Consider the following 57,671-nt stretch of genomic DNA (forward strand, 5'->3'; position numbering starts at 1 on the left):
TCCGCAATCCGGATTCACCCACAACCGTGTGGGAGGCAGAATCTTTCCCGCATGGACCAGGAGATTGGCCATTTCTTCTTTCGTCGGAACTCGCGGCGAATGAATGTCGTAGACACCCGGACCGATCGCGTTCGGATACTGATAGCGGATAAAGTCGCCGAGCAGTTCCATTCTTGAGCGCGAGGTTTCAATCGAAATGACGTCGGCATCCATCTCGGCGATTGCCTCCAAGATGTCTCCGAATTCTGAGTAGCACATGTGAGTATGGATCTGGGTATCGTCTCGCACCCCGCTCGTGGCCAACCTGAAGGCGTCGACGGCCCAGCGCAAATAGCTCCTCCACTCGGCACGCCGTAACGGCAGTCCTTCTCGCACCGCAGGTTCGTCTACCTGGATCATGGCGAGACCGGCCTGCTCCAAATCCGCCACTTCGTCTCGGAGTGCCAGAGCGATCTGCCGGCAGACGTCCTTCCTGGGCACATCGTCGCGGACGAAGGACCACTGTAAGATCGTCACCGGGCCAGTCAACATTCCCTTCATCGGTCGCCGGGTCAACGATTGAGCATACGTCGACCATTCAACTGTCATCGAACTCGACCGCGACACATCGCCGAAAATGACTGGAGGTTTCACACAGCGCGACCCATAGCTCTGTACCCAACCTTGCTCCGTGAAGGCGACCCCCTTCAGGTGTTCTCCGAAGTATTCGACCATATCGGTGCGTTCGAACTCTCCATGCACCAGCACATCCAAGTTGATCGCCTCCTGCTTCTCGATGCAAACCCGTGTCTCCTTTTTCAGAAAGGCCTTATACTCCTCAGCCGTCATTCGGCCGGATCGCCAGGCAGCCCGCGCTGAACGAACATCGCCTGTCTGAGGAAATGACCCGATCGTCGTGGTAGGAAATAGCGGAAGTTTGAAGCGCGCGTGTTGTACACGATGGCGATCCGCAAAGGGCGATGCCCGGTGAAGGTCGGCCTCCGTTACTCCCTGTATCCGTTTTTGTACTTCTGAATCATGAATGCGTGAAGATTGAGCTTTCGCCGCGCGCATCGCTCTTGAAGCCAATACATGCGGGGCTATTGGATCGTCGAATCGTCCGCCATCCGCTAATTGACAAACTTCGGTGAGTTTCTGCTCCGCGAAGGCCAGCCAACTCATGAGGTCCGCATCGATTTTCTGTTCAGACTGAACATCGACGGGTACATGAATCAGCGAGCAGGAAGGTGCGACCCACACCCGATGGGCGCCAAGTGACAGCACCGCTCGATTGACCATTGCTCGTGCAACATCAAGATTCGTTCGCCAAATGTTTCGCCCGTCCACAACACCCAAAGACAGACACATCGAAGAAGGCAGTACCTCCAACAACGCGCTTAATTGCTCTGGATGCCGCACAAGGTCTATGTGCAAGGCGTCACAGCCCGACTGAATCGCAACCGAAAGATTGTCCTCCAGCGCTCCAAAGTACGTGGCGAGAAGGAGGCGAGGTCTTGATGGGCACTCTGCGAGTTGTGCGTATGCCAGACGATAGGCAGCCTTGGCGCGGTCATCCAGGTCAAGGACAAGACAGGGTTCATCGATCTGCAACCATGTGATCTCTCGTTCCGCAAGTTCGTGGAGAATCCGTTTATACACGGGCAGGAGATCGCCGAGCAGATCCAGTGGTATGGCATCCTGCGTCTTGCCGTCTTGCAACTTTGACAAGAGCAGAAAAGTCACTGGGCCGATGATAACCGGGCGAGACTCGATGCCCAGTCTTCGGGCTTCCTCGATCTCCGCGTACAATTTCGCTGCATTGAGCGAAAACTTCTGCGTCCGTTCGAGTTCCGGCACAATGAAGTGATAGTTGGTATCGAACCATTTAGTCATTTCCAGAGCCGATAGGTCGAGGCCTTTACTATCTTGGTAGCCGCGCGCCATGGCGAAATACCGCGTCAGTGGATCGGCGATGGCTTGATAGCGTTGCGGCACGGCGCCCACCATGACGGCAGCGTCCAGCATGTGGTCGTAAAGCGAGAAGTCCCCGACGGGAATGTGATCGATTCCGGCGCTTTTCATGGCCGACCAATGCCGGCGTCGAAGGTCGTAGCCCGCCTGAAGCAGGTCTGCGGCCGTGCGTTTCCCCGACCAGTATGACTCGAGCGCATACTTCAATTCCCGGGCGGCACCAATTCGAGGGTAGCCCAGGCAGGTGGCAAGAATAGACACGGAGTGATTCCTTTCTTTTGATCGCTCAGTGGCGATCCGTATTGTTTGTTCGCTCTCAAAAGGCCGCATCGAGGGTGACGGCTCCCGTCGCGCCTACCTGATAGGCGGACACGCGGCGTTCGAAAAAATTCGCGATCTCTTGAACGTCCTGCAATTCCATGAACGTAAAGGGATTTCTTGTACCGTAGTGCTTTGGCAATTCGAGCATCACCAGACGCTGATCCGCCACGTATTCCAAATAGCGCTTAACGTCCGCCGGTGACAGACCCGCGATGCCTCCCCCAAGCAGATCTTCAGCGAATCCGATTTCACAAGCGACCGCCTCTTCGATCATCGTGATGACATTCCGCGCGAGCGACGCGTCAAACAGCTCAGGCTCTTCCCGCCGGATCTGTTGGACAACCTCAAAGGCGAAGGCCATGTGAGCGCTTTCGTCACGAAACACCCAATTGGTTCCTCCCGCCAATCCGTGCAGAAGGCCGCGAGACCGCAGAAAGTACACGTACGCAAACGCGGCAAAGAAGAAGAGCCCTTCGATGCAGGCCGCAAAGCCGATGAGGTTCTGCAGAAACAGCCGGCGTTCGTCTCGGGTATGCAAGACGCTCAGATGCTGAAGGGAGTTCATCCATGTGAAACAAAACTCTGCCTTGCGGCGTATCGACGGAATGGTTTCGATGGCGGCGAATGCATCGTGCCGTTCAGCGGCGTCCGGCACGTAGGTATCCAGCAGGGTCAAATAAAACTGAACATGGAGGGCTTCTTCGTACAGCTGCCGCGACAAGTACATCCGCGCTTCCGGCGCATTGATGTGTCGATACAGATTCAGGACCAGGTTGTTGGCGACAATAGAATCCCCTGTAGCGAAGAAGGCAACCAGGCGCTGGACGAGATGACGTTCGGATGAATTCATCTTGCTTCGCAAGTCGTCTACATCTGTTGAAAAGTCGACTTCTTCGACTGTCCAAGTATTGCGGATGGCGGCCCGATACATGTCAAAAAACACTGGATAGGTCATCGGCCTCAGCGTCAGACACATACCAGGATCGAGGAGTCGTGCCGGGCGTTCGACATATTTCATTGGCAGGCCTCGCAGGATCCTGGATTCTCCAGGGAACAGGCGATGTCTCGTGCGATATCATGCTTCGACGGTGAGGTGGTGTTCGGCGTGGACGCGGAGGCCATTCTGCCACCCTGCAAGTCAGCCGATGCGGCATCGATGGTGGCTTTTGCGATCCGTGTGGCAGGACGCGAACGAAGGTAGTAAGTCGTTTTCAGACCTTTCTGCCAGGCATAAAAGTACATGCTGGACAGTTGCCCGATATTCGGGTTTTCAATGAACAGATTCAGCGACTGGCTCTGATCGATGAATGCCCCGCGATCCGCAGCCATATCGATTAATGATCGCATCGGGATTTCCCAGACGGTGCGATACAGCAGACGCAAGTCATCGGGAAGATCGTCGAATGATTGAACCGATCCTTCGGCCATCTTCAATCGGTTACGCATGACTTCGGTCCAAAAGCCCCTCAGTTTCAGATCGGAGACCAGATACCGGTTGACCTGCAGGAAATCACCGGACAAGGTTTCCCGCTTAAATAGGTTGGACACTTGCGGCTCGATGCACTCATAGCAACCGGCAATAGATGCAATCGTCGCGGTCGGTGCGACCGCTATAAGAAGAGAATGCCGCAAACCGTGTGTGCGGATACGAGCTCGCAAGGCTTCCCACCGTTCCGGCTCGGAAGGGGAGACACTCCAAGCATCGAACTGGAGCTGACCATCTGCGGCACGCGTTTCGTCGAAGGCAGGATGACGACCCTTGGTCATCGCCAGATCCATCGAGGTCGACAGGGCATGAAAATAGATGTCCTCGGCGATGCGACAAGACAATCGCCTTGCTTCTGCGCTGTCGAACGGCAGCCGCAACTGAAAGAACACGTCCTGCAGGCCCATCACGCCGAGGCCGACCGGCCGCCAGCGAAAATTTGAAGCCTGGGCCGCAGGAATCGGATAGAAATTCAGATCGATGACGCGATCGAGTTGATGGACCGCCGTCCGAACGGTCTGCGCCAGCTTGGTGAAGTCGAACGATACCGTCCCGCCAGGCTCGGTGAAGAGGTGCCGAGACAGATTGATGGACCCGAGGTTGCAGACCGCGGTTTCGTTTTGGGAGGTGACTTCGAGAATTTCCGTACAGAGGTTCGACAAATGGACCGTGCGCCCGGATCTCGCGGTCTGATTACAGGTCCGATTGGATGTGTCCTTGAACGTCATCCATCCGTTTCCAGTCTGTGCAAGGGTGCGCATCATCCGCGCGTACAATGTGCGCGCCTTCACTGCCTTGACGGCCTGTCCATCGCGTTCAGCCTGCTCGTAGGCCTGCACGAAAGCGTCTCCGTACAAATCGGGGAGTTCAGGGACGTCTTTCGGATCGAACAGGCTCCAATCTGCATCCTGTTCCACGCGTTCCATGAACAGATCCGGAATCCAGTTTGCGAGATTCAGATTGTGAGTGCGAGCAGCCTCGTCACCGGTGTTATCGCGCAGCTCGAGAAATTCTTCGACGTCGGCGTGCCATGGTTCAAGATAGACGCAGCAAGCTCCCTTGCGTTTTCCTCCTTGATTGACCGCCGCCACGGAGGCGTCGAGCGTCTTCAGCCAGGGAATGATTCCGCTGGAATTGCCGTTCGTGCTCTCGATGAGCGAACCGCGGGAGCGGACGCGATGATAGGCCAGGCCGATACCGCCGGAAAATTTCGACAGCATGGCCACGTCTGTGTATCGCTGGTAAATCTGTTCCAGAGCATCTTCCGGCGAATCGAGAAGGAAACAGCTGGACAATTGCTCATGCCGCGTTCCGGCGTTGAAGAGGGTGGGAGAGCTCGGCAGATATTCCAGGACGGACATCAGCCGGTACAATTCCAGGGCATCGGAGACCGTTTCAGACAGTGCGCAGGCAATACGCAAGAAAAAGTGTTGGGCAGTCTCGATGACTTGCCGGCTGATCGGATGTTTGAGCAGATAGCGGTCGTAGATGGTGCGCAGGCCGAAGTATTCGAACTCCCGATCCCGCGCCGGCGTGATCGCATCATTCAACTTACGGGCGTTTTGAGAAACGAACGCCGCGAGGCGACCATTGATGAGTCCAAGGCGTTGCCCTTCTGCAATGGATTGCGTAAAGGCGTGGATCTCCTGATTGCGGACTTCCTTATCGATGTAGGTCGAGAGCAGCCGTGCGGCCAATTTGGAATATTGCGGCTCTTCTACAATGAGCCCTGCGGCCGTTTGAATCGAGAGACGGTCGAGTTCCCTGGTCGTCGCGCCATCGTAGAGTCCGCTGATCGTCTTGGTAGCAATTCGTAGCGGATCGATATCCGTCAAACCGGTGCAACAGCGTTCGACAGCGCGAACGATCTTCATTACATCGACGGCCTCCATCGAACCGTTGCGTTTGCGCACACGCATCGTTGAAGGAGACGAGGATGTTCCGCTGTCATTGGCCCGGTGCGCTGAGGCTGCAGGAGAAACGGATTGGGGATCTACCTGCTGGGCGGGATCGTTGGCCATAATGCCTCCTCGTTCGGTGGTTGCGCAAAGGATGTACCCTTGCGGGTTGACCGTGAGGAGCCGACATCAGCTAACACTGCCCTTTGAGACGACGCCAGGGCGTGTAAAGCCGACCTTCACCCCCACGGGTGACGGGAAGCTATGAAAGGGGATGGTCGTGAACCGAGGACGGAGGAAGGAAAGAGATCCGTACCAGCTCAGACCCATGGCCCTCCCACGAGGCTTCCAGGTCAAACCGACATCGGTTGTCTCTCCAATGTCAGATGCTGGCAGGTCTTCGGGCTTGCGAGCGTGTCGGCGTATGCCGCGTTCCTACTCTCCACCGCTTCCCAACTCTGACGAGTCAGTGCGAAGGTGGAGTCGTTCTCGCTTACCGCTGCGGGGCAGCCCCGGATTCACACCGGGTTCCCTCTTCGTCTCCGAGTATTTCGGAGAACCAGCACGGGGCGGGAGTCTATAGTCGATTCCGAGCGATGTCAAGACATACTCCGCGCTGTTTGTGTCTCAATGGTTACGTTGGAATGTCGCGTACACCATCATGAGCTTGGTTTTGCGAGTGGTAGGAAAGTTTGACGACGTCACCGTCCTTTACGATCGAGTGTTCCGATCCGATCCGTCTGTTCACAATAATGACGACTTCACGATCGATCACGAATGGGAGGAGCGCCCCCAGTCGAGGGGGATGATCTTCGATCAATTTTTTCACGGTGGTGGGCAGTGATGTCTCAATGTCCAGTTCATGCTCATCCAGTGCGGTTCGTAACGTCAGTCCAAATATTAAGACTTTAATCATGAGGCCTCGGATGCTTTCGGTAATGGTTGCACTGGCGCGATTCTCTCATGAGCCTTTGTGAATAATCGGATCGAGATTGAAGGCGATGCTGATACGAGGAGCATTCCCCGTATACCGCGTGACTGCGTGAAACAGCCAGCCGGGAAACAGCAGGCATTGGCCGGCTGAGGGGGTAAACGAGACACTCGCTCCTGCGTCATGGAGCTCTGGCACGCTGTATCGGAGATATGGGGCTAGCATGCGCGGCAGACATCCTCGCGGATCATAGAGTTGCAATTCTCCGCCATTTGCTCCCTGTGAGACGTCGCCCACGTCGATGTAATACACGCCGGACCAAAAACTGCCGGGATGTGGGTGGCAAGCATTGCTGCCTCCCTTCCGCTGTACATTGGCCCACAATTCGGCTACTCGCCACTCGGGTTGCCGCGCGTGGAGACTCGATCGTTCTGACAACTCTGTCATGCACGTGGCGACTTGGGTGACCTGACCAAGGAGAAGCTCAAGCGGATCGGCAGCCCATTCCAGCATGGAGAGATCATGAGGAGACGACCATCCGACAACCTCGTCGTCTGAATAACTCGGTTGAGAGGTTTCTCGTTCGAGGATAAGACGAGAAAGCTCGGCGTTGATGCGACGGTGGTCCACAACGGTAAACACCAGCAGCGGCGTGGCAAAGAGTGGTCTGATGGAGATTTCGTTTTCAGGCGTCACATTGCCGACCGATCCCGTGGTCCATCGAGGTTCCCGGACGAGGAGAGGATCAGCCGAAATGTGTGTGGATTTCGGACCGACCTGCATCCCCGCGGATAACGAGAATCCTTGTGAAGGGGATGTGGTCGTGAACTTAGAACGGAAGAGAAGAGACGAGTCCGTACCAGCTCAGACCCACGGCCCTCCCACGAGGCATCAAGGTCTAACAGGCACCGGTTGTCTCTCCGGAGCCGGATGCTGGCAGGTCTTCGGGCTTGCGAGCGTGTCGGCGTATGCCGCGTTCCTACTCTCCACCGCTTCCCAACTCTGACGAGTCAGTGCGAAGGTGGAGTCGTTCTCGCTTACCGCTGCGGGGCAGCCCCGGATTTGCACCGGGTTCCCTCTTTATTCTCTGAACGATCTCAGAGACCAGCAACGGGGCGGAGTCTATATTTCTGAACCAATTCAAGTCAAGGACATGAATGGCTGAACTGATAGCGATCATCATTAAATCAGTGAGAGAGCCCTCACACGAAAAACTGTTCGCGATCCAAGCCATGAAAACACGGGCGAAGGAATTCGGCGGCTCATCGAGCCGTGTCGATCTTGCCTGATGACTCACTCGTCGTCCGCTCATAGACCAGCGCGATGCGCTGGAATCTGGCAGAGAAGATGGAGATTGGTACTGCCGGCGCTACTTGATGGCGATGCTGGATCGTGCATGCGCGATGCTCCTGCGCAGGGGGGGTGCTACCACGAAAATAGAGAGAAGGACTTCATGAGCAAGCTTTTGACGATGAACGAGGCAGCAGGGTATTTAGGCGTGTCGAAACTCACGCGCATGGTTGGGTACCAGCTTATAAAGTGAGCTTCATCAAGGTCGGTCGATTCGTGAAATTTCGACATGAGCACTTAGGCAAGTGGGAATTCCTTATGATGCTAGAGGAGTACGGGCAGTGCGGCTAAAACCTTAAGCGAGAGTCTATCACCGCTAAGAAGGTCTGACACAGTTCAGGTTCTTCCCCCGCCCGCTGTCAAGCTGACCTTGCAGAGAATTGCAAAAGTGCGTAGCCTGTCGACTAGGTACGTCTTCACCGGCGAGAGGAAACCCATTTATCACATGATAAGATCATTGCAAGGTAGCTCTGGTGAAAGCCAGCATTCCTGATTTCGGATTCCACGATTTGAGGCATTGCGCTTCCACCAACCTAAGAAGGGTAGGGGTGGACACGGCACCGGCAATGCACAAGTGGGGCACAAGTCTGAGAAAATGTGGAAACGGTACAATGCGATTGAAAAGCATGACTTGACTCCTAATACCCAAAAGTTCGATAGATACCCTTTAAGCTGGACACGCCGGTAACACTTGGTCGAACGTTAAAGTAGATACACCAGCTAAGTGATTGAGATATTTATCGCGCCCGTAGCTCAGTTGGATAGAGCATCAGCCTTCTAAGCTGAGGGTCGCTGGTTCGATTCCAGCCGGGCGCACCATTTCATAGTCGCTGACAGCTAAATTTTTTAAGTATCTGAAGGGTAAGGGTAGTTCTTCATTTCTTGAAGTTCGAAAGCCCTCATTCCGTTGATAGGACAATTTATTAGCAAAGACTAGTTTCTTCCGATAGAGGACCACCGCGATGACCGACCTTGATGAAGCTATCGGAGCGTTCATGCGTGACAATCCGTCCGTAACAAATCCGGCATTGATCCTTCATGGCATTCTGGAAGCACACCCAGATCTGAGAGAGGGAAACGAAATAGATCTGGATATTATTGGTCTATTTGTTCAATGCTGCGAACCGGAACCACCGCGATGAAACACTTTTGACCGTATCGAGAATGTTGCTTGGCGAGTACTGACTCAATCTCGCATTCGCTCTAGCTTCGCGGGCCCTGCGAGAACCCTGGCTACTAGCCATTACATTGAATGTCGCAAACGCAGTTAAGGTGATTCCCCCAATACCTCAGCTCAGTGATTAGTTTCTTGGGCATCAATGGCACTCAGAATCGTACAAGCCTGTCATCCATTTGCGTAGATATCATCTCACTCGTAAGGACATTGGCACGCACTACCCGAAACATGCCAAAGCGGCACAGCCCTGTGCCAAACGCCAGACGCATTAACAGGAACGTGGGCACTTCTCGCAATGATTTAATCAACCCGCTCACGCCAAACCGAACAAGTCCTGCTGGACGGACAAATCCCTGCCAGATGGAATCGAGCCATGAGGGTATGGTTTCGACAGTCCAATCTGCTGTGGTGACTTCACCCGCCACCAGTCCGGTTGACTCCAGTAATTCTGAAAACCCTTCAATGCTCGAAAACGCTGGATGAGACCACTGATCCAGCAGTTGCCGCATCACTGGCTTTTCCCAAAAATTGAGTGGAACCTGACGATCGTCCCGCTGATTCCAATCGGCAACGACCAGAATTCCACCCGGTTTCAGAACACGCAGTAGCTCCCGAGCGAATTGTGCCTTATCCGGCATGTGCGGTCCTGCCTCGACCGACCAGACCACATCAAAACTGGCATTGGGGAACGAAAGTGCCAGTGCATCATCGATCTGAAAGTGGGCATTCACCTCTGGGGAGGTCAGTGCTTGAGCACGTCTGACTTGCTGAGGGCTGAGCGTGATTCCTGTGACAGCAAAGCCATAATCTCGCGCGAGAATGCGACTGCTGCCGCCAATGCCACAGCCCACATCTAAAACCGTCGTACCGGAAGGAAGCTTGTCTAACCCACCCCAATGCACCATTTCATGCACAAAGTCTGACTTGGCTTTGAGAAAATCCTTTTTGCGTGGTGGAGAGCCATAGTGACCCAGATGGATATGTTCGCCCCAGTAGAACTCTAGAATGCCGTCATTGGTCCAATCATCATAGGAATTGGCGACAGAATCGGCAGACTGATATTTGCGGGGAAATAGCAAGTACAACATTAATCCAATCAGCAGTAACCCCAGGAGAAGGACGATCGCCCATATGAAAATGTTCATCATATCGAATGTCCAAATGAACGTGATCTCATTAACATGTACGGACAATACAAAGAAAAGTGACCGAGTAACCTGGGAAGCACCTCCACCACTTCCCCATTATTCATGTGCCAACAGAGGCGAAAAGTAGTGTAGATTAGCCTCGGAAGTGCTGCTAAGTCAAAGCGAAGGGTATTGGATTCTCAGGCGAATCCCTCATTTTTGGAGGTGTCGAGGATGCGAAGCAGATTCCTTATGAGACCGATCGGTTCGACCGGTGTGTTTCGGTCGGCAGCCTTAAGTATTGGTCAAACCCTGCGCAGAGTACCGGAATGAGCCAATGAACAAGGGAATGATCGAAACGGACGTAGCGATTGTCGGCGCGGGCGGCGGCGGTGCCGTCTTAGCCCTGGCACTGGCAAAGCAAAACATTCGCACAATGGTCGTAGATCAGGCAGGCAGTCCGTCTAAAAGTTTGCGTGGTGAGATTATCCAACCGAACGGGCAAGCAGTCCTTGACCGCTTGGGCGTCTTATCGTCTTTGCCGGCCGATGCCACGCTGTCCGTGCGGCATTTTCATTTTTGCCGGGCCGGTGGCAAGCGTCTTTGCAGCTTCGACTATGGCGACTTGCCGGCACCGTACAACCGTGCCGTTGTGACTCTCGCCAATGTGGCCCACCATGCGATCATCGCGGCCATACAGCAACAGAAGAGCGTGACACTTCACTACGGTACCTCTTTCACAGGACTCATACGTGAGGACGAACAGGTTGTTGGAATATCGGCGGAAGGACGGGATGGCCCGCTCACGATTCGTGCAAAGGTGGTCGTCGGTGCTGACGGGGCGTTTTCGAAAGTGCGTGAAGCGCTCAAGATCCCCGTCGATCTGCATCTCTATCCTGATGGATATCTGATTGCGGCACTGGAGTCGGACGATCAGATAGCGGAATCGTTCTACTACGTTGGGAACAAGACCATCTTGGGACTGTTTCCGGTGACGGGAAAGAAAGTGTACCTGTTATACATGATTCCCAAGGATTCGATAGAAGCCGTGAAGCAACGAGGGATCCCTACGCTCCAGCAGATCTGGAGCCGGATCGCCCCGCCGTTTACCCGGCTCTTTCGAAACCTGCATGATTGGAGTCAGGTCGCGTATCTGCCGACGGGTCGGGTGCGCACGCCGAGATGGGTGGCTAATGGAGCCGTCCTGATCGGTGATGCCGCCCATGCAATGAATCCCCACGCATCGCAGGGGCGCATGCAAGCGATGGTCGATGCCATCACGCTATCCGATCTCCTCCCCAGTTGTCTCGCCGACAAGGACTATTCGACTGCCAGATTGAGTGCATTTGAACGTGCCAGGCGGCCGCACGTAACCATGCTGCAAAACTTGGCCGATCAACAAGTGTTCTATTGGGATACGGGGAATCCGGTGGTGGCCTTCATGCGCGATCGTGTGTTCCAGACACTCGATCGAAACGCACGGCTGCGTTATCAGGTGCTCTCGACGACGGCGGGGTTGCGAACCGTGTCGCCGTTTAGCGGGATCGATCGGATTATTGCGGCGGGATTATTCCCCGACATCCGGTCGTACGAACGATCTCAATAGTCGATCAGAACCCGCGTAAACGGTATCGCTTTCCTCAGCTTCCTGCTCTTTCTAGCTGGGCAGTTCATTGCCCATCTGTTTTGTGTCAAGGGCCGTTGCGACGGCGCTTGGGAGCGCTCTATTGTCCTGCTTAACGCCGTTATCGGTCTCAGTTACTTCCGGATCAATGTAGCTCGTACCGCTGGAATGCGGGCACCCCTCGTTGTTTGACGCAGGATTGATGCGCGCGGTCGATTGCGTAAATTGGAAGATCAACAATTCAAGGGAGAAAAAAGTGCACGCAGTGATCGTTGTCAGCGTTCAACGACCGTCCACTCGGTGTAAGGGCAACATGAAGAGACAAAGGAGGTGCTACAGTGGCACGGGGATGGGCGCCCTGAAAACCTGCAACTGCTTTGGATGCACATACACAACTTCGTCTTCGTTGAGTCGTAGATCCCGGTACCGCTCCTTGGTCAACTCAACATCAATAATTTGATTGGTGTTGCTGGCAATGAGTTCAATGTGGACGCGAGCCCCAGCTGTGACTATGTACCGGACGGTAGCCTCCCACTCGTAACTGCTTGAACGGGTTCTCTTTAATGCCAACTCATGAGGTCGTACAAACGTCACCTCTTCGCCTTCAGTCAATTGCGGTGGAAAGTCCTGACCGCTGTCTTTCTGTTGCAGATCCAAGTGGCAATGAGGCACGCGGCAATGAAAAATGTTGACATCACCAAGGAAATGGCACACGAAAGGTGTTATCGGATGTTCGTACACTTCGTCAGGAGTGCCGACTTGTTCGATCCTTCCCTGATGCATCACCACCACCCGATCGGTGATCTCCAATGCCTCCTCCTGGTCATGTGTGACCAAGATGCTCGTCACCTGGAGTTCATCATGTAAGCGTCGAATCCAGCGGCGTAGTTCCTTTCGGACCTTGGCATCCAATGCCCCAAATGGTTCGTCGAGCAGTAGGAGCTTTGGCTCAACGGCCAACGCTCTGGCCAGTGCGACCCGTTGTCGTTGGCCACCCGATAGTTGAGCCGGGTACCGATTGGCCATATCTTGTAGCTGCACGAGCGCTAACAGCTCCTGCACCTTGCTTTGTATCTGTTGTGAAGGCGGGCGCTCAGCTCGAGGAAGTACCGTAAGGCCGAACGCCACATTGTCGGCCACGCTCAGATGCCGAAACAACGCATAGTGCTGAAACACAAACCCTACGCGGCGCTTGGATATGTGCTGATTCGTGACCTCGACTCCGTTTACGCTAATTCTCCCTGTATCCGGATGGTCTAGCCCGGCTAGAATTCGCAGGAGCGTCGTCTTGCCGCAGCCCGACGGCCCCAGAAGCGCTATCAGTTCACCAGGCCACACCTCCAGATTGACATCGTTCAACACCTCAATATCGTCAAACCGTTTAGATACATGCTCGATTACGATGCTCATTGTTCGCTCCCAATTGGCATCAGGGCTGGGAGACACACGCTGTGAAGGTTTTGCCCAGCGTCTAACCCTGTCATCGCAGCTCAGGCTCTGCCTTCTTCGCCACACGGGAATCCGCGGGATCGAATCCCAACTTTGCCAATTGAGGTTGAATTTCACCCGAGAGGAGAAAATCTGTCAGCTCTCTAGCGGCCGAGTGATTCTTGGCAGTCCATACGGCCGCAATGCCATAGCGGATCGGCCGATGAGACCCTGCTGGGGCGGTGTCAAGAACTCGTATTTGGTTACTCGAAGCGGCATCAGTCCGATACACCACTCCAATCTCCGCCTCTCCTGCAGCCACCAGATCCAGGACCGCTCGCGAATGCTGTCCATAGACCAACTGGGATTTAAAGGTCGGCGCCAACTTGCTGTTCTTCAGAAACTCGACAGCGACCTTTCCTACGGAAGACGTCTTGGGATCGCCGATGGCCAGACGTCTCACGGGTGCCTCACGCAATTCGTTTAAGGATGACACCGGCGTCGGTGTTGAAGAGCCGGTGATCAAGACCAACGACGTACTTGCGAACACTTGTTTCGTGCCATTGAGGACCAACCCCTTCTTCTCCAGATCCTCAATTTCTTCAAAGAGAGATGGCAAATACACATCGATAGGTGCCCCTTCTTCGATTTGCCTTCGCAAGGTTTGTGAAGGGCCATAGATCACCCGCACCTGGACCTCTGGATGCTGGGATTCGAAGACTGGCAGGGCTTTCCGCAACGCATCCTTCAAGCTATTGGCGGCGGCGACTGTAAGTATCTCGGGTTGAGCATGAGCTCCCTCAAGCGATCCGTTCACGACGGAGATCAACGCGACGGCGAGCACGATCCGACCGAGAAAAGATGCATGTGTCATGTCGTGTCTCCTTTGATAGCGAAAGGTGAGTAGTGCCATGTGCGTTTCGATGCAAAAGTCGGGCGCACGGGTGGTTTTGTCCACATCACGAAGATCGAGATATAGGATAATCGGCGTGAGTTTCCCTAAAGACTAAAGAAGATGATGCTCTTTGAAGCCATCGAAAGGCGTGTCGATATGTGCTAGCCGTCACATGAATGATTCAAACATCAGGAGCATTGTGTTGGAGGATCAACATCGGAGGAGCAATGAGTGCTGAAGGTCAGTCACCGGCTTTCTAAGAGTATGCAGAAATTTTCACGATGTTGAGGGCATAGGTTCTGCATGTCATACTTTGTCATCCGTACTGTCTTAAGTCTGAATTCACCGACCTATGACTCGCTCATCCTTATATCCTTTCTCCCTTTTCCCCGGCACACGAATGACGCTGACGTGTTGTCATTGCCAGTCGTAGATTGTCTTCATTTCCAAATTGCGACTTATAATCGGCGCTGTGGTCATGCGTCCATTTGCTTTAGATAAATGCAACTATGTTGTAACAGCGGAATTATGAGTCTGTAACACCTTGGCGTGTACACGACCAGCATTACACGTGAAGAAGCAGGTATGAGCCGACAGAATTCATGGGACGGGAATCGGCGTATCGACACACTCTGTTTTTCAAACGGCGCTGTTAGGAGATCACCAGGCGCAACTGAATTGGAGCGGAAATTTCATGCCCGAATTGCACGCGGGGGCGGGGGACTTGTCGCTGGAAGCAAAGAATCTCATGTGTAGCTCCCGACCTGTGCTCGTGATTTAACGGATTGCTCGGTACATCAAGCCCAAGCACTGGCCCTTCGCGGCTCCTGGACACGATCTGTGGGGTGTGTGGGCGACGAACGGTTGCGGATCAAGTGGGACCAGGAGCGGCTCACATCTCAGTGATGCGGAATGGGCAAACGATTCATTGGGAGGGATTGTTCATGATTCGTCCGGTCGTAACAGGCATGCGCTACAACATACGTCGAACCCCCGGTTCCTTGTCCTGAGTGCCTTATTAGTCTGGACTGCGTATGACTGATGCCGGCAGCCGCTGGCCAATACTACAAAGATAAATTTGAAGAGGGAAAGGCTGTAACCAATGGCTAGGACTATTACCTATAACAACTTTACAGTGAAGTCGGTTCCGCACCAACTATATAACGACGAATGGCGACCCAAGCTTATACTGATCTGGACACAGAACGGGTCTAGGACTGTTCGACATCTAGCCCCCTTTGGGACTTGTGCCACGGAGAAAGAGGCGGACATACGCGGGATCAGCTATGGCCAGCGCGTCATTGACGGGAAGGTACCTGGAGTGACGGTGAAATGAGAACTCGTCGGAGGTAAAGAGCAGAAGGACAAACCCTTTCGTCCCTGACTGCTGGATTGGTACTCTGTGGAATGCTCATTCTCTTATTCATTTTCGCAGGAATTTGGAGTTCATTGGTTCATGGTGGTTACGCAAGAACGTTCCTTAAACCCGTTTCAGAAGAATGCCATACTGTCCAGGAATGCAACGCCGCAACGAAATAGCAAATCGCAGACTTAAGCGTATTCCTCCGTGACGTCGTCATTGGCCAGCAAGTTTCCCAATCAGATCAGATCAATCGGCCTGGCCGTTCTTCGACATTAGCCGGAAGCCACACCCGCCGACAGGCTCGCCATTGGTGGGGAGCGCCACACGGCTGGATTGTTTGAAGATCATGATCGTCACTCTGGGCGATCGATCGCCGGCATAGGGTGGGGAGTGTTTATGAAAAGGAATTACACCAATGGTCGCCGACGGTGTAAAACGCCATGTTGGGAGAGCAGCAGTTCGCCTGCCAGAAGTGCTGATGGTCGGTCACTCCTCGGTAGGTCGAGGGCGATAAATTTGAGCATTACAAGTGGTATGGGTTCTGCATAAAGCTGCTGTAGAACTTAATTCAGTCTGAGGATTGTTATTCGTATGACACTCATTCTGCCAGATTTGCCGCTTCGCCCTCGTCAATATCGGATGAGCCTTTCCGCAGTACGCGCACTCACCTGTTGTCAGTGAGCACCGGCACAACGGCTCTCTGACCTTTAAGAACGCAACTCCGTTGTAACCGAACGACAATCAGATGTAGCCCACCGTCGTTACACTGTCCGCATCACGACTAGGGAGGCGAGCATGGAACATCAAAAAACCTGGGACGGACAATCTGCACATCGGCATACGTTATTTCAGGCTGCTCCCTTGGGAGACCAACAGACTCACCTGCGATTGGAACGGGAATTTCATGTCAGGATGCCGGGCGGATGGAGTGAGCTGTCACCGGCAGGCAAGGAGTCCCGTCATGCGTAGATCCCGACCCGTGCTCTTGATCGAACGGGCTGCTCAGTACATTAAACCGGCTCATTGGCCCTTTCGTGGCTCCTGGACGAGGTCTGTTCGGCGCGGGCGCCGAACTGTTGAGCAGATCAAGTGGACGAGAAGGGGTGCACGGGTTTCATTGGTCCAGCGCGGACAGGTTCTTCCTTCGAAGAATTATTCGCGGCACGGCAAGTAGCATCCGTCAAGAAACGAGAATCGAACCCGCCGCTCGTCGCCCTGAATGTCCTGATTCTGTGTGCGGTCCTTTGGCCTCTGCACCCGGCCAGGTCAAGCAACACAGTCCCAGCAGTCTCCGATTTGCACGTAGAGGCGACTCTTGAGCGTGGAGCAGTCAATGCGCATTAGGATTTCGATGCCATGACATTACCTTCTTGCTTGAGCAATCATGGAATCTGCAGCGAAAGCCGATCATACAGCACGAAAATACTATGCCCAAGAAGCCTTCATCCTCTTGCAGCGGTCTGTCAGCCACGGAGACTTCGGTTTAGGGAAAGTCGAATCGGTGCTGGCCTTAATTCAAAGCCTGCTATCTGATAAGGCAATTTGAGGAGGTTTCAGATCATGAATGAACAAGAGCTGCATCCCATCTCAATTCTACTGATTGATAGCAACGATGAGGAACGGCACTATCACGCCGAATGCCTGAAGACCTATTCTTCTAGCTATCGCATTTATGAGGCGGCGACCGGCCAGCGAGGTTTGGAGCAGTTCAAAAGCTCTCCACAGACCGATTGCGTGGTGGTGGAACTCGACCTCCCTGATATGTCGGGGTACAAGGTACTGCTCGACCTTGTTCCTATTGCCTCCTCCCCAACCGTCCCGGTGATTATCCTCACCAGACTGACGAACCCGTTGTTGCTGGAACTCGCAATGAGAACAGGTGCGCAGGCCGCGTTTCGCAAAGTCTCAACGTCCGGGGAAGTCATAGGTCTAACGATACGAACCGCGGTGGCGACCGTACCAAGACCCGTCAGGACACCCCTCGCAGACCTGGGTCGGCGCATTTATCGTCCTCTTCAACGGCCCGTCCATGTACTGGATTGAGACGACCCCGCGTCGACGCCATAGCTGACGTCGAGAGAGACGGTCCTTAACTTGCATTGTGGATGCGCAGTGGATTCACTGCGTAAGAAAGGAGCGTGCACATGTCATTACGACTACGCATGATCACCGTTCCTCCAATTATCATTGATGCAGATGGTCAACCATCTGAGGAGACCGATTGGTGGAAAAACGGATTGTCATCGGACGGTGCCAGAGATTCTGATAGGAGTCTGGTGAATCCTTCGGCAAGCAATCAGCCGATCCCAGGTCAGAGTGACGTCGTCAGCGCTTCAAGGTGTTCCATCAACATAGGCGTGCAGGCGATCGTGACACTACTAAATGGAGCTAGCGAAGTGATCTCCATGTAAGAACAAGGACAACGGGCTGCCACCTGTTTGTCCTTATCTCCCTTTCGTCTGAGTACCCAATCCTAGTCCACATTTCTTTCGACTAAACCACACCCGCCTCGTAAAAGCTCGGGCCACCATTCCTCGGGAAAACTGGAGGAGATGTTCAGGTGTGCAACGACAACGTCCCAGCGGTACGCACATCATTCAATGAAAGTCTCTCGAGTCTGTTTAGCACAAATTTATCACAGCCATAGTTGGGAGGAGCTTCCCAGCATTGTGAGAAAGATGGTAAGTGATTGATATTCTAGTGGTGAGACGCCAGAAAACATCGCTTCCAGCTCCTTCCCAACCACCCCTAAAACCTTTGTCAGAGCATCAAGTAGGGTGCATGCCTTTATGCAAGCGGAGGCGACAAATTCGCATGTGCAACTTATCGGCATGCTACATTTGTGACCGTAAGAAATTCTAGATGTCTTAGGGTAGGGGGGGTCGCCATTTGCATGTAATCGGCAATGTCACGGTGCAACTCTTGAACTTGATTGGCGTGTTGTTGCCCAAGACTCCCGGTCTTGGCTACGGCCTTGGAAACCTGTAGCATGACCCTCAAGACATTGTTCCAATTTTTCAGCGTTTGGAAGAGGGAGTTGGAACTTTCTCCTTCCGGCGCACCAGTTGAAATAGGCGATTCATGCGCAAGTTGTTCCGTCCCATTCCGCTTGCAGTGCTCTCGCTGACCTTTCTACTCCTGTACGCACTCGCCGGATTTTTCCTCCTTCCATACATCATTCAGGCCTATGTATTTCCGAAGGTGTCCGAGCAATTGCAGCGTCCCGTGTTCGCAAGAGAGGTGGCGGTCAATCCTTTCGAGCTCTCACTTCGATTGACCGGATTTCAAATCCAGGAGCAGGATGCCTCCCCCTTGCTCGGCTTTGAAGAATTTTTCGTCAATTTTCAGGCCGTTTCGCTCGTGCGCCGCGCGTATGTGTTCGACACAATCCGTTTTACTGTTCCCTTCGTATCGGTCAAGATCGCCAAAGATGGACGCGTCAACATCGCTCATATCGTCCCGCCGGCGTCTGAACCGGCTCCGGCTCAACAGGAGCCTAAACCGGCCTCGGAAATACCGGCCGTCCAGATCGGCCGATTCGAAATCGAACAGGGAGTCGTGGAGTTTCTCGACGAAACAAAGAAGAGACCATTTTCCCTCGACATCGTTCCCATTAATATTGTTCTGAACGATTTTCACACCAAACCCGGAGGCGAAAATACGTATGCGTTCACCGCGGAACTGGGCAAGGACAAGACGCTGAGCTGGGAGGGCCGAGCCTCTCTCGAGCCGCTCGAGTCTGAAGGCAAACTGTCGTTCAGAGGGTTGCAACTTCCCGTACTGTGGAAATACGTCCAAGACACCTTCAGATTCGCCCTCACAAGCGGGACGTTCGAGGTGGACGGACGATATCGGTTCGATGCCGGCACCTCGCCACCGGAGATCGTCGCAACCGAGGGTTCCATACGAGTCGCGAACTTGTCGATCCAAGAACTCGAAGGTGTTGAACCGGTCATTTCGATTCCCTCTATTGCCGTGGATGGAATTCACCTCGATGTCCGGCAGCGCACGGTGGATATCCCGTCCGTTAAAATTTCCGATGCAGTATGGTTAGCCTGGCTCAACGCTGATAAGACCGTCAATTATCAGTCCCTATTCGCGCCAGTGCCTTCGGAACCTTCACCGACAGCGTTGGAACCGCCGTCCGTTACGACATCCGAACCTCCTGCACGGCCATGGACAGTCACCTTGCATGATGCAAGCCTCGAGAATCATACGGTCCGGTTCGAAGACCGGTCTTTGCCGACGGTCATGCATACAGAGATCACCAATCTCTCAGTACATACGCATGACGTGACAATTCCTCTTTCATCGCCAGTTCCTTTGTCGGTCGACATGACCGTCAATCAATCAGGAAAATTGAAACTGACAGGAGAAGTGGCAGTCAACCCGGTCCAAGCCAGCTTCGCCTTGAGCCTGAAACAGATTGCTCTGAAACCGTTCGAGCCCTACATCGAGCCGTTCGCACGCATCGTCGTGGAATCCGGAGAACTGAACATGGACGGGAAGGTCCGCTTCGCCCAGCAGCATGCCAATGCGCCGATGTTGACCTATGCAGGCAATCTCGGTCTACGCGGACTGGCCATTGCGGAACGCGAAGATGGCACGCCGTTATTATCGTGGAAACAGCTGCAGTTCAAGCAAATCGACCTCGCCGTAGCCCCGACGGAGATCACCGTGGAGGAAATCGGCCTTGATCAGCCTGTCGTGCGCCTTGCCGTTCTGCCGGACGGACAATTGAATGTGAGCCGCATACAATCCAGGTCACCGGAAAAGGCTGCGGCCTCTCAAAAAGAGAAAATCCCACCCCCGGCACAGCACCCGCCGTCAACAACGGTTGGGATTAAGACCGTAAAACTGCTGAAAGGTCAGGTACTCTTTCAGGACGAATCACTTCAGCCCACGGCGCGGATCGGAATTTATGACCTGACAGGAACCGTCAAAGGTCTTTCATCCAAGCAAGTCGCCAAAGCAGACGTCAACATATCTGGCCGCGTCGACAAGGTTGCACCCTTGAAGATTGCGGGGACCATCAATCCGCTTTCCGAAGAGACCGCCACTGATCTGACCGTCAAATTCGACAATGTAGACCTGACGGCAGCCACGTCCTACAGCGGGAAATATGCGGGCTATCCGATCAAAAAAGGCAAACTCTTCCTGAACCTTGCTTACAAAGTATCCCAAAAGCACCTTGAGGCGGAGAATGCCGTCACGATCGACCAATTGACATTCGGCGACAAGACGGACAGTCCGGACGCGACCTCTCTTCCCGTGCCGTTTGCCGTGGCTCTGCTGAAAGACCGGAAGGGGAAGATAGAGATCGACCTTCCCATACGGGGAGACCTGAATGATCCCGATTTCAAATACGGCAAGGTGTTGCTGTCCACGCTTGTCAATCTTATGGCCAAACTCGTAGCTTCCCCCTTTGCGTTGGCCGGCAAACTCATTCCTGGAGGTGAAGACGGTGAGGAGTTACAATTTTTTGAATTCTCGCCAGGATCGGCCATCAGTCCAGACCAAGAATTGAAAAAGACCGAGGCGATCACCAAAGCCCTGCTCGAACGGCCCGGCCTGCGCTTGGAAATTACCGGTGCGGTGGATCCGACTCGCGACCACCAGGCGCTTGGAATGTTGAGGCTTGCCGCTCAGGTGCAGACCTTGTGGAACAAGGAACGCGGCAAGTCGCCGAGCAATGCTCAACCCGTCCCTGTGGAGGAAGAACAGCACCTGGTAAAAAATCTGTATGATCAACTGCCTGGAGTATCTCGAGACAGGCAGGCACCGACACCGTCCAACCAGGCGATCCCACCACCCAGCCTCGCGGAGATGAAACGGGCGTTGGTCGCTTCGATGCCACCGGATGAAGAAGCGCTTCGCGCCCTGGCCCAGCAGCGTGCTGAGGAGATCCGAACCCAGCTGACGGGAGAAGGGAAGCTACCGGAAGAACGCGTCTATATGACCGAAGTGGATATCAACGCAACAGGTCACGATCAAATTCGAAGCCGCCTTGCGATCACCGCGGCCCCCTGACCACCGCATCATCGCACGTGGTACCGCATTCTCGTTCCATGGAGCAAGGATAGTTCGATTTCTGAAGCCTCCAGTTCTGCAGGAAACAATGCTCCGGATATTTTACAAGCATTGATGCTGGCGCCTTCCATTTTGGCATGGCTCAAATCGACGCCACGGAGGTCGGTTTGCCTAAAATAGCAGTCTCTGAGGTCTAGCCCATCTGTCTTCCACCCTCGAAGATCGAGGCCTCTCAGATCGCAGCCTCGCAAATCGCAACTCTCACCCGATGCCCGCTTGGCATTGAATTCGGTGATGCATCCCTCCCGCAGCAGCACATACATCGGATCTTTTGGGATTCGCAGGATAGATCGTGTGGAGTTTGGCTCGTCCATGGACTCCCCGGTTGAATATTCGCCTATCGTTATCGGCAGGCTGCGGTAAGACCTTGAGTACAGTCACCTCTTGAAGTCTCCCCACACGGCACAGTATCGTACTCCCAGGATCAGCCTGTAGGAGCAGATCAAGATCGTTCATTAGCTAGAAGGAGGATGCCATGGCATTGCGATTGGGAGACGAAGCTCCGAATTTCACGGCGGAGACAACTGAAGGTACCGTAAACTTCCATGAATGGCTGGGAAACGGTTGGGGAATCTTGTTTTCTCATCCCAAAGACTATACCCCCGTTTGCACGACAGAGCTCGGCACTGTTGCCAAGATTACGCCTGAATTCAAAAAACGGGGAGTGAAGGTTATTGCCGTGAGCGTTGATCCGCTCGATTCTCATAAAGGATGGATCAATGACATTAATGAAACACAAAAGACGACGATGAATTATCCGATCATCGCCGACCCGGATAAGAAAGTGTCCACATTGTATGACATGATTCATCCAAACGCGTTGGATAACATGACCGTCCGATCCGTGTTCGTGATCGGACCGGATAAGAAGATAAAGCTTACGTTAACGTATCCCGCCTCATGTGGCCGCAACTTTGACGAATTGCTTCGGGTTGTAGATTCCCTGCAACTGACATCGAAATACAAAGTAGCGACGCCGGCAAACTGGAAGGACGGAGAGGATTGCATTATCACGCCGGCAGTGAACAATGACGAGGCGAAAACGCTGTTTCCGAAAGGATTCAAGACCGTTAAGCCTTACCTGCGGTATACACCCCAGCCCAACAAGTAATTATCGGGCAGGTCATAGACCATCTGAGGGGCGGAAGAGACGGCTTGCATCTTCTGCCCTGAAAGATGTTCTCCTTAAACCAACAACAACCCTTCTGACCGGAGCCTCCTCCACAAGGACCTCCCGGCAAACGCTTGAAACTCGCGCTGGGTTCCCGGAAATGATGACCCGACATCTTGCAATCTGGGGTAACGTGATTTTTTTCCTCTGCGCGGTGTCGAGCAATCGATCAATTCTTTGATCCATTCCCTGTGCGGTGCCGACAACTTGGCTCCCGCGATGATCTTGGCGGCGTGCAGGTTCGCACCGCCGATCCACACGATTCTGCGCTCAGCAGTCACATCGTCAATTATGCGACGATGGCGCAAGATCGTTTGGGTCCACCTCGATGAGACACGCGGTCGAGGGACGGCATGGTCGAACCAGCTGCGTACATCCATGCTGAGCCCACGTCTTTCCAGAAAGTTGAGCATCGACCGGCGCAGACCTTCGCCCACCCAGGGCGGACAGTGGCTGGTCAGATCCTCATGAGTCAAATCGTTCTCTGCAAACCCTTTGAAGTCCGGTCCCACAATTCGGAGGCCATGAGATTTGGCGTCCAGTCCGATGGGGCTATGGGCGGTCGCCGTGAAGCGATGCCAGAAGGCTGATTGCATGACTCCTGCAGAAAATAATTGACGCACACGTTCCAGAGAATCGACGGTCTCCTGCAATGTTTCAGAGGGAAAGCCATACATCAGATACGCGTGAACCATAACTCCCGCTTCACGGAAGGCCGATGCGACAAGGGCGGTCTGATCCACTGAAATTCCTTTTTTCATCTTCTCGAGCAACCGGTCCGATGCGGCTTCAAGGCCGGCCGTTACGGCAATGCACCCGGCCGCGGCAAGCAACCGGCACAGATCCGGCGAGAATGTTTGTTCGAACCTGATGTTTCCCCACCAACGAACCTTTATGCGCCGTTCCAGCAATCCTATTGCCATGGCCTTGAGCGCCGCCGGAGGGGCGGCTTCATCCACGAAGTGAAAGCCCCGATGGCCAGTTTCTGCGATCAGTGTTTGAACCTGGTTGATGAGCGCTTCAGTAGGAGCCGGCTCATATCGCCCAATGTAATCCAAGCCTACATCGCAAAACGTGCATTGCTTCCAATAACACCCGTGAGCAACGGTGAGCTTGTTCCAATGACCTTCGGACCAAAGCCGGTGCATGGGATTTGTACTGTCCAAAATCGACATGTATCGATCAAGGGTCAAGCCCCTGTAGGTCGGCGTCCCAGTGTCACCCAGCGCAAAGTTGAGGGAGGCTGGATCATTCACAAACCGCACCTTCCCGCGGCTTCGGTAGAACGTCCGGCACAACATATCTCGAGTCCGTCGTCCGGACAGATATTCAATGAGCGACAGAAGCGGCCGTTCTCCGCCGTCTAAGGTGACATAGTCTATATAGTTAAAAATTCTCGGATCACTGATCCGTCGCAATTCCGTATTGACATATCCCCCGCCCAGCACAATAGGAATGTCGGGGCACCGCTGCTTGATGGCCTGTGCGACGCGAAACGCGCCGTATACATTGCCGGGAAACGGAACCGATAGTCCTATCAACGTAGGCCGCACCCGGTCGATGTAGGCCCAGAGCGATTCCAGCATGAAGACATCGGTCAGCGCAGGCGTCTCGCCGAGAGCGGAGAGGAGTGAGTCGAACGATGACGCTGATCGTGCCAGATGTTCGGCGTATCGGCTGAGGCCGAAATGAGGAGCAACGGTGGCTTGAATGAGATCCGTGAGATCTTCGATGAACAAGGTGGCCCAGCGCATGGCACGATCAATCAGAGGTGCAGAGCGGGATAAATCTCTTTGACTTCTAAATCGAGGCCCGTGCGGCAGAACACCCCTCTTCAGCAAGGTCGCCCCTGAGTCCGGATCGGGCTTTTGCAAAAATGTCACTGCCTGGTCGATGTTGGCAATGTAGCGGTCGCGGGCCTTCATCATCACCCCGGCCTCAAACGGCAATTCGATACGGCGTTTGTCCAACTCGCCGAACACGGCCTGCAATCCCTCGCGGCTGAACAACCGAAGCACCATGTCGAGACCAAGGTCTCTTTGTTCACACGCTATGCCTTGAGCCTGAAGAAATCCCGTGAGATAGGCTGTGGAGGGATAGGGGGTGTTGAGCTGTGTCAGCGGAGGAATGATCAGCAGTACTTTGGGAAGGTTCATCTCCCGGACATAACACAATGACGGACGTCGTGGCTACTCAACGCAGCGTGCGTTACGCCCCCGGAGAACCCGCACGCTTTACTTTTGGATGTCCAACACGCTGCCGAGCATTTGGCCGGCAGTCCGAAGCGTCTGAAGATTGGCTTCAAAAGCACGCTGCGCCATAATCAGGTTTACGCTCTCCTCACCCACGTCCACATTGGACAACGTCACCGGAACAGGGCCATGATCAGAGTTTTTCAGAACAGCTGGCCCTTCCACATTGTCCTTCTCCACAACAGGGAGAACGCCTCCGGTCTCAATCTCGACAAATTCAGTCTTGGATTTTTTGAATCCATCTGTATTGACGTTGGCCAGGTTGTGAGCGGTTACTTCGACGGACTTTGAAAAGGCAGAGAGACCGGAGAGGGCCGTATGGATAGCGGGAAGCATGCATCACCTCCGATTATGTTGAACCGGCATCGTGAACGTCATGTCGTGCATCCCTGCTCTGACCCAGAAAATCTTCTCCCAGGTGCCTCGTCCTTAGTGAGGCGACAACTTGAATGCGTGGACCGTACCAGACAATCGATCGCATAATCGCGGCGCAACGGGCAATAATGGTTAGCTATCTTCGTCAATGGCTCTTTGGCCTGATCATCGTGTCAATAATTTGACCAAGACATGCGGACAAATATTGTCATGGTTCTACTGCTGTCTGTGTGAGACGTAAGTCAAGTCAGAGCCGTTTGACACCGATACTATACGCACGTGAGCAATGAGGTCGTTGGCCATACTGATGAGACAGATTGATGATCGTTTTTGCTTATTGCTCTCGCGATAACCGTCCAGGCGTGCATTCGCAGTCAGACGATTGCGGACTTCATGCCGTACGGTTCGCTACATTGGATTTGTCCCGGCTCCGCAAGCGACAGTCAGCGTGTTGGGATTCGCGCATCTAACGCCATCCCTCTTTCAATATGAAAATCCCACTTTCACCATCCGGCATGCTTCCGGTCCCTTCAGAAACTTCCCCAGCTTCTTCATGGTCTCCGAGCAGCCAAGATCTGGGAGCCATCATGGAATCGTCTGCTGATGGCATATTCATTACAGATAGAACTGGCCACGTCCTTTCCCTCAATTCAGCAGCACGGGACCTCCTCGGAGTTCGGGACGGTCCTATTGGAGAGACGATTCATCATCTACTGTCTTGTGCTACCAGCGATACGGATCCCTCCTGTCCGCTACTCCATGTGGTCCGGAGCGGCGAAGTATTTAACCAACTTCGTCATCCATGGACCCGTGCTGATGGAACAGTAGTGAACCTCGCCGCAAGCTTTTGGCCCAGATGGAACGGGAAGGAATGCGTCGGCGCATTGGTGACTTGCCGAGATCTGACCGTAGAATGCGAGATGGAGCGGGACATTCGTCGTGTGGCTCGGTTGGCAGAAGATGCTCCCAATCCCATCGTTGAATTCGATGAATACGGACTTATGCTTTTTGCCAATAAAGCGATGGTCGAACTCATGAGCGCATGCAGCGGATCGATCGAGGACGCCCTACCTACCAACATCTCATCGATCATTCAACAATGTATCGATACCAAGGAACCCAGTAGACCATATGAGCAGGCGGCGGCTGATCGAGTCTTCTCTTGGCTCTTTTTTCCAATGGGAACCCTGCAGCAAGTCAGAGCCTATGGGACGGACATTACAGCCGACATCGTCCTTCGCCGTGCCAAAGAAAACGCCGAGGAGGCGGCTCGAGCCAAGAGCATTTTTTTAGCCACCATGAGCCATGAACTGAGAACTCCGATGAACGGCGTCTTGGGTTGCACCAGACTGTTGCAGGACACCGTCCTCGACCAGGAGCAGCAAGAATTGATCGGGACGATGCATCGGTCCGCCGAATCGTTGCTGGCGCTGGTCAATGACATTCTTGATTTTTCGAAGATCGAAGCCGAACGGATGACCCTGGAAGTCGTGGATGTCGATATCAGAGCGCTGATCAAGGATGTTGTCACTCTCGTCAGTGAAATAGCCCGAGGGAAACACCTCGCCATATCTGTCGTGGTTGCCGAGGATTTGCCCCCAGTGTTCAGGGGAGATCCTGTCAGACTCAAGCAGATTTTGTATAACCTTGTCGGCAATGCACTAAAGTTCACCGAACGGGGAGGCATAGAGATTAGAGTCGTGCCAGCGCAGTCTGAGGAAGACACCGTCGACGCTCATACGGTTTGCTGGCAGGTGAAAGACACTGGAATCGGCATGAGCACTCTGGAGCAGGGCCAGCTGTTTCAAGCTTATTCTCAGGCTGACGCCTCAACGACCCGGCGGTATGGAGGGACCGGACTTGGCTTGATGATCTGCCGAAGATTGGTTGAACTGATGCGAGGCACCATGAGCGTCGACAGCGCTCCAGGGCATGGCAGCACTTTTTCCTATACCACAGTCCTCCTTCCAGCCATTTCGAGAGCTGCGCCGGAATCAATTGACACCTTGCCGATCACGACACTGTCTGACAGGAGAAACGCTCTCCGAATACTCGTGGCCGATGACAATGAAATCAATCAGCTCGTCGCATGCAAATTTCTTCAGAAACTCGGATATCAGGTGGACGTTGTCGGGAACGGTGAAGAGGCCGTCGAGTCGGTAACTCGCTCGCATTATGACGCGGTCCTGATGGATGCGGAGATGCCTCGTCTGAATGGCTATGAAGCTGCCACGGCCATCCGGCTCAAGGAAAACGGGATTTCTCGGCTTCCCATTGTCGCGATGACAGGCCACGCATCTCAGGAAGATGCCTTGAAATGCCGTCAATCAGGCATGGACGACGTCTTGATCAAGCCTGTGACCCTCCCAGCCTTGCGCGTGATGCTGGATCGGTGGCTGACCTCCCCACGGTAGCCTGTTATCTTTTCAAGCAGGCTGTTGACAAAGCCCGCCAGCGGCGTTTTCGCATCGCTCAGAGGCTCAACGTACGGGACAGAGTACGCTTCGCCTCTTCACTCGCTACGGCCTTGCTGGACGGCCTTTCTGAACAGCCTGCAGGGCAGGCTAATGACGCCCGTGACCTCAGACACGACTCCATTTCCGAGGTCATCGCGTAGTTTGTCAACACACTGCTAGTTCCGCTTTGTATCAAGATACAGCGTCACACGATCCAAAATGATCGCGTAAACAGGAGCCGGGGTCGCTGATGATTGATACGACGCGTGGCCGGCAACGGGTCAGTCAGCATACCGCTTATCGTCGCTTCGTATGGACGCCAACTTATGGGGAGCGCTCCAACAACAACCCTCGAACGGTTCCTTGATACACCAGACGCCGTTTCGCCGGCATGCTCATGACCGTCTGGCACCTCGATCCTTGAACGTCAATTCCGCTATACCTGACTTGTCGAGCTCTCCTTTTCCACTTGCAACAAGTAACCGGTATTGTTCGAGCGTGGCACGGGCCACGGGGAGATTCAGGCCGGCCGACTGGGCCAATTGCATCGCAATACCAGAATCCTTGGCCGCATGCGCCGCGGAAAAAAAGCAATCGTGCGAACGTAGCTCCATGTCCTCACCATCGGTCTCCAGCACTCGTGATGCCGCCCCTGTTTGTTGGAACACTTCCCGAAGCACGGGAAGATCGAGTCCGAGTGCGTCGCCTAACGCCAGCCCCTCCGCGAGCGCCGCAGTATTGCAATTCATCACCATATTGACCAATGCCTTGACCTTCGCCCCTTCTCCAGACCTGCCCACATAACGAAGACGAGAGCCCATCGCCTCAAGGAACGGGGTGGCTTTTTCGAACGCAGATCGCTTTCCACCACATATGAAGTACAAGGTTCCCTGCCGCGCTTGCGTTATGCTGCTCGCCATGCAGGCTTCAAGCGTACTACCTCCGCGTGCTTCCACAGATCGTTCAATCCGAACATGTAGATCTGGGGTGACGGTGGCACAATTGATGAAGAGCCGGCCGGCCGCATAACAGAGCAGGGCACAGTCATTGGCTTCCGAGTACAGTTCTTCCATAGCACCATCGTCTGAGACAACAGTAACAATGACCTCTGCCAGCTCTGCGACGCGGGCCGGGTTTGGAGAAGCTTCGCAATTCAATTCCCGTGAAATCTCGATCATATTTGCGGGAATTCGATCGTTTACCGCTGCTATGGTGAAGCCCTTTTCATGGAGGCATCTCGCCATGTTGGATCCCATACGCCCGATGCCGACGAATCCGATGCGAACGGAGGTCTTCATGTCCATATTTCCTTCCTTGAGAGATACATCGTGGTTTGTTCTGAACACTGCTCTCTAGCGGTTGAGGAAGCCCTGGAGACGTGATACGGTCCCTCAGAGTTTCCCCATGGCATACGACGATCCCAACGTCATCGAATCGATTCTCCGAACCTGCAGCACAATTGCGGTCGTCGGCGCGTCCTCAAAACCGTCGCGCCCATCCTATCATGTCTTCGAGTACATGAAGTCTCATGGCTATTCCGTCATACCGATCAATCCACATGAAACAATGATCTTGGGTGAAGAGGTCTTTCCTAGTATGGAAGCGGTCGGCACTCCCATTGACCTCGTCGATATTTTTAGAAGGCCTGAAGAAGTGCTTTCTGTCGTGCGCATGGCCATTACCAGAAAGGCAAAGGCTGTCTGGATGCAGGAGGGAGTGATCAATCAGGCAGCGGCCTCACTCGCCGTGTCGGCCGGCCTGATGGTCGTCATGAATCGTTGTTGGATGAAAGAACACTTCGCTCGATCTGTGCGTGGATAACCGCTCTTCAGAGTCCGACCCGAAGCATTCTGGTGCTCAGCGCCAGACAATCGCCGCCACAGTTGAATTGTTGGTGAGAATGCTGGATACGACAGTCAAAATTCCAGGAACAAATCTCTATCTTGGGCTTGATCCTCTCATAGGGTTGATCCCGGGTATTGGAGATTTATTGGCCAATTTACTTGGAACCGTGATTTTGGGACTGGCAGCCAAGCTGCAGGTTCCACGAATCGTATTATTCCGAATGAGTCTGAACTTGCTGATCAATGGGGTGCTTGGAGCGGTCCCTTTTATCGGAGATCTCTTCTCCGTCTGGTTCCGAAGCCATTCGAGAAATGCCGAGCTGCTGCGACAAGCGCTGGCAACGCCTGCGCGCAGCACAGGCTACGACTGGCTCTTTGTCATTGGCGTGATCGGCGGTACGATTTTCCTTATGGCATGTCTGATCACCGGCATCCTTTGGATCGCGGTGAAGATATGGTCGTCAATCGTCCAATGATGCGATGGCTCGTGTCTATCAGACCGGCACAAACTTAAGCGCGGCTCCATTGATACAATACCGCAGCCCCGTCGGTTTTGGACCATCTTTGAAAATGTGGCCTTGATGCCCCTCACATCGCGCGCAATGCACTTCGGTTCTGGGAAAAATGAGTTTGAAATCCGTGGTTGTATCGACCACCTCGGGCGCCAGAGGTTGCCAAAAGCTTGGCCATCCTGTACCGCTATCAAACTTGTGCTCGGAGGAAAAGAGCGGCAAATCGCATCCTGCACAACGATAGACACCGGCTAGCTTATTGTCATGAAAGTTATTGGTGAACGGCCTCTCGGTGTCTTCGTGCCGCAACACGCGATAGGCCTGGGGAGCAAGCACACGCTTCCATTCCTCGTCGGTCTTGACCACCTTCACAATCGGACCGATTTCCACCTTTGGGGGCATGATCGGACTCCTTTCGCAATGGATCGTCATTTCCACCTACGGCCGCAGGATTTCAACCTTACACGGTCCTCATTCATGCGGCAAGACGCCGTCTGCCCAAGGACCGGCATGGTTTACTCGTGTCATTAGTTCGACGCTTGAACGGGGTGTTCCGCCGTGATTTTGTGCGACCCGGCTTCATGATTGAATGCCGCCGGCAAGACCTGCTCAATGCGTTCGACCAGTATGAACGTCAAGTCCGAGCGTACTTCTTCCGGCACCTCCCTGAGGTCCTTCTCGTTGGCCTTCGGCAGAATGATTCGCTTGCTTCCAGCCCTGTGCGCGGCCAAGACTTTTTCCTTGATACCGCCCACCGGTAGAACTAATCCACTCAGACTGATCTCTCCAGTCATCGCGGTATCACTTCGAACCGGCCTTCCGACATACGCGGAGGCCAAGGCCGTGGCCATGGTAATCCCCGCCGAAGGTCCATCCTTCGGGATGGCGCCGGACGGAACGTGGATATGCACGCCATTTCGCTTGAAGCGCGAAATGTCCAGACCCATTTCTTCGGCGTGAGACCATAGATAGCTTCGCGCAGCTCTCGCGGATTCCTGCATGACATCCCCGAGCTGCCCTGTCAGTGTCAGATCATGACTTCCTGGGAGAAGCGTCGTTTCGATGTACAGTACGTCGCCTCCCGTAGGTGTCCATGCCAACCCGGTGGCTACGCCGACCGGGATATTTTTTCTTGCCTCCTCCGGCATGAACCGTTCCGGACCGAGCCATTCGGAAAGCATAGCCGGCTCGAGTGTGACTGGCACTCTGTCCTGACCCTCGGGAAGCTCGGCAAAGGTCAGCGCCACTTTACGGGTCAACCGTCCAAGCATTTGTTCCAGCTGGCGAACGCCGGCTTCTCTAGTGTATCGCGTGACCACTTGGTCCAAGACATTGTCAGGGAACACAACATGGAAAGAATCCAGCCCGGCCTCTCGCAAGCGTCGCGGCCAGAGATAGCGGCGGGCGATTTCCGACTTCTCCCGCTCGCTGTATCCGTGAATACGAATGATCTCCATTCGATCGAGCAGAGGCTGGCTGATCGTATCGAGCGTGTTCGCCGTCGTGATGAAAAAGACCTTTGAAAGGTCGAACGGCAGATCCAGATAGTGATCGCGAAACGTGTGATTTTGCGCCGGGTCGAGAACCTCCAGCAATGCTGCAGCAGGATCTCCGCGAAAATCTCGACCCATCTTATCCACTTCGTCGAGCATCAGAACCGGATTGTTGACGCCGGCACGGCGCATAGCCTGGATAATCCGGCCGGGCAGGGCCCCGACGTAGGTGCGCCGATGTCCGCGCAACTCCGCCTCATCATGGACGCCACCCAGACTGAATCGCTCGAACGTTCTTCCCATCGCTCGCGCAATCGATTGACCGAGGCTCGTCTTTCCGACGCCAGGCGGTCCGACGAGGCAGAGTATGGGAGCTTTTGCGGATGGATTCAGCTTGAGCACTGCCAGATGTTCGACAATCCTCTCTTTCACCTCTTTAATGCCATAATGATCATCTTCCAGCACCTGCCGGACTCTGGCCAGATCCAGATGTTCCTCTGACGTTTTTTTCCACGGCAATTCCAGCACCAGCTCCAGATACGTTCGAAGCACTTGATGATCCGGAGACGAAGGCGGAACCTTACCCAGCCGATTGATCTCCCGTTCGACCTCCTTACGAACGTGATCGGGAAGATCGGCCTCTTCAATCTGCCTCTTGAGGTTGGCAAGACCGCTTTCGTCGCTCTCATCTTCGCCAAGCTCTTGCTGAATAGCTTTTAGTTGCTCTCGGAGAATGTATTCCCGCTGGTTCTTGCCGATTTTCGCCTGCGCGTCACTCGTGATCTTCTCACGCAACTGCATGATCTGAATTTCTTTTGAGAGCGAGCCGTACAAGGATCGCAAAAGTTCTACGAGAGAAGAACTCTCCAGGAGTTTTTGTTCCTCTTTTACGGTCAGATTCAGCAGGGAGGCCACTCGATAGGCCAAGGACGACGGATTTTCTTCGTTGCGGAACGAGGCGGTAGCCTCTTCAATGCCCGGGCTCTGCACTAATCGGGGAAGATCGGTGACAAGCTCCTGTATGGCACGGTGCAGTGCCTGAACCTCACGGTCCTGGTCCATCGGTAATTCGAGCCTCCGGGCCTGTGCGAGCATGTAGGGAGCGGTCTGCTCGGCCTTTACCAAGGCCACGCGTTCAAGACCCTGGACAAACGCGTGGATCGTGCCGTCCTCCGAGCGCGCAATCTGTTTCACAACGGCTTTCGTACCGATCGTGTACAGATCTTCCAAGCGCGGATCCTCGGTTCCGGGATCGCGTTGGGCGACCACTAAAATGGTCTTGTCTTCTGTCTTGAGAGCAGCGTTGACGGCGGCAACCGATCGCTCCCGGCCAACGGTGACGGGCATTAATATTCCTGGAAACAACACCGTGCGTTTGATCGGCAATACAGGTAGAGTCACAGTGAGATGATGATTGCTCATGGGAATCCTCCCTTCCAGATCATACCAGCCTAAATCACTTTTAGTCGTTACGCCGAGATAGGCCTGGTTAGAACGAAGTCAAGGCGAGCTTCGATTTGGTGGGGCCGAGACGCTTCGCATGCAGATTAAAAACTCATTAGCGATCTATGAATATTCCTCCCTCCGGATAGCGGAACATCTTTCCGTCAGAAGGCTGAGTATCGGATGGCGGTCCCGCCCCAATCCCGATGGTATAGGTGTCAACGCCGTGAAGATCCACAAAAGCTGCAATTCCTTGTTCCGATGATACACCAAAACCGGACTTGACCCGATATTGGTCATTCCCGGCTTCATCGATGAACAACCCCCACCCTGAATAATCGGCGACACCCAGTCCGCTTGTCCGACTGAATTCGTAGCGATCCTTTCCATTCCCGCTATCGACCATCATGCTGACTCCATGGTCCCATGCCACTCCGCCGTTGTAGAATGGGCCGCCTGAATCATATTGATCATCTCCTTCACGATCGTTGAACAGTCCGACACCGTAATGAGCCGAAGATCCATGTCCATAGCGGGCCGCGCGATAGCTGTCGTTCCCGGCTAAATCAAGCAAAACCCCTGCGCCGAAGAAATATCCGTGCCCTTGTGAAAAATTCGCGCTGTGGTACATGTCGTCGCCTTCAATATCCAGTAGGAGGCCCCAACCGCCGGCCATGCTGAGGCCCTTCCAATCTGTGCGATTGGTCAAGATGCGCTTACCGGCACCACTGCCCAAACCAAAACAATCGTACTGAAACATGGGATCTCCGGGCTTTCCTTTCGGGGCATCCTCTGCATTGTATGCACTCGGGTATTTGTCACCGCATTGGTATTGGTCGTTTCCGCGCACATCGACAAGTGCGCCAAGGCCGGAAGGCCCTCCGAAGCCGATTGCAAAACCATGACTGGTATATCGGTCATTACCTTCAAGGTCGTATAACAACCCCAGACCATGACTCGCCGCTCCCTGTGTGAATCGTCCTCCCATATAGGCGTCGTTTCCTCCGGCATCAAACAGGATTCCAATACCGCCAAATCCCGTTCCGCCGGATCCCAGGTCGAGCTGGTACACGTCGTCCCCGGCAAGATCCGCGAGTAGTCCGACGCCCAGCCGCCCTGTCGCCAACCCCAGCGCATCTCCGTTATAGGTGTCATTGCCAATCATATCTATCACCACGGCATTGCCATGGTCGGCATCGGTCGATGCCGCGATCATTCCGCGGTACAGATCGTCTCCTCCCACGTCTATGACGAGAGCAAATCTCTTATCCAATTCGTACGTATTCGATCCCTGACCTCCGATCACGACCAAACCGTAGGAAGTCTCTTCGACGTACAGCACATCCCCTGTGATTCCAGAAGGAATATGCGGTTGCGGAAGGGGAGTCGGAAAGGCCTGCGGCAGATAGGGGAGCCAGCGACTGTTGCTCAAACGGGCCAGTATCTGAGCGGCGGCGATGAGGTTCGAATAATCGACTTGCTCTTCCATGACATCCGCAAAGTGCAGTTCCGGCTTCATGCCTTCGACGAGTTTCGACGACGGGGATGATATTTGAGGCACAAATGACTGCACAAAGCTCTTGGCTTGCCGAAATAGAAACTGCCGATCATCTTCACTCAGTTGCCCCAGGGCCTTGGCCCGATGTTGCTCCGCCTGCTCAAGCGTTTCCAGCATAAACCTGGACAGGCTCTCCGGAGACGGTCCAAGTGGAAGAGGAACCGGCCTTTGGAAGGTCGAGGTGCGATCCATACCAGCTTCAAGCACATCGAGCAGGCCAGGAAGCGCAAGGCTTCCTCCTTCAGCCAGTTCGGCAATCAGCAATGCCTGCTCTTCGAGATTCATCAAGCCGCTCCAAGGGTGCTGCAGCGCATCAGACACAAGTCGGCGCTTGAACCGGCCAGGAACGTTACGGATGGAATCATGACTCTTCGCCAGATCAAGCTGGGCTATCCCGGCCATTCGTTCCACGTCCGGACGAATAGCCGGCATCAGGCGTTCAATGACGGAATCTCTGAGAGCACTTTTTGATTTCTCAGATGGCGGCGGCCCCAGTAACGCAAACATCTTCTGAACCTGGGTGCAACCAGCCAAGGTAAACAGCAGCAGGATGATTACCAACGTGCGGGAAGCGGTACCCATGAGTATATCTATTTCACGAACACTACATCGTCTTCGCGGTAGCACGTGCCAATCGAGCCTGCTTTCGCATAGGCCCTTCCACAATCTTGAATTCGTAGAAGCGACACTCCAGCGACCCGTTGAACAGCGGGGTCCTCTTGGACGGAGCCAGGCCAATCAATTTGGGCAGGCGAAGATCAGCGGTCAGAATATAGGCGCGCCATCCCATAAAGCGTTGTTTGAGCCAGTCTCCCATCTTTGGGTAGAAATCTTCGAGTTGATCACGGCTTCGCAAACGAACACCATATGGGGGGTTAATTACCAAGATTCCCTGCTTGTCAGGAGCATCGAGGTCGAGCAGTTCGCTCTGTCGGAGTCTGATATCAGTTTCCACTCCCGCATTACGAAACGTACGCTGTGCGACGCTGATCGCGGCCCCATCATGATCCGAGGCATAGACGACCGAAGGTATCCTCGAGTGTTGAGCAGCACGCGCAGCATACCGCACCTGGTTCCACTGCGCGTGGTCGTGCACAATCAACCGCTCGAAGGCAAACCGCCGCGAAAGCCCCGGAGCAATGTGTCGCGCGAACAATGCCGCTTCGAGTGGAATGGTACCGCTGCCACACATGGGATCGAGCAAGGTGTCCTGCGGCGTCCAGCCTGCTAATTGTAGAAGCCCTGCCGCCAGATTTTCACGAATTGGCGCGTCCACCGACATGGCGCGATGGCCGCGCTTAAACAGTCCCTCACCTGATGTGTCCAGGTACAAGGTAATCGATTCCTCGTCGAGAAATGCATCGAGCCGAATGTCCGGCATGTGAGTATTCACGGTGGGGCGCCTACCACGGACCGCGACGAACTTGTCACACACGGCGTCCTTGATCCGAAGGGTGACAAAATCAAGGCTCGAAAGGGGGCAACGGTGCGCACTGACCTTTACCTTTATAGTTTGTGCGGGTGTGAACCAGTCAGGCCAAGACAGCCCGTATGCCGCGCGGTAGATGTCGTGCTCCGTGCGGTAGGACGCATAACCCACCTTCCAGAGAATCCGACTGGCAAGGCGGCTATGCAGATTGATTCGATACATGATCGTCCACGGCGCGTGGAAACCGACTCCACCCTCGACCCTGTTGGTCTCGGATACACCCAATGATCCAAGCTCCTGTTCCAGGAGTGATTCCAACCCTCGCGGGCAAGGTGCAAAGAACTGATGATTTATGCTATCCATTTTGGGGTGAGGGCGGCAATGCTTCGATGGCATCGATTCTGAGGACGGATGCAACATGAATTTCTGCAGCGCCTGCGGCAAACCCGTGTCGCAGAAGATCCCGCCGGGCGACAATCGATTGAGATTTGTCTGCGGTTCATGTCAAGTCATTCATTACCACAACCCTAAGATCGTCGCCGGCTGCATTCCCCAGTGGGAAGACCAGATCCTCCTCTGCCGCCGCGCAATCGAGCCGAAATCCGGCCTGTGGACGTTTCCTGCCGGCTTCATGGAAATCGGCGAAAGCGCCGAACAGGCTGCGTTGCGAGAAACGGTCGAGGAAGCCAGGGCCGATGTCGTGCTGACCACTCTACACTCGGTGCTGAGTTTGCCGCGAATCGGCCAAGTCTATATCGTATTCGCGGGCAAGATGCTGTCAAAACGATTCGAAGCGGGCATCGAAAGTCTTGAGGTGCAGCTGTTTCGTCTTTCCGACATTCCCTGGGATCAGATCGCGTTTACCGTCGTCAGCGAAGCCTTGCAGCATTACGTTGAAGATGTTGCCCGGGGGTCGTTCACGCTTCACGTCGCAAGCGTGCCTGATCAGATTGTCTCATGACGGAGAGGAGCCCCCGCACCGTGGACGACATTGCTCGCTCGGAACTATTGCCTCAATGAGTACGAGTTCATCGGTCTCGTCGATCCGATAAAATATCCGCCAATCGTTGACCGCATATTTGAAGACGCCTGCCAAACCCGGTTCAGCATTTTCGTGACGTAAATTGGCAATGTTTGAGGCGATCCACTTCGTTTTGTCGAACAAACGCTGCGCCATGGCAGAGTCCAGTCCGCGTAGATCTTGGACAATTAAGGGATGGAACGCCATTCTATACCAGGCCATAGACTACCAGCGAAGTCCGAGCCTATCCGCGACCTCTTCACCCGAAAGCCGTTCTGCCTCCGTCAGCGCAACTTTGAGACGAGCGCGCAACGTCTCGCCGAGCGAGAGGCCTAGATCGGGATCGCCGATCAATTCCCGCAAGCGATCATCAACAAGACCGCGTACCAGTTCCTTCAGTTGAGCAGGCGTTAATGCGGACAGATCCATCTGTGGGCAAGAATACGGGGCGAATGCACCAAATGCAATACGAGAGGACGTGCTTTACGTGGGAATGGGACGGGCTTCCAGTTCCTTCAGCAGTAATCCTAGACGAGCCGAGTCGGCGGGCGCAATCGACAAAAACTCCATTCCCATCCCGTGAGCACCGCACCACCGTATGGCAGCATTGTCAATTCTAATCGGCTGAGAGGCTCCGCTGACGTGAAGCAGCAGGCTCATTTGCATACCGGTGAAAGGTTTAATCAAGCTTTCGATCCGACAGCCTTTTGCCGACAGGTCTCGCACCGACCCTTGATGTTTGAACTGGTCCTTGTGAATCACCGTACTGCTCATGGCGACGGCAAATCGCTTGAACTTCCTTGTGACCATACTCGGTTTGGGCGGCTTCCGTTGATCGAAAGGTGAAAAGCGCGGAGGGTGACTTGATGAGAGGCTAGTATTCACCGGTTGTATTGTCAAGAATTCTCAGTCAAACCGGGGGCGAACCCCACCCACTGTGTCTGGAAGACTGTCATTGACGTACGTGTCTCGATCCCAGCCGGTCACCAACCACGCCCCCAATGTCCATAGAACCTGGGACCCCAATACGGATGGTAATAATAGGGAGGCCCATAAATTCTCGGCCGGCCCAAATAGAGCCCAAAGCCTATGGTCGGGGGGTACACATAGCTGTACGCGTAGGGGGGAGGAACAACTGCAGGAGCTAAAGAATAGGGTGGGGAGACAGATTGTTTTTGCATAGTTGCTGCAGTCGCAGCCTGTCGATCCATTTGGCTCTTTAGTTGATTCATGGCCTCCTGCTGTGCCTGCACCTGTCCTTCTAACTTCCCAATCCGCTCACGTTGATGTTCGATGAATGCGTTCAAACAACGTGTTTGGGCTTCCTCGCTATAATTCGAGCATTCCCACGGAACTGGCGAGGCGGCGTGAGCCAAGAGAGGAGTCGAGAGAATTGCCGCGATCCCGATGAAGAGGGATATGACGAAAAGGTACGAAACTTTTCGGACAACCACTGTTGTGAAGCTTTGACCGTTCATGAGGTCATCTTCCTCGTACGCAATTTATGCTTTCAGCATACCATCTGGGCGTGTCCTGTTACAGATGCCTTCCCGCACACCATCTCGACGCCTGCCGCCAATTCCTCTCGTTGATTTTGTGAGGGGAGCCTCATAGAATGCGGCCCCGAGAGATATGCAATGAAACCCGAAAAAACGTCATCCATTCCAGAATCCCGTGCGCCTGTCAGGGCTTCCAAGCCCTCCACGGTTCCCCGTCGATTGAAACATCGATTTCAGCGGCGGCTGCTCTCCTGGTATGCAAAGCATGGAAGAGACCTGCCTTGGCGACGGACGACCAATCCTTACCACATCCTCATTTCAGAAGTGATGCTACAGCAAACTCAAGTCGATCGCGTCGTCCCCAAATATCACGAATTTGTTACTCGCTACCCATCGTTGAAGGATCTGGCAAAGGCGGCTGTACAGGACGTCAAAAAAACTTGGTATCCGCTTGGCTATAACATCAGGCCGGTGCGGTTACACAGCATTGCCTGCGAAACGGTTGAACGGTACGGAGGACAGCTTCCTAAGGAAGCGGATGAACTCCTTTCATTTAAGGGAATCGGGCGGTATACCGCGGGTGCCATTCGGTCGTTCGCCTTCAACGAAGACGCACCGATACTGGATACCAATGTGATTCGTGTTCTTCATCGGGTGTTCATCGCCAAAGGCGAACCGAAGAACTCGAAGGCCGCACTGTGGGCTTTGTCCGAATCCTTGATTCCGAAAGGAAAAGGCTACGATTTTAACCAAGCACTCATGGATTTTGGCGCCACCTGTTGTACGGCAAGAAATCCTTCCTGTCGACGCTGTCCCATGAGACCAATATGCAGGACGTATCCATTCGGATCCGGCAAAACAGATTAGCATGAACGTGATAGAAGTGGCTGCCGGTCTGATCGAAGATCATGGGCGATATCTGGTGGCGAAGCGAGCGCCAGGCGTCCATCTCGCAGGATTCTGGGAATTCCCTGGTGGGAAACGAGAAGCAGGGGAAAGTTTCGAAGAATGTCTGAGGCGGGAATTGCATGAAGAGCTGAACGTGCGAATTGATCTTCCTGTTTCGTTCCGGATCGTTCGGCATGCGTATCCGGACAAGACGGTGGAACTGCATTTTTTTCGCTGCACAATACAAGAGGGAACAGCTGTCGCCCTCGGTAGTTCAGAAATTCGTTGGGTCTATCCCCATGAGATGAAACACCTGTCATTTCCTCCAGCAGACCAAACCATCGTGGACGCGCTGCTACAGAACGATCCGGGAATACGAATATGAAAGTCGTCCTGGACATTGAAACCGTTCAGATTCCGAGGAATGAATGGGAGAGATTGCTCGGGAAACCGGGTTGCGAACCTACTGAATCGGCAGAAGAGCGATTCGATCTTTTCTCTGCCGGCGCCGCAGAAGAGAAACGCCGTGCCGAAGATGAACAGTATGCCAAATCCGCATTCGATGGAACGTTCAGCACCATCGTGTGTATCGGAATGCTGGAGTTTTCAGATCAGCTTGAACCGCGCGGAGCGGCCGCGTGGGTGGGGAATGACGAACGAGAGCTCCTGCGCCAATTTTGGGCTAGACTGGCGCAGAGTCGGCCTTCACTATTCATCACGCACAATGGTCTCGGATTCGACCTGCCATTCATTCGAAAGCGTTCAATCATCAACCAGGTGAAACCGAGCATGGATATCAATTTGGCAAAATTCCGGACCGATCCGGTCTACGACACCATGGCTGTCTGGAGTAATTGGGATATAAGAGGATGGGTTAAACTTGATGTCTTGGCCCGCGCGCTGAATGTGGAGACCAAATCTGGTAGTGGCGATCAGGTTGCAGGAATGTGGGAAGGTGGACGGGGAGAAGAACTGGCGCTCTATTGCCTTCAGGATACCTATGTCACGTATGCGTGCTATTGTCGCATGAATTTTCGGCAGCCTCTCTCACGCGAGATCATCCTTCTCCAACCGGAGATCGTCCAGGTCAATGGAACTTGTTAACGGGATGGATAGACTTCTGCTTGTTTTTTCTTTGGGGCGGGCTTTCCCGACACTTTCGTCGCTTTCAGTGCTTTGAGTTCCTCATCGCGGTCACGTAACTCCCGCTTCATCCAATCGGCCTCTTTCCGAAGCATGTTGATTTCTAGATCTTTTTTTGCAATGAGCTCTTTGACCTTGTCATTCTGACTGGTCTCGGGCAAATCCTCGATCGCCTTAAACCCGGACATGCCGCGAGCCGGGGAACCCGACTGACTCTTTCCTTGACCAGGAGAGGATGCGACTGACATGTGAGACTGGGATTTTCCTTCCGCTTGCGAAAAAACCATGAAGGCACTCGGTGCCTTGGCCAGTGCGTGGTAGTCGACGACCACCATCGTCGAACCAACGGATCCAGCCGCGGCGTAGGATGGCGCCTGTTCGGTGTGAGCAACGGATTCAGGCATGAATCCTTTGATCAATGCGCCTCTTGATATGGTGATGTAGAGCAGACCTTTTTGCACATAGAGGCTGCCCGCGGCGGGTTCATAGCCTGACCCTGCCGATGAGGAGAGCCGAAACCCAACAATCTGCTCGGGCTTCGCTTTCGCTAAACTTTGTGTGAGCAGGGGAACAATAGATTCTGCATCCTCATCGCTGAAAATTCTCATTGGCTTGCTGCCACCAGCGGACATTCTGGATGCCTCCATTTGACTCTCTTCGCTGTACAGCCCTTTCACGACCTTCATCATGGTGGCTTGATCGATCACAGAGGGATGGCTCGCCTCGAACGACCAGTCTGTCACCTCTTCCAAGTAAGCCTGTCCCTTGGCATTTTGAGCTACCTTGGCAGTAGTCGAACATCCTCCGGTAACGACCAGTCCCATAGCCGCCCATCCAATCAAAAGCGTGGTGGTTTTCAATTGATAGGTGAAGAGTGACATCATGACCGTTCTCCTTTAGGTCTCAGGCGTGAGCGTCGAAGGGCGGTTCGCCGAAAGAGCGAAGCAATCACCAAATACCCAAACCCATAAGGGTCATGCTTAGGGCCAGCCAACCTACCAGGCCAATCGCTATACCGGTTTCTAGCGTAAAGGTTGATTCGGCTTTAGCGGTATGGGTTGAGTCCGCTTCGAGACGCATGTCAGCTCTCCATAGTTCTTGTGTATAAGAAATTGAATTCGCTCGCTGAATTAGCAAAGACTGTGCCCCCCATTTGATGAGGGCCACTCTGAAGGACTTCGCAGAATCCAACAGAGCAATTCCGAGTTCTCGAGATGTCACAGGTATCCCACGTCCAAGACGCTGATGTCGAAAAATGCCTTACAACTACCTGATTAATCGCGTTCCCTGAGGAAACAGTCAGCAGGGTTGGCGATAGTCAAACCTCTGGATACAGCCAATCAAAGATCTCTAAGGATCGGTCTTATCAGACCAGAGTTACTGGAGGAAATTGCCGCTCGATCGAAAAAGAATGACCATCTGATGGTCGTTTCTGGTGCAGTTTCGTTCGATTTGGACCAGGGCCTGGCTTATGGAGAGCTTGGTTGAGGTTGAGCAATGCCATAGAGCGTTGAGGCGGATGAATCGTATATCGAGAGTGGGACCATGTCTCCCGGTCGAACACTGGTCCCGTTCTTTTCCCACACCGCAGTGATATTGCCGTCCGTTTTCCCCATCCCCTGATCAGAGGAGCGCTTTGAGTTTCCTTCGACCAATACATTCACGACCGAGCCAACATATTCACGATTTCGGTCAAAAGAAATCTTACGCTGCAGATCAACCAATGCCGTAACCCGTTCAGACTTTACAGCTTCCGGCACGTCGTCTCTGTACTTCCTGGCCGCAATCGTATTTTTCCGTTCCGAGTATTTAAAGATAAAGGCGGAGTGGAATCTTACAGTTTCGACGAGACGGATTGTGTCCGAAAACTCTTCATCGGTTTCCGAACAGAAGCCTGCGATAATGTCGGTTGTCAGTGCAATCTGTGTATTCATCGTCCTGATGCGATCGACCAGACTTAAATATTCCGAGCAGGTGTACGTACGATTCATCATTTCCAAAACTCGATCGTTTCCGGACTGCACTGGCAGATGAATGTGCTTGCAGATATTTGGATGAGATGAGACGGCCTTCAATAGGTCGACAGGAAAGTCCTTTGGATGCGGAGAGGTAAACCGCACGCGTTCGAGTCCCGGCACATCGGCCACCTCCAATAAGAGACGTGCAAAATCCCACGTGTCATAACTGTAGGAATTCACATTTTGCCCAAGGAGCGTCACCTGCTTGAATCCTTGTTCGGCACACAAGCGCGCTTCTTCAAGAATCCCTTTCGGGTTACGTGACCGCTCACGACCTCTCGTGTAGGGCACAACGCAAAAACTACAAAAATTGTCACACCCGCGCATAATGGCGATCCAGGCGTTGACACCGTCGTTCCTCTCCGGAACGATATCATCGTAGGTCTCATACTCCGACAATTCGACAGCCAATCGTTTCTGATCAACCCCTTGTTCCTGCAATGTCATTGCGTTCGTAATCAATTGTGGCAACTGCCTGTAGGAATCTGGACCTGCAAGCACGTCGACAATCGGTTCCTTCTCCGGCAATTCCGCCTTGAGATTCTGGGCCATACATCCCAATACTCCAACGACGAGCGGACGGTGCTTCTTGACGGATCTCAGATCCGATAGATGGGTAAACACCTTGTTGTGGGCATTTTCGCGAATCGCGCAGGTATTCATGAGGATGACATCGGCACACTCGCGATCTTCGGTGAACTGAAACCCTTCGCGCTTCAGAAGCGAACGAACCAGTTCTGAATCATATTCATTCATCTGACATCCGAAGGTTTCTATATGCACCAAAGGAACGGCTGGCTTCTGACTCATAACGTGGATTCTCCGGAAAGAATCATTTCAGATTCGGGGTTGGTCTGTCCAACTGCCCATCTGTCGGACGTGCCGGAGACCAGAACGGGTCTCACCTCACCCTCCGGCGCTTGGACCGAGGGGACAGCCACATGAAGAAAATTAGGCGCGGTTCCCACTCTGAACCCATCCCGCTCACCGGACTCAAAGAGAACCGAGACGGTCCTGCCGATATGGTGTTGAACAAACTGTGCTCGCTTGCGATTGGATAGAGCAGTCAGAGCCCTGACGCGCTCACTCGATACAACCGGGCTGACCTGGCCGGGCAATTTCACCGCAGCCGTACCGGGGCGCGAGGAATACGGAAAGACATGAAAGTAAGAGAAGGGCAGGGTCTCGGCAACATGATACGTGTTAAGAAATGCCGCCTCGCTCTCTCCAGGAAATCCGACCATTAAATCCGTTCCGAGTCCCAATCCGGGGATGGTTGAACATGCGTACTCGACAAGTGCAGTGAATTCTTTGAGCCGGTACGGCCGATTCATGGCGGACAATATGCTGTCGTCGCCGCTTTGCAAAGGAACGTGCAGGTACGGACACACCTTGGTTGAGGCGGCGATCCGATCTATCAGAGCTTTCGTGATCGTCGCCGGCTCGATGGACGAGATTCTAATCCGTTCCAATTGCGGGATCGACTCGAGTCGATCAATGAGCTGAAGAAAATCGCGACCGTCATGACTATACTGTCCAAGATTCACACCGGTCAAAACGATTTCCCGGAAGCCCCCTTTCGCCAGAATTTCAGCCTCCTGATACACGTCTTCTAACACCCGGCTGCGCTCATGCCCTCTGGCAAACGGAATGATGCAAAAACTGCACATGACGTTACAGCCATCCTGAATTTTGACCAATGCTCTGGTCGTCGACGGCTCTCCATAGAACGGCATGATGAAATCTTCACGACCGAGTGTCTTGGTATGCAAGACGCGGGCTTTCGGCAATTTTTTTAACGTGTCCGGGGGTGGAAGCAGATTCGGTACATCCCATTTGTATTGATTTCCGATGACGAGATCTATGCCCGGAATGGCAGCCAGTTCACGAACGCCGGTTTGTGCATAACAGCCGGTGACTGCCACAAAGGCATGCGGGGAATGTCGTAACGTCTTGCGAATTGCATAACGACACGTCCGCTCTGCATCCTCCGTTACTGAGCATGTATTGATAATGAGAAGATCCACCGGATGTCCGAAGTCCACAACCTCGTACCCGTCTCGGCGGAGACGGGAAGTCAGGACCATCGATTCAGCCTGGTTAAGGCGACATCCTAATGTGTGAAGAGAGGCGCGTTTCATCACTCAGCGGTATTATAAAGATGTATTCCAAAGCTCAGCAAGAGCAACAGCAGAGTGCGAGATGGACGTTGGCCGGTTGAAGACGCGCAAGCAGCGTGATAGCATCCTCAAATCCCCCTTCGTAGTTTCGGTTTGGCCTGAACTTAGATCATGACCGCACCACGACCACGACTCACAGCCGCCATAGTTCTATGCGGCGCATTGCTGTTCTCCGCAGTCAACGGGATTTCTAAAGAATCTTTGCCGCAAGAGCCTGAAGTCGGCACCAGAATCGAAGAGCTTTATGACCATGAATCCAGGCTCTTCTTGATGCTGTATTCGCTCAGCGGAACTGGACAGGTCGATTACGTCACTGGGCGGCTCGTTCACGAATATTCTCGCAGCAATTACGGAAATCCCATTTATCAAACCGAGGACTTTCCTTTGTTCTACTGGTGGAATCATACGATGTGGAATGACCCCGAGCAGGACGGCGTGAACGGGAACGAACACATTTACCAAGAGAACGTCGATTTCGATATTTCCCGCTACAAGCCCTGCACGTTCAATAGCCAGCCTTGCTAATCCCTTCCCAGCATCTTTCTTGTCGCCCGGCAGACTTCCATTCGACTGAATTCATGAAACTGCTAAGGGTGTCGCCCCCCTGGATGGTATTGTCGAGGGATCGTCGTGGAATCATCATATTATGAGCAGCGGCAGATCGCTCACACGCACTCTTGCTAACACACGCATCGCGATCATGCTTCCCCTGGGGTTCGCCTCCGGGCTTCCGCTGGCACTGACATCGGGTACCCTCCAAGCCTGGCTGACTGTGGCAGGCCTCGATCTCAAGACGATCGGTTTTTTTACTCTCGTAGGAATTCCATACACGTTCAAATTCCTCTGGGCGCCATTGATGGATCACCTGGTGCCTCCCTGGCTGGGTCGGAGGCGTGGATGGATGCTCGTGGCACAGGCGGGCACGGCCGCCGGCCTTGCCTGCATGGGCTTAATCGGGCCCGGCCCCACACCTGACGTTTTAGGGATAGCGGCTTTGACGGTTGCATTTCTCTCGGCATCGCTCGATATCGTATTCGATGCCTATCGAACCGACGTACTCGCGCCGGCGGAGAGAGGATTCGGCGCGGCTGTGTGGGTCAATGGATACCGCTTTGCCATGTTGGTGGCAAGTTCCGGCGCGCTAATTTTGGCCGACCACATTGGCTGGCGAAACACCTATCTCGTACTGGCTGCATTGATGGCAACGGGTATACTCACCATTGTTCTTGCTCCAGAGCCTCCCAAACACCACATGGCTCCCTCATCGCTGACTGAGGCTGTCACCAAGCCGTTGACCGAGTTATTTTTTCGTCCCGGCATGGCTGGAATTTTGGCTCTGATTTTACTGTACAAACTTGGGGACGCGGTCGCCGCGTCGCTCCAGACCGCCTTTTTCATCGGAGGGCTGGGATTTTCTGCCAGTGACGTCGGATATGTAAAAGCTATAGGAATATTTGCCACATTGATTGGAGCATTGGGGGGAGGCATGGCTATGGCCAGCCTGGGCCTTGTCCGTTCGCTCTTCCTGTTCGGACTGTTCCAGGCTCTATCCAATCTGTGTTTTACAGCGCTGGCATGGGCGGGGAAAAGCTATTCGCTGTTGACGGCATCGGTGATGGTGGAGAATCTGACGGGCGGAATGGGTACAGCGGCATTTGTTGCATTAGTGATGTCGTTATGTGACCACCGCTATACTGCAACACAGTTTGCGATTCTCTCTTCGGTTGAGGCGATGGGGAGGGTATTCGCCGGCCGTCCTTCGGCCGAACTCGTCGCGGCCCTCGGATGGGCGCAGTTTTTTTTCATATCGTTCCTCATCGCTCTGCCGGGAGTGTGGCTTGTGTGGGTATTGAGAAAGCGTTTGGCTCATAGCTCGGCGGAGGCATCAATTCCGGAGTCGGCATTGTTATAGTGGAATGATGCGCCGTTGAAGATACAGCACGTACAGCATGAGAGTGGGAAGCGGCGCGAGGACGAAGGGGATAAGCCAGACCCAGACATTCTTTGCTCGCATCCGCGCTTGATCGATCATCCAGATAAACACCCAAATAATGAGTCCAATATGATTCAACGCCATCCACCTTGTAGTATGAATTTTTAACCCGCTTGCTTGATCGGATGCTCCAGTGAAGAGAAAAACTCCGATCATCAGAATGAAGCCTCCAAGCAGAATCCCCGCTAGACATTTGCTCCACACAAACATGTCAATTCCTCCTGCATTGATGCGGTCAGCGAGTTGGCTGAAAGTCGGAAAAGTCGGATCGCTGGCAAGGCTAATCGTGCGCTATCTGTTTTGTCAAAAGACACAGCCGATACGGCCGAAATTGGAGACAGTGTGCGCGTCGCAGGAGAGGGCAGTATGAAGCAGATTTGGCCACTTGTCTTAGTTGTCCTGGTCCTATCAGCGTGCATTACCCTTGTCCTGACGAATCCATCGATCGAGGCCTACCTCGATTTCGTCGAACGGGAGTTAAGCAAGGCGCTGGATCGATCAGGGAAACAAGATCAATCGCAAGAGCGTGCCATGCTCCGATCAATCTTTCAGAGGCATAGTCACGAACTGGTTGTCAGCGTGCTTGGTCCCAATACCGTCAGAAGGAACTGGGGACTGGCAAGCCTATTTGAGACAAATGTTTTTGACCAGCATATTGAAATATTGGGTATCGGTGGAATGTTTATTCCATTGCGAGGTCTTGACGAAGCAGCCGTTCGATTGGGGCGATTGGCATTCTAGAAATTTTTCTTCCATGTGCCAAATTGTCTCAGAGAGTTAACACGTAAATTACGAGGCATTGGATCTGTGGATAACCACACATATTTTGAGCAGAACCGGCATCAGACAAGCATCAGCGACTATCCACAGAATTTCCTCTGTTTCCACAGATAACCACAATATTTAGTATTGACAATTCAAACCAATGGCTATATGTAGTCACCTCCACTGCCTGGATCCCCTGCATGAATGATATTCTGTCAGTCCTGACAGCCTAACCCGGAGGAGAGACCGTGAGAATAGAACGGCGATTTACACGTTCCGGACAAAGTCCCTACGAAGGCCTGAAGTTCGTGAAACGTTCGTCGGAAATCCGTAACCCCGACGGCTCGACCGTTTTCAAGCTCGATCAAATCGACATCCCGGAGTCCTGGTCGCAATTGGCGATCGATATTCTCGCTCAAAAGTATTTCCGCAAAGCCGGTGTACCTCAACACGACGAGCGGGGGCTTCCGCTTATCGGGGAAGATGGCAATCCCGTACGGGGAGGAGAACAGGATGCTCGTCAGGTGTTCGAACGACTTGCGGGATGCTGGACACACTGGGGGAAAGCGTACGGATATTTTAAGTCAGTCGAAGACAGCAGCGCGTTCCACGATGAACTTTGCTACATGTTGGCCTACCAAATGGCTGCGCCAAATTCGCCTCAATGGTTTAACACGGGACTGCATTACGCCTACGGATTGTCCGGCCCCGCCCAAGGTCATTACTACGTAGATCCCAAGACACGCGAGGTCGTGAAAGCTGCGAATGCCTTCGAGCATCCGCAGCCTCACGCCTGTTTCATTCAGTCCATTGAAGACGATCTGGTGAATGAAAACGGCATCATGGATCTTTGGGTGCGAGAGGCGCGGTTGTTCAAATATGGGTCAGGAACGGGAACGAATTTTTCAAAGTTGCGTGGCGATGGCGAAGCGCTGTCAGGAGGAGGACGCTCGTCGGGTTTGATGTCGTTTCTCCGAATTGGTGACCGCGCCGCTGGAGCCATCAAGTCCGGAGGCACGACGAGGCGCGCCGCAAAGATGGTCTGCCTCGACCTGGATCACCCCGATATCGAGGAATTCATCGATTGGAAGGTAATCGAGGAACAGAAGGTTGCCGCCATGGTGACTGGATCAAAGATCTGCGCCCAACGTCTCAATGCGGTTCTCAAAGCCTGCCACGTGGTCGACTCCCACGGAACTCCGAAGATTGAAGTCGATCCGAAGTTGAATTCCATTCTGAAGGAGGCGTTGATTGCCGCACGCCGGGATACCGTCCCAGAGGCGTACATCCAACGCATGTTTTCCTATGCACAGCAAGGGTTCACACATTTCGTCTTCCATGAATACGATACCAATTGGGATGGGAAGGCATACCAAACGGTCTCGGGACAAAACTCCAATAACAGCGTCCGCATCCCGAATGAATTTTTCACCGCGTTGGAAGCCGATGCTGACTGGCAACTCAAGCGCCGCATCGACGGGAAGATCGCCAAATCGATTAAGGCCAGAGATCTCTGGGACCGCATCGCTTGGGCTGCCTGGATTTGTGCAGACCCCGGCACACAATACGACACGACGATCAATGAGTGGCACACCTGTCCGGAAGACGGGCGCATCAATGCCTCCAACCCCTGCTCAGAATACATGTTCCTCGACGATACCGCGTGCAATCTGGCCTCTCTCAATCTAGCCCAGTTTTTTACTCCAGACGGCCAATTTGAACTCGAACACTTTCGTCATGCAGTACGTATCTGGACCATCGTTCTTGAAATCAGTGTGCTAATGGCTTCGTTTCCCAGTCGTTCCATAGCTGAAAAGAGCTACCAGTTCCGTACGCTCGGACTAGGCTATGCCAATCTGGGAACTATTCTGATGCGCCAAGGCATTCCCTACGATTCTCCCCAGGCCATCGCTATTTGCGGCGCGCTGACCGCCATTATGACCGGAGAGGCCTATAGTGCCTCGGCCGAGATGGCTGCCGAACTTTCGCCATTTCCGGGCTTCACCAAGAACCGTGAATCCATGCTGCGCGTGATCCGCAATCATCGACGCGCGGCCTATCACGCTCCCGATGAAGAGTTCGAAGATCTTACCATCAGGCCGATGGGCATTCAGGCCGAACATTGCCCGCCGGATTTATTGATTGCCGCCCGAAGGGCTTGGGACCGCGCCCTCGAATTAGGGACGGCATACGGATACCGGAATGCTCAGGTGACCGTCATCGCACCCACCGGGACCATCGGCCTCGTCATGGATTGCGATACAACCGGGATTGAACCCGATTTCGCGTTGGTGAAGTTCAAGAAGTTGGCAGGAGGCGGGTACTTCAAGATCATCAATCAAAGCCTGCCGCCGGCTTTGAAATCATTGGGTTACTCCGAATTGCAGGTGCAGGAGATCGTCAATTATTGTGTCGGGCGGCAGACGCTCCGCGGAGCGCCGTTCATCAATCACGACACATTGAAGCAGAAGGGATTTGACGATGCGGCATTGGCCAGGATGGAAAGCGGGCTGGCGCAGGCTTTTGAAATTCAATTCTCTTTCAACAAGTATGTTCTCGGCGAGAGCTTCTGCCGAGAAAAGCTTGGACTGACGGACCTGCAGCTGGCTGAAGCAAATTTCAACATGCTGAAAGCGCTTGGATTTACACAGGAAGAAATCGCCGCTGCCAACGACTACTGCTGTGGAACGATGACAGTGGAAGGAGCCCCGCATTTAAAGACCGAACACCTTCCAATCTTCGACTGCGCCAATCGATGCGGCCGGATCGGTCAGAGATACATCGCGGTCGATGCGCATATCCGGATGATGGCTGCCGCTCAACCTTTTATCAGTGGAGCGATCAGCAAAACCATCAATATGCCGGGAGATGCGTCGCTTGAAGATGTAAAGTCTGCGTATCTGTTCGCATGGAAGAGCATGGTGAAGGCTGTCGCACTGTATCGCGACGGTTCCAAGCTGAGCCAGCCCTTGTCGGCATCGACCGATACCGGCAAAGCTCTGGAAACACCGACTGAAGTGCTCGCAATCGCCGAAAAGATTACCGAGCGCGTCCTGGTGCGTTATCTCGCTAAACGCCGTCCGCTTCCGACCAGACGAAACGGCTATACGCAAAAGGCCGTCATCGGCGGACATAAATTGTATCTCCGGACCGGTGAATATGAAGACGGTACGGTCGGAGAGATTTTTCTCGACATGCACAAAGAAGGGGCGGCCTTCCGCAGCTTGATGAATTGTTTTGCCATCGCCATCTCGTTAGGATTACAGCACGGCGTGCCATTAGAGGAATTCGTCGAGGCATTCGTCTTCACACGATTCGAGCCCAACGGACCGGTCAAACTGAATGACCGCATCAAAATGTCAACGTCGATCATCGACTATATTTTCCGAGAGCTGGCCATCACCTATCTGGATCGATACGACCTCGCTCAGGTAAGAGAAGAAGATCTCCGTATGGATTCGATGAAAAAGGACGAGCAGGACCCGGAGTGCTCAGATGAAGAGGCGGACCCTCAGACTCTCGCATCTTCAATCAATACTGATGTCTTTCCGTCCCGTCACGGGATGACGCCTTCACGTCATGGAGGAAACGGACACGTCAATGGCACCGGTAACGTCGCGCACAAACTTGAATTGAAGCGAGAAACCATCACGTACACGACGGAAGCCGTCAAGATCGCCAGATTGCAGGGATACGAGGGAGATCCGTGTCAAGGTTGCAACGAATTTAAGCTCGTGAGAAACGGTACGTGCCTCAAATGCATGGGCTGCGGAGCGACGAGCGGGTGCTCTTAATTTTATGGAGCCTGCCCATGAACTCTCCCATCAGGGGATCGATCTACCCGTGACGACCAAATACTTCTCATCACAGGCCACTCTTCACACATCCTTGGAACGAGAACTGTCGTCTACTATGCCCGTTTCTGTACAGCTGCCCAAACCATCGATGTCACGGAGACACCCTTATGCCTACTACCACCCAGCTGGTTATTAGCGGACAGAGTAAACCCGGCGCTATTGCTCAAGTCGCAGCCGTTCTCGGTTCGGCCGGCGTCAATATAAAGTCATTCTCAGCTCCGGAGGTCACTGGCACAGGGAAGCTCAGACTTCTTGTCGCGGATATTGAAGGAGCCCGCACCGCTCTCAAGGCGGCAAAAATTAAATTCACGGAAGAAATCGCACTTCTCTTGAGCCTGGAGAACAAACCGGGGGCTTTGAATAAAGTCGCCGATCTGTTGACCCAAGCTCGTATCAATATTCGTTGCGGGTATTGTACGCCATCCAGAGAAGGCAAGAGGGCAATCGTCGTGTTAACGGTCTCGAATACGGAGAAAGCACTGTCGGTGTTGCGGGGCCAATCGCTTGACGCATTTTGATGCCTCCGACGGTGCCTTTCTTATTAATTACCGGTTTCGTTCGCTATGCCTGCTTCTGCTCTGTATCCTGACCGCCTCCTGTACCAGTCCTGCTCCAAAACCAACATATTTTCCAGGATATCCCATCGGATATGTCGAACGTGGCGTCGCCTCATGGTACGGACCTGGCTTTCACGGAAATAAGACGGCCAACGGAGAGGTTTACGACATGCATCAGTTGACGGCTGCCCATAGGACTTTGCCGTTGGGATCAATTGCCATAGTACGTTCTCCCGCCACCGACCGGCAGATTACTGTTCGGATCAACGATCGAGGACCATTCGCCAGAGGCCGCATCCTGGACCTCTCGTTGGCCGGCGCCCAAGCGTTAGGAATGGTCGGGAGCGGCACGGCCCAGGTGGAACTTCGCGTCATCGGATTTAAGGGACGTGCCGACCATATGGGGGCGCTACGGGTGCAAATCGGGGCATTTGCCGATCAAAATAACGCTCTAATCCTATTGGAACGTGCCAGGAGAATCTATTTTCCAGGACGTATACAAGCTGTTGAATTGACTGAAGGACGCCGCTTTAGAGTGCAGGTAGGAGAGTTCAGGAGTGAGCAGCAAGCAGAAGCGGCGGCCTCCAAACTCGAATCGGAACTGGGGACTCAGTCATTTATCTTCCGAGACGACGGCTAGTACCGAATTGCGAATAAGGCCATATTCCGCTTAGATATGTTACAACCGCTTGATTTAACGGTTGGTTTTTTCGATGTCCTTGCCCACTGTAGAGTCGTATGATAAAGGTATTCTGCAATGGATACCGGCCCAATAGGTCCCTACGAAGTTCCGGTCCCATCCAGCTTTGCTCGCTACCAACCTCAGGAAAGGGAAAAGCCTCTCATTCCAGTCAGGCTCTCCCGACAGATCCATACAATCGCTCGTCCATAGCCGATTCTGCCAAATGGATATTTTCATCCTATTAGGTCTTATCGTTCTTTCCGCCATCATCTCAACGGCCGAGATCGGCTTCTTTTCCGTCAACGAGACCAAACTCAGGGCCTTGGCGCAGAACGACAATGCCAGGGCAAAAATGGCTCTTCGGTTGAGAAGCGACCCTCAAAAACTCCTCTCTACCATCCTTGTTGGAGACCGGCTGGTGGGGACAGCCATTCCCATGTACGCAACGTTCCTGACTTTGAATACCTATGGGGCCGATCGCACGTTTTTTGATGATACTATTGCCGTCGTCGTGGGGCTTCTAACTTTCGTGCTCCTCGTATCTGTCGATGTGGTTCCGAAGACTCTGGCCGCTAAATTCGCGGTGCCGGTTACGCTGAACATGTCTTATCCGGTTTACGGAGTCCAACTGCTGCTCAAGCCCGTCCTCGCCATCATGGTCCCCTTTATCCATAAATTGACCGGCGGCAAAGGCCTCACCCTGCCATTGGTCACAGAAGAAGAACTGAAAATCATGCTGGACGAGGGTGGTAAAGCGGGTGCCATCGAAGTGGAAAAGGTAAAGATGATCAAGAACGTCTTCCAACTGAAAGACATTACCGCAGAAGACGCCATGACTCCCCGACTGTACGTCTTCTCTCTCGACGGAAATCTCCGCCTTAGGGAAGCGCGGGATCTCTTATACAATTCCAAATATTCAAGGATTCCGATCTATGACGGTACCCTGGATAACATCACCGGCATTCTTTACAAGACAAGGGCGCTAACGGAACTGTCCAAGGGCGTGATGGATTCGAAGTTGAGGGATATTGCATATCCTGCGCTGTTCGTTCCGGCCGGTAAAACGGCCGACGACCTCATGAAACAGTTTCAGCAGGATAAACGGCACATGGCAGTCGTCGTGAATGAATTCGGCGGAGTCATGGGAATCGTCACGTTGGAAGACCTGTTGGAAGAAGTTGTCGGTGAAATCATGGATGAAACCGACATTACCGAAGACTTAATCAAACGAATTGGAAAGAACCACATTTTGGTGCATGGACGAACTGAAGTTCGTAAGGTGAACGATTTCCTGAAGGTCGACTTGGGAGATGAAGCGGTCACGATCAGTGGATTGATTCAACAGGAGCTCGGCCGCATCCCAAAAGTCGGGGAGGAAGTGAGGATCGGTCATTGCAGAATCTTGATTCACGAGGCGGAGCCCCGCTCGATACGAAGCGTTCAGATCTTCAAGGATGAAAAGGCTCCCGTGCCGGTCGAAGCGCCAAACTACAATCTTGTCGGATAGCAACTCAGCCCTCTCCTTGAACAAGATCTGAAAATTCCTGTTCACTCAACACGGTGATGCCGAGCTTCCTCGCCTGTTCGAGTTTTGATCCTGCATCGGTCCCAGCCACCACGTAGCTGGTCTTTTTGCTCACGCTGGAAGAAACTTTTGCTCCTTTGCTCTCCACCAATCGCGCGGCGTCTTCTCTTGTCAGTTTTCCAAGCCCGCCGGTAAACACGAAAGTCACGCCTGCAAGCGGAGCATTCTGCCCAACAGATGGCGTATCCGATTCGATGCGGAATCCCGTCTTGAGCAGTTCATCGATCACTCGGCGATTCTGTGGCTCGGAAAAGTACGAGGCCAGACTCGACGAAATTTCCGGACCTATCTCAGGCACTCGCTGAAATCGCTCTTTGTCCGCGGTCATGATCGACCCGAGCGTGCCGAACGTCCTCGCGAGCACTTTGGCAATGTGCTGTCCAACCTGTCTGATGCCGAGCCCCATGAGGAATCGATCGAGTGTCACATCCTTGCTGGCCGTGATGCCCTGCAGAAGCAGCGCAGCCGAACGATCGGCGAATCCCTCCAAGCCAAGCAAGTCATCCTTCGTCAAGCGATATAGATCAGCGACAGTGCGTACAAGATGGTGGTCGACGAGTTGAGCCACCGTTTTTCTTCCCAACCCGTTAATATTCAGTGCCGCCTTTGAGGCGAAATGTTCAATCGCCCCCTTGATCTGAGCACCACAGACCATTTGTCCGGTGCAATAGTAGTAGGCTCCCTCCCGGGCCACGGCCGAATGACAGATGGGACAATCCGCCGGCATTTGGAACGGAGCCGCACGCTGTTCACCCGGCACAGAAACCCGTTCCGATACGGCTGGAATGACATCTCCGGCACGTTCGATCTTCACGGTGTCGCCGACCCGCACATCTTTCCTTGCCACTTCGTCCGCATTGTGAAGAGTCGCACGGCTGATGGTCACCCCGCCGACTTCGACCGGCTTAAGCAAGGCCAGGGGAGTGAGCGTACCGGTGCGGCCGACGGACACAGCAATATCCTCGATGACCGTCGTCTCTTTTCTCGGACTGAACTTGTAGGCTATCGCCCAACGAGGACTCCGCGACTTGAATCCGAGTTTTTCCTGCCATTGGCGGCGGTCGACCTTGACAACCACGCCATCGATCTCATATGGCAGGGAGTCCCGCATCTCGGCCGTCTCATGGTGATAGGTGATGACCTCTTCAATCGTGGAGCAACGCAATCGGCTGAGCGGAACCGGAATACCCCAGGCCGATAAATCTTCAAATTCCTGCCAATGAGTAGAGGCTGCTCCCTCAGAACGACTTGTCACTTCGTAGCAGGTGACGACGAGGGGTCTGGAGGCGGTGATTGAGGAGTCCAATTGTCGAAGCGAGCCGGCCGCTGCATTGCGTGGATTGGCAAAGGCTTCTTCGCCTCGCTCAGTCATGCGCCGGTTAAGGGCCTGAAAATCATTCAGCCTCATGTACACCTCACCTCGCACCACTAGGCGGGCTGGATATCCGGATCCAGCAACCAATTGGAGCGGCAACGAACGGATAGTGCGGAGATTGGTCGTAATATCTTCACCGATCGTGCCGTCACCTCTTGTCGAACCTTGGATGAACGCCCCGTTTTGGTACACTAACTCAACGGATAACCCGTCAAATTTTGGTTCGGCCGTATAATCGACCGATTGGACGCCGAGTTCGCGCTTCATTCGCTGGTCAAACGCCAGAACCTCATCGGCGTTCAGGATTGAGTCCAGGCTGAGCATCGGCTTCTCATGCCGGACCTTGACCAAGGCTTCAAGAGGTGGAGCACCCACTCGTTGAGTGGGGGAGTCCGGCCTCATCAGTTCAGGATGCGTCTGTTCGAGTTCGGTCAGCTCTTTAAAGAGACGGTCGTACTCGGCGTCAGAGATCTCCGGCTTGTCTTTGACATAATACAAATAGTCATGACCTCTGATGAGGTCTCTCAACGCCGCAATGCGTGTTTGAACGTCACTCATGATCGCCTATCGACGGCTGGACAGGATACAGGCTTTGCAGGCATCTGCGGGGGTCATTGCACCTGAGCATGAGTGGAACCGTGCGGAACCTAACATGTGTTTCACAGAGGGTCAAACTTCAAAATAGCCCTATTCGCTTTGACTTTCGCCGCGTTAGCCATTATTCTACCAACCCTGCCTGCTGAAAACGGACCTTCTTGTTCGCAACACGAATCCATATCCGGCAGGTCAAATGGGCCACGTCGGTCGAGGAGGAGGAATTCATGAAGACGAGAGAAGCGAAGTTGGCGAAATCTTGGGCGATGGTAAGGGTCATCCCTCTGCTCTGCGGGGGAATCATCCTGAATGGTTGCGTCTTAAACGAAAAATATGAAGCTGAGAAAGCGCGCAGTCTAAATTTTCAGCGGCTACTCGCTCAGGAAGAAAAACGAACGGCCGAGTTGGACAATGAGGTCAAGCGTTCAAAAAAAGAATTGGTGGAATACGAGACCAGAAACCGTGAATTGACTGCGCAGGTACAGGCAGTCCGTGAACAGATGAGTCGTGTGCAGGAGGAAGCCGACGCTGTCAAGGAAGCCTCTCTGCTGGAACGCAAGGCCAAGGGTGACATGAAACGTGCCACTGCTCCTGTCATGAAGAAGTCTCCCGCAACGGAGCCAGGTGGTATGTCTGATGTTCTTGGTACTTCGTCCTTTGGATTGTCCGATAGCCCATCGGCCACGGACTCTCCAGAATCAAGCGCCATGGCATCAGGTTCCGGGACCCCAAATGTGCATATCGTGAAACCCGGTGAGACATTGTATCGTATTAGCCGTCGCTACGGCGTAAAGGTCGAGCTGCTGCGTAAATGGAACAAGCTGCAGGACGACCTCCTTGAAGTAGGTCAAAAGTTAATCGTCGGTCAGGAGTAGACATCGACCGTGGCCTCCCGTCAGTACTCATTGAGTCTTGACCAATTCCGCGTCTACGCGCGAGAGGGGAATCTCATTCCCTTGTACCGGGAAATTCTCGCGGACTACGAGACACCAGTCTCGGCATTTGCCAAGATCGATCACGGGCCTTCTGCGTATTTATTGGAAAGTATCGAGGGGGGAGAGAAATGGGCCAGGTATTCGTTCCTGGGCAGCGGCTCTCCGGTCGTCATCTACGAAGATCACGGGGATTTGATTCAGCTCAGGGGCAAGCATAAGAAGCGGATTCCCAGTCGAGGGAATCCGCTCGAACGACTCCGGGAGCTGATGCAAAGCTATCGACCTGTCACGGTTCCTGATTTACCGAGGTTCGTCGGTGGCGCGGTCGGGTATTTGAGTTATGACATCGTTCGCACATTTGAAGGTCTTCCTCGAAGGCAAAAAGATCATATCAACTTACCCGACT

50 protein-coding genes, 1 tRNA gene and 2 riboswitches (2 of these 53 only partly in view) are annotated in these 57,671 nt (G+C 53.6%); of the genes, 27 read left to right on the top strand and 24 right to left on the bottom strand.

All coding sequences use genetic code 11. The annotated features are described in order from the left end of the window. The 5 genes from metE to W02_RS02430 all read right to left on the bottom strand — a co-directional run. On the bottom strand, nt 1–2,211 hold the 5' portion of the coding sequence (gene metE / locus W02_RS02410) for a 5-methyltetrahydropteroyltriglutamate--homocysteine S-methyltransferase (protein WP_197742116.1). The gene continues 102 nt to the left of window position 1, outside the view; 2,211 of the gene's 2,313 nt are visible here — the first part of the coding sequence; its start codon is at nt 2,209–2,211; the stop codon falls past the left edge of the window. Nucleotides 2,212–2,266: 55 nt separating this feature from the next. After that, on the bottom strand, nt 2,267–3,289 hold the full coding sequence (locus W02_RS02415) for a ribonucleotide-diphosphate reductase subunit beta (protein ID WP_173044458.1): 1,023 nt from the start codon (nt 3,287–3,289) through the stop codon (nt 2,267–2,269). Continuing rightward, nucleotides 3,286–5,676, bottom strand: a complete 2,391-nt coding sequence (locus W02_RS02420; protein WP_173051331.1) for a ribonucleoside-diphosphate reductase subunit alpha — start codon at nt 5,674–5,676, stop codon at nt 3,286–3,288. Before W02_RS02420 ends, W02_RS02415 begins: the two co-directional genes overlap by 4 nt. A 352-nt stretch (nt 5,677–6,028) precedes the next feature. Then, a riboswitch (cobalamin riboswitch) is annotated at nt 6,029–6,234 on the bottom strand. A 55-nt stretch (nt 6,235–6,289) separates the two neighbouring features. Beyond that, nucleotides 6,290–6,571, bottom strand: a complete 282-nt coding sequence (locus W02_RS02425; protein ID WP_173044460.1) for a MoaD/ThiS family protein — start codon at nt 6,569–6,571, stop codon at nt 6,290–6,292. Nucleotides 6,572–6,616: 45 nt separating this feature from the next. Next, a complete protein-coding gene (locus W02_RS02430) occupies nt 6,617–7,282 on the bottom strand; it encodes a 2OG-Fe(II) oxygenase family protein (protein ID WP_173044462.1) in 666 nt (221 codons plus the stop codon). A gap of 221 nt (nt 7,283–7,503) precedes the next feature. Further along, nucleotides 7,504–7,710, bottom strand: a riboswitch (cobalamin riboswitch). 33 nt (nt 7,711–7,743) lie between these two features. Here W02_RS02430 and W02_RS21720 point away from each other — a divergent pair. From W02_RS21720 to W02_RS02440, 3 genes are all read left to right on the top strand, one after another. Continuing rightward, nucleotides 7,744–7,875: a hypothetical protein gene (locus W02_RS21720; RefSeq protein ID WP_255458555.1), complete on the top strand. Its 132-nt coding sequence runs from the start codon at nt 7,744–7,746 to the stop codon at nt 7,873–7,875. A gap of 803 nt (nt 7,876–8,678) precedes the next feature. Further along, nucleotides 8,679–8,755: transfer RNA gene (locus tag W02_RS02435), tRNA-Arg, on the top strand. 143 nt (nt 8,756–8,898) lie between these two features. After that, nucleotides 8,899–9,078 carry a hypothetical protein gene (locus tag W02_RS02440; RefSeq protein ID WP_173044464.1) on the top strand — a complete coding sequence of 60 codons (180 nt, stop codon included), beginning with the start codon at nt 8,899–8,901 and terminating at the stop codon, nt 9,076–9,078. A 184-nt stretch (nt 9,079–9,262) separates the two neighbouring features. Here the strand turns inward: W02_RS02440 and W02_RS02445 are convergent, their stop codons facing one another. After that, nucleotides 9,263–10,258 carry a methyltransferase domain-containing protein gene (locus tag W02_RS02445; protein ID WP_370467970.1) on the bottom strand — a complete coding sequence of 332 codons (996 nt, stop codon included), beginning with the start codon at nt 10,256–10,258 and terminating at the stop codon, nt 9,263–9,265. Between the two features lie 319 nt (nt 10,259–10,577). Between W02_RS02445 and W02_RS02450 the strand changes: the two genes are divergently transcribed. Beyond that, entirely contained in the window at nt 10,578–11,846 is a 1,269-nt protein-coding gene (locus W02_RS02450; RefSeq protein ID WP_173044467.1) for an NAD(P)/FAD-dependent oxidoreductase, read from the top strand. Between the two features lie 351 nt (nt 11,847–12,197). Here the strand turns inward: W02_RS02450 and W02_RS02455 are convergent, their stop codons facing one another. Together W02_RS02455 and modA are read right to left on the bottom strand one after the other, a co-directional pair. Further along, nucleotides 12,198–13,274, bottom strand: coding sequence for a sulfate/molybdate ABC transporter ATP-binding protein (locus W02_RS02455; RefSeq protein ID WP_173044469.1), 1,077 nt, complete (start codon nt 13,272–13,274; stop codon nt 12,198–12,200). 70 nt (nt 13,275–13,344) lie between these two features. Further along, nucleotides 13,345–14,166: a molybdate ABC transporter substrate-binding protein gene (modA, locus tag W02_RS02460; protein ID WP_173044471.1), complete on the bottom strand. Its 822-nt coding sequence runs from the start codon at nt 14,164–14,166 to the stop codon at nt 13,345–13,347. Between the two features lie 1,123 nt (nt 14,167–15,289). On the opposite strand from modA, the gene W02_RS21950 reads away from it, so the two are divergent. The 6 genes from W02_RS21950 to W02_RS02485 all read left to right on the top strand — a co-directional run bounded on the left by W02_RS21950 (nt 15,290) and on the right by W02_RS02485 (nt 21,580). After that, complete coding sequence (locus W02_RS21950; RefSeq protein WP_370467954.1) at nt 15,290–15,523, top strand: CV_2116 domain-containing protein; 234 nt, start codon at nt 15,290–15,292, stop codon at nt 15,521–15,523. Nucleotides 15,524–16,345: 822 nt separating this feature from the next. After that, on the top strand, nt 16,346–16,519 hold the full coding sequence (locus W02_RS02465) for a hypothetical protein (RefSeq protein ID WP_173044473.1): 174 nt from the start codon (nt 16,346–16,348) through the stop codon (nt 16,517–16,519). Between the two features lie 415 nt (nt 16,520–16,934). Then, the gene (locus W02_RS02470) at nt 16,935–17,096 is read left to right on the top strand and encodes a hypothetical protein (RefSeq protein WP_173044475.1); all 162 of its coding nucleotides are present in this window, start codon (nt 16,935–16,937) and stop codon (nt 17,094–17,096) included. 14 nt (nt 17,097–17,110) lie between these two features. Further along, nucleotides 17,111–17,593, top strand: a complete 483-nt coding sequence (locus W02_RS02475) for a response regulator (RefSeq protein ID WP_173044477.1) — start codon at nt 17,111–17,113, stop codon at nt 17,591–17,593. A 101-nt stretch (nt 17,594–17,694) separates the two neighbouring features. Next, on the top strand, nt 17,695–17,961 hold the full coding sequence (locus tag W02_RS02480) for a hypothetical protein (RefSeq protein WP_173044479.1): 267 nt from the start codon (nt 17,695–17,697) through the stop codon (nt 17,959–17,961). 670 nt (nt 17,962–18,631) lie between these two features. Beyond that, nucleotides 18,632–21,580 carry a DUF748 domain-containing protein gene (locus W02_RS02485; protein ID WP_173044481.1) on the top strand — a complete coding sequence of 983 codons (2,949 nt, stop codon included), beginning with the start codon at nt 18,632–18,634 and terminating at the stop codon, nt 21,578–21,580. Between the two features lie 8 nt (nt 21,581–21,588). On the opposite strand, the gene W02_RS02490 is transcribed toward W02_RS02485, so the two are convergent. Then, on the bottom strand, nt 21,589–21,954 hold the full coding sequence (locus tag W02_RS02490) for a pentapeptide repeat-containing protein (protein WP_197742118.1): 366 nt from the start codon (nt 21,952–21,954) through the stop codon (nt 21,589–21,591). Nucleotides 21,955–22,115: 161 nt separating this feature from the next. Between W02_RS02490 and W02_RS02495 the strand changes: the two genes are divergently transcribed. Beyond that, a complete protein-coding gene (locus W02_RS02495) occupies nt 22,116–22,751 on the top strand; it encodes a peroxiredoxin (protein WP_173044483.1) in 636 nt (211 codons plus the stop codon). Between the two features lie 74 nt (nt 22,752–22,825). Here W02_RS02495 and W02_RS02500 read toward each other — a convergent pair whose 3' ends face one another. Together W02_RS02500 and W02_RS02505 are read right to left on the bottom strand one after the other, a co-directional pair. After that, the gene (locus W02_RS02500) at nt 22,826–24,967 is read right to left on the bottom strand and encodes a radical SAM protein (protein WP_173044485.1); all 2,142 of its coding nucleotides are present in this window, start codon (nt 24,965–24,967) and stop codon (nt 22,826–22,828) included. Nucleotides 24,968–25,045: 78 nt separating this feature from the next. Next, nucleotides 25,046–25,399, bottom strand: a complete 354-nt coding sequence (locus W02_RS02505; RefSeq protein WP_173051333.1) for a flagellar basal body rod protein FlgC — start codon at nt 25,397–25,399, stop codon at nt 25,046–25,048. A 626-nt stretch (nt 25,400–26,025) separates the two neighbouring features. Between W02_RS02505 and W02_RS02510 the strand changes: the two genes are divergently transcribed. Beyond that, nucleotides 26,026–27,852, top strand: coding sequence for a PAS domain-containing hybrid sensor histidine kinase/response regulator (locus W02_RS02510; protein ID WP_173044487.1), 1,827 nt, complete (start codon nt 26,026–26,028; stop codon nt 27,850–27,852). A 437-nt stretch (nt 27,853–28,289) separates the two neighbouring features. On the opposite strand, the gene W02_RS02515 is transcribed toward W02_RS02510, so the two are convergent. Continuing rightward, entirely contained in the window at nt 28,290–29,192 is a 903-nt protein-coding gene (locus tag W02_RS02515) for an NAD(P)-dependent oxidoreductase (RefSeq protein WP_173044489.1), read from the bottom strand. 106 nt (nt 29,193–29,298) lie between these two features. Between W02_RS02515 and W02_RS02520 the strand changes: the two genes are divergently transcribed. Both W02_RS02520 and W02_RS02525 read left to right on the top strand, forming a co-directional pair. Further along, entirely contained in the window at nt 29,299–29,715 is a 417-nt protein-coding gene (locus W02_RS02520) for a CoA-binding protein (protein WP_173044491.1), read from the top strand. Then, nucleotides 29,708–30,214, top strand: coding sequence for a DUF4112 domain-containing protein (locus W02_RS02525; RefSeq protein ID WP_370467955.1), 507 nt, complete (start codon nt 29,708–29,710; stop codon nt 30,212–30,214). Before W02_RS02520 ends, W02_RS02525 begins: the two co-directional genes overlap by 8 nt. Nucleotides 30,215–30,232: 18 nt before the next feature. On the opposite strand, the gene msrB is transcribed toward W02_RS02525, so the two are convergent. From msrB to W02_RS02545, 4 genes are all read right to left on the bottom strand, one after another. Beyond that, a complete protein-coding gene (gene msrB / locus W02_RS02530) occupies nt 30,233–30,652 on the bottom strand; it encodes a peptide-methionine (R)-S-oxide reductase MsrB (protein ID WP_173044495.1) in 420 nt (139 codons plus the stop codon). A 125-nt stretch (nt 30,653–30,777) separates the two neighbouring features. Next, nucleotides 30,778–33,165 (bottom strand): endopeptidase La, encoded by a 2,388-nt coding sequence (gene lon / locus W02_RS02535; RefSeq protein ID WP_173044497.1) that lies wholly within the window; start codon nt 33,163–33,165, stop codon nt 30,778–30,780. Between the two features lie 136 nt (nt 33,166–33,301). After that, a complete protein-coding gene (locus W02_RS02540) occupies nt 33,302–35,326 on the bottom strand; it encodes a hypothetical protein (protein WP_173044499.1) in 2,025 nt (674 codons plus the stop codon). A gap of 22 nt (nt 35,327–35,348) precedes the next feature. Further along, nucleotides 35,349–36,458 (bottom strand): class I SAM-dependent RNA methyltransferase, encoded by a 1,110-nt coding sequence (locus W02_RS02545; protein ID WP_232068625.1) that lies wholly within the window; start codon nt 36,456–36,458, stop codon nt 35,349–35,351. 133 nt (nt 36,459–36,591) lie between these two features. On the opposite strand from W02_RS02545, the gene W02_RS02550 reads away from it, so the two are divergent. Then, nucleotides 36,592–37,134, top strand: coding sequence for an NUDIX hydrolase (locus W02_RS02550; RefSeq protein ID WP_173044501.1), 543 nt, complete (start codon nt 36,592–36,594; stop codon nt 37,132–37,134). On the opposite strand, the gene W02_RS21955 is transcribed toward W02_RS02550, so the two are convergent. Genes W02_RS21955 through W02_RS02565 form a run of 3 tightly spaced genes read right to left on the bottom strand, consistent with a single transcriptional unit; the run spans nt 37,129 to nt 38,004 of the window. Further along, nucleotides 37,129–37,416: a type II toxin-antitoxin system RelE/ParE family toxin gene (locus W02_RS21955; RefSeq protein WP_370467956.1), complete on the bottom strand. Its 288-nt coding sequence runs from the start codon at nt 37,414–37,416 to the stop codon at nt 37,129–37,131. The two genes, W02_RS02550 and W02_RS21955, sit on opposite strands and share 6 nt — an antisense overlap. Before the next feature lie 3 nt (nt 37,417–37,419). Beyond that, nucleotides 37,420–37,623 (bottom strand): hypothetical protein, encoded by a 204-nt coding sequence (locus tag W02_RS02560; protein WP_173044505.1) that lies wholly within the window; start codon nt 37,621–37,623, stop codon nt 37,420–37,422. A gap of 54 nt (nt 37,624–37,677) precedes the next feature. Next, nucleotides 37,678–38,004, bottom strand: a complete 327-nt coding sequence (locus W02_RS02565; protein WP_173044507.1) for a PilZ domain-containing protein — start codon at nt 38,002–38,004, stop codon at nt 37,678–37,680. A gap of 827 nt (nt 38,005–38,831) precedes the next feature. Here W02_RS02565 and W02_RS02570 point away from each other — a divergent pair. The 3 genes from W02_RS02570 to W02_RS02580 are packed head-to-tail and all read left to right on the top strand — an operon-like array spanning nt 38,832 to nt 40,685. After that, entirely contained in the window at nt 38,832–39,560 is a 729-nt protein-coding gene (locus W02_RS02570; RefSeq protein ID WP_173044509.1) for an A/G-specific adenine glycosylase, read from the top strand. A 1-nt stretch (nt 39,561) separates the two neighbouring features. After that, nucleotides 39,562–39,966: a (deoxy)nucleoside triphosphate pyrophosphohydrolase gene (locus tag W02_RS02575; protein WP_173044511.1), complete on the top strand. Its 405-nt coding sequence runs from the start codon at nt 39,562–39,564 to the stop codon at nt 39,964–39,966. Further along, nucleotides 39,963–40,685 (top strand): 3'-5' exonuclease, encoded by a 723-nt coding sequence (locus W02_RS02580; protein WP_173044513.1) that lies wholly within the window; start codon nt 39,963–39,965, stop codon nt 40,683–40,685. The genes W02_RS02575 and W02_RS02580 overlap by 4 nt, the downstream gene beginning before the upstream one ends. On the opposite strand, the gene W02_RS02585 is transcribed toward W02_RS02580, so the two are convergent. The 3 genes from W02_RS02585 to mtaB form a co-directional block, all read right to left on the bottom strand. Then, nucleotides 40,682–41,608 carry a hypothetical protein gene (locus W02_RS02585; RefSeq protein ID WP_173044515.1) on the bottom strand — a complete coding sequence of 309 codons (927 nt, stop codon included), beginning with the start codon at nt 41,606–41,608 and terminating at the stop codon, nt 40,682–40,684. The genes W02_RS02580 and W02_RS02585 overlap by 4 nt on opposite strands. A 585-nt stretch (nt 41,609–42,193) precedes the next feature. Beyond that, a complete protein-coding gene (gene miaB, locus W02_RS02590) occupies nt 42,194–43,561 on the bottom strand; it encodes a tRNA (N6-isopentenyl adenosine(37)-C2)-methylthiotransferase MiaB (protein WP_370467971.1) in 1,368 nt (455 codons plus the stop codon). Next, complete coding sequence (gene mtaB, locus W02_RS02595) at nt 43,549–44,883, bottom strand: tRNA (N(6)-L-threonylcarbamoyladenosine(37)-C(2))-methylthiotransferase MtaB (RefSeq protein ID WP_173044519.1); 1,335 nt, start codon at nt 44,881–44,883, stop codon at nt 43,549–43,551. The genes miaB and mtaB overlap by 13 nt, the downstream gene beginning before the upstream one ends. A 150-nt stretch (nt 44,884–45,033) precedes the next feature. Between mtaB and W02_RS02600 the strand changes: the two genes are divergently transcribed. Further along, a complete protein-coding gene (locus W02_RS02600) occupies nt 45,034–45,447 on the top strand; it encodes a hypothetical protein (RefSeq protein ID WP_197742120.1) in 414 nt (137 codons plus the stop codon). A 121-nt stretch (nt 45,448–45,568) separates the two neighbouring features. Beyond that, the gene (locus W02_RS02605; protein WP_173044521.1) at nt 45,569–46,834 is read left to right on the top strand and encodes an MFS transporter; all 1,266 of its coding nucleotides are present in this window, start codon (nt 45,569–45,571) and stop codon (nt 46,832–46,834) included. Here W02_RS02605 and W02_RS02610 read toward each other — a convergent pair. Beyond that, nucleotides 46,829–47,125 (bottom strand): hypothetical protein, encoded by a 297-nt coding sequence (locus W02_RS02610; protein ID WP_173044523.1) that lies wholly within the window; start codon nt 47,123–47,125, stop codon nt 46,829–46,831. The genes W02_RS02605 and W02_RS02610 overlap by 6 nt on opposite strands. A 156-nt stretch (nt 47,126–47,281) precedes the next feature. Here W02_RS02610 and W02_RS02615 point away from each other — a divergent pair, with 156 nt between their 5' ends. The 5 genes from W02_RS02615 (at nt 47,282) to W02_RS02635 (ending at nt 54,283) form a co-directional block, all read left to right on the top strand. Next, entirely contained in the window at nt 47,282–47,656 is a 375-nt protein-coding gene (locus W02_RS02615; RefSeq protein ID WP_173044525.1) for a DUF4359 domain-containing protein, read from the top strand. A gap of 272 nt (nt 47,657–47,928) precedes the next feature. After that, a complete protein-coding gene (locus W02_RS02620) occupies nt 47,929–51,474 on the top strand; it encodes a vitamin B12-dependent ribonucleotide reductase (RefSeq protein ID WP_173044528.1) in 3,546 nt (1,181 codons plus the stop codon). Between the two features lie 170 nt (nt 51,475–51,644). Continuing rightward, nucleotides 51,645–52,055 carry a hypothetical protein gene (locus W02_RS02625; protein ID WP_173044530.1) on the top strand — a complete coding sequence of 137 codons (411 nt, stop codon included), beginning with the start codon at nt 51,645–51,647 and terminating at the stop codon, nt 52,053–52,055. Then, nucleotides 52,042–52,734, top strand: coding sequence for an SPOR domain-containing protein (locus W02_RS02630; RefSeq protein ID WP_173044532.1), 693 nt, complete (start codon nt 52,042–52,044; stop codon nt 52,732–52,734). The genes W02_RS02625 and W02_RS02630 overlap by 14 nt, the downstream gene beginning before the upstream one ends. A gap of 265 nt (nt 52,735–52,999) precedes the next feature. Beyond that, a complete protein-coding gene (locus W02_RS02635) occupies nt 53,000–54,283 on the top strand; it encodes a hemolysin family protein (RefSeq protein WP_173044534.1) in 1,284 nt (427 codons plus the stop codon). A gap of 4 nt (nt 54,284–54,287) precedes the next feature. Here W02_RS02635 and ligA read toward each other — a convergent pair whose 3' ends face one another. Beyond that, nucleotides 54,288–56,294, bottom strand: coding sequence for an NAD-dependent DNA ligase LigA (gene ligA, locus W02_RS02640; protein ID WP_173044536.1), 2,007 nt, complete (start codon nt 56,292–56,294; stop codon nt 54,288–54,290). A gap of 263 nt (nt 56,295–56,557) precedes the next feature. Between ligA and W02_RS02645 the strand changes: the two genes are divergently transcribed. Next, a complete protein-coding gene (locus W02_RS02645) occupies nt 56,558–57,205 on the top strand; it encodes a LysM peptidoglycan-binding domain-containing protein (protein WP_173044538.1) in 648 nt (215 codons plus the stop codon). A gap of 9 nt (nt 57,206–57,214) precedes the next feature. Then, nucleotides 57,215–57,671, top strand: the 5' portion of a protein-coding gene (trpE, locus tag W02_RS02650; RefSeq protein WP_173044540.1) for an anthranilate synthase component I. It continues 1,040 nt past the right edge of the window; only the first 457 of its 1,497 coding nucleotides appear in the window; its start codon is at nt 57,215–57,217; the stop codon falls past the right edge of the window.

This window comes from Nitrospira sp. KM1 (assembly GCF_011405515.1).
Classification (GTDB): domain Bacteria; phylum Nitrospirota; class Nitrospiria; order Nitrospirales; family Nitrospiraceae; genus Nitrospira_C.

Coding starts and splice junctions, on each gene's coding strand:
- W02_RS02415 (WP_173044458.1), bottom strand. CDS start 3,289: ATGAAATATGTCGAACGCCCGGCACGACTCCTCGATCCTGGTATGTGT.
- W02_RS02420 (WP_173051331.1), bottom strand. CDS start 5,676: ATGCGTGTGCGCAAACGCAACGGTTCGATGGAGGCCGTCGATGTAATG.
- W02_RS02425 (WP_173044460.1), bottom strand. CDS start 6,571: ATGATTAAAGTCTTAATATTTGGACTGACGTTACGAACCGCACTGGAT.
- W02_RS21720 (WP_255458555.1), top strand. CDS start 7,744: ATGGCTGAACTGATAGCGATCATCATTAAATCAGTGAGAGAGCCCTCA.
- W02_RS02440 (WP_173044464.1), top strand. CDS start 8,899: ATGACCGACCTTGATGAAGCTATCGGAGCGTTCATGCGTGACAATCCG.
- W02_RS02445 (WP_370467970.1), bottom strand. CDS start 10,258: ATGAACATTTTCATATGGGCGATCGTCCTTCTCCTGGGGTTACTGCTG.
- W02_RS02450 (WP_173044467.1), top strand. CDS start 10,578: ATGAACAAGGGAATGATCGAAACGGACGTAGCGATTGTCGGCGCGGGC.
- W02_RS02455 (WP_173044469.1), bottom strand. CDS start 13,274: ATGAGCATCGTAATCGAGCATGTATCTAAACGGTTTGACGATATTGAG.
- modA (WP_173044471.1), bottom strand. CDS start 14,166: ATGACACATGCATCTTTTCTCGGTCGGATCGTGCTCGCCGTCGCGTTG.
- W02_RS21950 (WP_370467954.1), top strand. CDS start 15,290: ATGGCTAGGACTATTACCTATAACAACTTTACAGTGAAGTCGGTTCCG.
- W02_RS02465 (WP_173044473.1), top strand. CDS start 16,346: ATGGAACATCAAAAAACCTGGGACGGACAATCTGCACATCGGCATACG.
- W02_RS02470 (WP_173044475.1), top strand. CDS start 16,935: ATGGAATCTGCAGCGAAAGCCGATCATACAGCACGAAAATACTATGCC.
- W02_RS02475 (WP_173044477.1), top strand. CDS start 17,111: ATGAATGAACAAGAGCTGCATCCCATCTCAATTCTACTGATTGATAGC.
- W02_RS02480 (WP_173044479.1), top strand. CDS start 17,695: ATGTCATTACGACTACGCATGATCACCGTTCCTCCAATTATCATTGAT.
- W02_RS02485 (WP_173044481.1), top strand. CDS start 18,632: ATGCGCAAGTTGTTCCGTCCCATTCCGCTTGCAGTGCTCTCGCTGACC.
- W02_RS02490 (WP_197742118.1), bottom strand. CDS start 21,954: ATGGACGAGCCAAACTCCACACGATCTATCCTGCGAATCCCAAAAGAT.
- W02_RS02495 (WP_173044483.1), top strand. CDS start 22,116: ATGGCATTGCGATTGGGAGACGAAGCTCCGAATTTCACGGCGGAGACA.
- W02_RS02500 (WP_173044485.1), bottom strand. CDS start 24,967: ATGAACCTTCCCAAAGTACTGCTGATCATTCCTCCGCTGACACAGCTC.
- W02_RS02505 (WP_173051333.1), bottom strand. CDS start 25,399: ATGCTTCCCGCTATCCATACGGCCCTCTCCGGTCTCTCTGCCTTTTCA.
- W02_RS02510 (WP_173044487.1), top strand. CDS start 26,026: ATGGAATCGTCTGCTGATGGCATATTCATTACAGATAGAACTGGCCAC.
- W02_RS02515 (WP_173044489.1), bottom strand. CDS start 29,192: ATGAAGACCTCCGTTCGCATCGGATTCGTCGGCATCGGGCGTATGGGA.
- W02_RS02520 (WP_173044491.1), top strand. CDS start 29,299: ATGGCATACGACGATCCCAACGTCATCGAATCGATTCTCCGAACCTGC.
- msrB (WP_173044495.1), bottom strand. CDS start 30,652: ATGCCCCCAAAGGTGGAAATCGGTCCGATTGTGAAGGTGGTCAAGACC.
- lon (WP_173044497.1), bottom strand. CDS start 33,165: ATGAGCAATCATCATCTCACTGTGACTCTACCTGTATTGCCGATCAAA.
- W02_RS02540 (WP_173044499.1), bottom strand. CDS start 35,326: ATGGGTACCGCTTCCCGCACGTTGGTAATCATCCTGCTGCTGTTTACC.
- W02_RS02550 (WP_173044501.1), top strand. CDS start 36,592: ATGAATTTCTGCAGCGCCTGCGGCAAACCCGTGTCGCAGAAGATCCCG.
- W02_RS21955 (WP_370467956.1), bottom strand. CDS start 37,416: ATGGCCTGGTATAGAATGGCGTTCCATCCCTTAATTGTCCAAGATCTA.
- W02_RS02560 (WP_173044505.1), bottom strand. CDS start 37,623: ATGGATCTGTCCGCATTAACGCCTGCTCAACTGAAGGAACTGGTACGC.
- W02_RS02565 (WP_173044507.1), bottom strand. CDS start 38,004: ATGGTCACAAGGAAGTTCAAGCGATTTGCCGTCGCCATGAGCAGTACG.
- W02_RS02570 (WP_173044509.1), top strand. CDS start 38,832: ATGAAACCCGAAAAAACGTCATCCATTCCAGAATCCCGTGCGCCTGTC.
- W02_RS02575 (WP_173044511.1), top strand. CDS start 39,562: ATGAACGTGATAGAAGTGGCTGCCGGTCTGATCGAAGATCATGGGCGA.
- W02_RS02580 (WP_173044513.1), top strand. CDS start 39,963: ATGAAAGTCGTCCTGGACATTGAAACCGTTCAGATTCCGAGGAATGAA.
- W02_RS02585 (WP_173044515.1), bottom strand. CDS start 41,608: ATGATGTCACTCTTCACCTATCAATTGAAAACCACCACGCTTTTGATT.
- mtaB (WP_173044519.1), bottom strand. CDS start 44,883: ATGAAACGCGCCTCTCTTCACACATTAGGATGTCGCCTTAACCAGGCT.
- W02_RS02600 (WP_197742120.1), top strand. CDS start 45,034: ATGACCGCACCACGACCACGACTCACAGCCGCCATAGTTCTATGCGGC.
- W02_RS02605 (WP_173044521.1), top strand. CDS start 45,569: ATGAGCAGCGGCAGATCGCTCACACGCACTCTTGCTAACACACGCATC.
- W02_RS02610 (WP_173044523.1), bottom strand. CDS start 47,125: ATGTTTGTGTGGAGCAAATGTCTAGCGGGGATTCTGCTTGGAGGCTTC.
- W02_RS02615 (WP_173044525.1), top strand. CDS start 47,282: ATGAAGCAGATTTGGCCACTTGTCTTAGTTGTCCTGGTCCTATCAGCG.
- W02_RS02625 (WP_173044530.1), top strand. CDS start 51,645: ATGCCTACTACCACCCAGCTGGTTATTAGCGGACAGAGTAAACCCGGC.
- W02_RS02635 (WP_173044534.1), top strand. CDS start 53,000: ATGGATATTTTCATCCTATTAGGTCTTATCGTTCTTTCCGCCATCATC.
- ligA (WP_173044536.1), bottom strand. CDS start 56,294: ATGAGTGACGTTCAAACACGCATTGCGGCGTTGAGAGACCTCATCAGA.
- W02_RS02645 (WP_173044538.1), top strand. CDS start 56,558: ATGAAGACGAGAGAAGCGAAGTTGGCGAAATCTTGGGCGATGGTAAGG.